General features: G+C 72.4%; 48 protein-coding genes and 1 pseudogene (1 of these 49 running past the window's edge). 19 read left to right on the plus strand and 30 right to left on the minus strand.

Features of this window, described 5'->3' with window-relative positions; all coding sequences use genetic code 11:
- The first annotated feature begins 333 nt into the window (after positions 1-333).
- The 3 genes and pseudogenes from ABGB11_RS25070 to ABGB11_RS25080 form a co-directional block, all read left to right on the plus strand.
- Positions 334-522 carry a helix-turn-helix domain-containing protein gene (locus ABGB11_RS25070; RefSeq protein WP_347636465.1) on the plus strand — a complete coding sequence of 63 codons (189 nt, stop codon included), beginning with the start codon at positions 334-336 and terminating at the stop codon, positions 520-522.
- A gap of 119 nt (positions 523-641) precedes the next feature.
- Positions 642-1,784: a tyrosine-type recombinase/integrase gene (locus tag ABGB11_RS25075; protein WP_347636466.1), complete on the plus strand. Its 1,143-nt coding sequence runs from the start codon at positions 642-644 to the stop codon at positions 1,782-1,784.
- 259 nt (positions 1,785-2,043) lie between these two features.
- A pseudogene (locus ABGB11_RS25080) lies at positions 2,044-2,236 on the plus strand (transposase); the annotation flags it as partial.
- Positions 2,237-3,096: 860 nt separating this feature from the next.
- Here ABGB11_RS25080 and ABGB11_RS25085 read toward each other — a convergent pair.
- On the minus strand, positions 3,097-3,360 hold the full coding sequence (locus ABGB11_RS25085; protein ID WP_347636467.1) for a hypothetical protein: 264 nt from the start codon (positions 3,358-3,360) through the stop codon (positions 3,097-3,099).
- Positions 3,361-3,909: 549 nt separating this feature from the next.
- Here ABGB11_RS25085 and ABGB11_RS25090 point away from each other — a divergent pair.
- Positions 3,910-5,286 carry a VWA domain-containing protein gene (locus ABGB11_RS25090; protein ID WP_347636469.1) on the plus strand — a complete coding sequence of 459 codons (1,377 nt, stop codon included), beginning with the start codon at positions 3,910-3,912 and terminating at the stop codon, positions 5,284-5,286.
- Positions 5,287-5,904: 618 nt separating this feature from the next.
- Here ABGB11_RS25090 and ABGB11_RS25095 read toward each other — a convergent pair.
- The 9 genes from ABGB11_RS25095 to ABGB11_RS25135 all read right to left on the minus strand — a co-directional run bounded on the left by ABGB11_RS25095 (position 5,905) and on the right by ABGB11_RS25135 (position 14,376).
- Positions 5,905-6,660: an SDR family oxidoreductase gene (locus ABGB11_RS25095; protein WP_347636470.1), complete on the minus strand. Its 756-nt coding sequence runs from the start codon at positions 6,658-6,660 to the stop codon at positions 5,905-5,907.
- A complete protein-coding gene (gene hisD / locus ABGB11_RS25100) occupies positions 6,657-7,958 on the minus strand; it encodes a histidinol dehydrogenase (RefSeq protein WP_347636471.1) in 1,302 nt (433 codons plus the stop codon). Before hisD ends, ABGB11_RS25095 begins: the two co-directional genes overlap by 4 nt.
- A 23-nt stretch (positions 7,959-7,981) precedes the next feature.
- Positions 7,982-8,995, minus strand: coding sequence for an ABC transporter permease (locus ABGB11_RS25105; RefSeq protein ID WP_347636473.1), 1,014 nt, complete (start codon positions 8,993-8,995; stop codon positions 7,982-7,984).
- Positions 8,982-10,517 (minus strand): sugar ABC transporter ATP-binding protein, encoded by a 1,536-nt coding sequence (locus ABGB11_RS25110; protein WP_347636474.1) that lies wholly within the window; start codon positions 10,515-10,517, stop codon positions 8,982-8,984. Before ABGB11_RS25110 ends, ABGB11_RS25105 begins: the two co-directional genes overlap by 14 nt.
- A gap of 5 nt (positions 10,518-10,522) precedes the next feature.
- A complete protein-coding gene (locus tag ABGB11_RS25115; RefSeq protein WP_347636475.1) occupies positions 10,523-11,581 on the minus strand; it encodes a sugar ABC transporter substrate-binding protein in 1,059 nt (352 codons plus the stop codon).
- A gap of 88 nt (positions 11,582-11,669) precedes the next feature.
- The gene (locus tag ABGB11_RS25120) at positions 11,670-11,978 is read right to left on the minus strand and encodes a hypothetical protein (protein ID WP_347636477.1); all 309 of its coding nucleotides are present in this window, start codon (positions 11,976-11,978) and stop codon (positions 11,670-11,672) included.
- The gene (locus ABGB11_RS25125) at positions 11,978-12,421 is read right to left on the minus strand and encodes a cupin domain-containing protein (protein ID WP_347636478.1); all 444 of its coding nucleotides are present in this window, start codon (positions 12,419-12,421) and stop codon (positions 11,978-11,980) included. The genes ABGB11_RS25120 and ABGB11_RS25125 overlap by 1 nt, the downstream gene beginning before the upstream one ends.
- Before the next feature lie 40 nt (positions 12,422-12,461).
- Positions 12,462-13,397, minus strand: coding sequence for a VOC family protein (locus ABGB11_RS25130; RefSeq protein ID WP_347636480.1), 936 nt, complete (start codon positions 13,395-13,397; stop codon positions 12,462-12,464).
- Between the two features lie 28 nt (positions 13,398-13,425).
- Positions 13,426-14,376, minus strand: a complete 951-nt coding sequence (locus ABGB11_RS25135) for a fumarylacetoacetate hydrolase family protein (protein ID WP_347636481.1) — start codon at positions 14,374-14,376, stop codon at positions 13,426-13,428.
- Between the two features lie 154 nt (positions 14,377-14,530).
- On the opposite strand from ABGB11_RS25135, the gene ABGB11_RS25140 reads away from it, so the two are divergent.
- A complete protein-coding gene (locus ABGB11_RS25140; RefSeq protein WP_347636482.1) occupies positions 14,531-15,199 on the plus strand; it encodes a GntR family transcriptional regulator in 669 nt (222 codons plus the stop codon).
- A gap of 21 nt (positions 15,200-15,220) precedes the next feature.
- On the opposite strand, the gene ABGB11_RS25145 is transcribed toward ABGB11_RS25140, so the two are convergent.
- The 4 genes from ABGB11_RS25145 to ABGB11_RS25160 all read right to left on the minus strand — a co-directional run bounded on the left by ABGB11_RS25145 (position 15,221) and on the right by ABGB11_RS25160 (position 19,650).
- Entirely contained in the window at positions 15,221-16,132 is a 912-nt protein-coding gene (locus tag ABGB11_RS25145) for an ROK family protein (RefSeq protein ID WP_347636484.1), read from the minus strand.
- Entirely contained in the window at positions 16,129-17,253 is a 1,125-nt protein-coding gene (manA, locus tag ABGB11_RS25150; protein ID WP_347636485.1) for a mannose-6-phosphate isomerase, class I, read from the minus strand. Before manA ends, ABGB11_RS25145 begins: the two co-directional genes overlap by 4 nt.
- Positions 17,254-17,325: 72 nt before the next feature.
- Positions 17,326-18,177 (minus strand): hypothetical protein, encoded by an 852-nt coding sequence (locus tag ABGB11_RS25155; protein WP_347636486.1) that lies wholly within the window; start codon positions 18,175-18,177, stop codon positions 17,326-17,328.
- A 279-nt stretch (positions 18,178-18,456) separates the two neighbouring features.
- The gene (locus ABGB11_RS25160) at positions 18,457-19,650 is read right to left on the minus strand and encodes an MFS transporter (RefSeq protein WP_347636488.1); all 1,194 of its coding nucleotides are present in this window, start codon (positions 19,648-19,650) and stop codon (positions 18,457-18,459) included.
- Between the two features lie 105 nt (positions 19,651-19,755).
- Between ABGB11_RS25160 and ABGB11_RS25165 the strand changes: the two genes are divergently transcribed.
- The 4 genes from ABGB11_RS25165 to ABGB11_RS25180 all read left to right on the plus strand — a co-directional run bounded on the left by ABGB11_RS25165 (position 19,756) and on the right by ABGB11_RS25180 (position 23,284).
- Complete coding sequence (locus tag ABGB11_RS25165) at positions 19,756-20,262, plus strand: Lrp/AsnC family transcriptional regulator (protein ID WP_347636489.1); 507 nt, start codon at positions 19,756-19,758, stop codon at positions 20,260-20,262.
- 100 nt (positions 20,263-20,362) lie between these two features.
- Positions 20,363-22,042, plus strand: coding sequence for an AMP-binding protein (locus ABGB11_RS25170; protein WP_347636490.1), 1,680 nt, complete (start codon positions 20,363-20,365; stop codon positions 22,040-22,042).
- An 8-nt stretch (positions 22,043-22,050) separates the two neighbouring features.
- Positions 22,051-22,950 carry a phosphotransferase gene (locus ABGB11_RS25175; protein ID WP_347636492.1) on the plus strand — a complete coding sequence of 300 codons (900 nt, stop codon included), beginning with the start codon at positions 22,051-22,053 and terminating at the stop codon, positions 22,948-22,950.
- A gap of 67 nt (positions 22,951-23,017) precedes the next feature.
- On the plus strand, positions 23,018-23,284 hold the full coding sequence (locus tag ABGB11_RS25180; RefSeq protein WP_024935050.1) for a zf-TFIIB domain-containing protein: 267 nt from the start codon (positions 23,018-23,020) through the stop codon (positions 23,282-23,284).
- A gap of 56 nt (positions 23,285-23,340) precedes the next feature.
- On the opposite strand, the gene ABGB11_RS25185 is transcribed toward ABGB11_RS25180, so the two are convergent.
- The 3 genes from ABGB11_RS25185 to ABGB11_RS25195 form a co-directional block, all read right to left on the minus strand.
- Complete coding sequence (locus tag ABGB11_RS25185; protein ID WP_347636493.1) at positions 23,341-25,902, minus strand: polynucleotide kinase-phosphatase; 2,562 nt, start codon at positions 25,900-25,902, stop codon at positions 23,341-23,343.
- The gene (locus ABGB11_RS25190) at positions 25,899-27,332 is read right to left on the minus strand and encodes a 3' terminal RNA ribose 2'-O-methyltransferase Hen1 (RefSeq protein WP_347636495.1); all 1,434 of its coding nucleotides are present in this window, start codon (positions 27,330-27,332) and stop codon (positions 25,899-25,901) included. Before ABGB11_RS25190 ends, ABGB11_RS25185 begins: the two co-directional genes overlap by 4 nt.
- A 68-nt stretch (positions 27,333-27,400) precedes the next feature.
- Complete coding sequence (locus ABGB11_RS25195; RefSeq protein ID WP_347636496.1) at positions 27,401-28,225, minus strand: DUF3152 domain-containing protein; 825 nt, start codon at positions 28,223-28,225, stop codon at positions 27,401-27,403.
- Between the two features lie 118 nt (positions 28,226-28,343).
- On the opposite strand from ABGB11_RS25195, the gene ABGB11_RS25200 reads away from it, so the two are divergent.
- The gene (locus ABGB11_RS25200; RefSeq protein ID WP_347636497.1) at positions 28,344-29,198 is read left to right on the plus strand and encodes a TIGR02452 family protein; all 855 of its coding nucleotides are present in this window, start codon (positions 28,344-28,346) and stop codon (positions 29,196-29,198) included.
- On the opposite strand, the gene ABGB11_RS25205 is transcribed toward ABGB11_RS25200, so the two are convergent.
- A complete protein-coding gene (locus ABGB11_RS25205; RefSeq protein ID WP_347636499.1) occupies positions 29,171-29,908 on the minus strand; it encodes a TetR/AcrR family transcriptional regulator C-terminal domain-containing protein in 738 nt (245 codons plus the stop codon). The genes ABGB11_RS25200 and ABGB11_RS25205 overlap by 28 nt on opposite strands.
- 173 nt (positions 29,909-30,081) lie before the next feature.
- On the opposite strand from ABGB11_RS25205, the gene ABGB11_RS25210 reads away from it, so the two are divergent.
- A complete protein-coding gene (locus ABGB11_RS25210; protein WP_347636500.1) occupies positions 30,082-31,788 on the plus strand; it encodes an MFS transporter in 1,707 nt (568 codons plus the stop codon).
- A 73-nt stretch (positions 31,789-31,861) separates the two neighbouring features.
- Here ABGB11_RS25210 and ABGB11_RS25215 read toward each other — a convergent pair whose 3' ends face one another.
- Both ABGB11_RS25215 and ABGB11_RS25220 read right to left on the minus strand, forming a co-directional pair.
- Entirely contained in the window at positions 31,862-32,788 is a 927-nt protein-coding gene (locus ABGB11_RS25215; protein ID WP_347636501.1) for an LLM class F420-dependent oxidoreductase, read from the minus strand.
- Between the two features lie 42 nt (positions 32,789-32,830).
- On the minus strand, positions 32,831-33,667 hold the full coding sequence (locus ABGB11_RS25220; RefSeq protein WP_347636503.1) for a hypothetical protein: 837 nt from the start codon (positions 33,665-33,667) through the stop codon (positions 32,831-32,833).
- Positions 33,668-33,880: 213 nt separating this feature from the next.
- On the opposite strand from ABGB11_RS25220, the gene ABGB11_RS25225 reads away from it, so the two are divergent.
- Entirely contained in the window at positions 33,881-34,909 is a 1,029-nt protein-coding gene (locus ABGB11_RS25225; protein ID WP_347636504.1) for a glycoside hydrolase domain-containing protein, read from the plus strand.
- A gap of 168 nt (positions 34,910-35,077) precedes the next feature.
- Here the strand turns inward: ABGB11_RS25225 and ABGB11_RS25230 are convergent, their stop codons facing one another.
- The 3 genes from ABGB11_RS25230 to ABGB11_RS25240 all read right to left on the minus strand — a co-directional run bounded on the left by ABGB11_RS25230 (position 35,078) and on the right by ABGB11_RS25240 (position 39,755).
- Positions 35,078-36,265, minus strand: coding sequence for a GNAT family N-acetyltransferase (locus ABGB11_RS25230; RefSeq protein WP_347636505.1), 1,188 nt, complete (start codon positions 36,263-36,265; stop codon positions 35,078-35,080).
- A gap of 126 nt (positions 36,266-36,391) precedes the next feature.
- On the minus strand, positions 36,392-37,729 hold the full coding sequence (locus tag ABGB11_RS25235) for a class I SAM-dependent RNA methyltransferase (protein WP_347636507.1): 1,338 nt from the start codon (positions 37,727-37,729) through the stop codon (positions 36,392-36,394).
- On the minus strand, positions 37,722-39,755 hold the full coding sequence (locus ABGB11_RS25240; RefSeq protein WP_347636508.1) for an APC family permease: 2,034 nt from the start codon (positions 39,753-39,755) through the stop codon (positions 37,722-37,724). The genes ABGB11_RS25235 and ABGB11_RS25240 overlap by 8 nt, the downstream gene beginning before the upstream one ends.
- A 260-nt stretch (positions 39,756-40,015) precedes the next feature.
- On the opposite strand from ABGB11_RS25240, the gene ABGB11_RS25245 reads away from it, so the two are divergent.
- Positions 40,016-40,681, plus strand: coding sequence for a TrkA family potassium uptake protein (locus ABGB11_RS25245; RefSeq protein WP_347636510.1), 666 nt, complete (start codon positions 40,016-40,018; stop codon positions 40,679-40,681).
- On the plus strand, positions 40,681-41,340 hold the full coding sequence (locus ABGB11_RS25250; RefSeq protein ID WP_021593569.1) for a TrkA family potassium uptake protein: 660 nt from the start codon (positions 40,681-40,683) through the stop codon (positions 41,338-41,340). The genes ABGB11_RS25245 and ABGB11_RS25250 overlap by 1 nt, the downstream gene beginning before the upstream one ends.
- A gap of 9 nt (positions 41,341-41,349) precedes the next feature.
- Here the strand turns inward: ABGB11_RS25250 and ABGB11_RS25255 are convergent, their stop codons facing one another.
- A complete protein-coding gene (locus tag ABGB11_RS25255; protein ID WP_347636511.1) occupies positions 41,350-42,027 on the minus strand; it encodes a DUF3159 domain-containing protein in 678 nt (225 codons plus the stop codon).
- 28 nt (positions 42,028-42,055) lie between these two features.
- Positions 42,056-42,388: an OB-fold nucleic acid binding domain-containing protein gene (locus ABGB11_RS25260; RefSeq protein WP_347636653.1), complete on the minus strand. Its 333-nt coding sequence runs from the start codon at positions 42,386-42,388 to the stop codon at positions 42,056-42,058.
- Between the two features lie 229 nt (positions 42,389-42,617).
- Here ABGB11_RS25260 and ABGB11_RS25265 point away from each other — a divergent pair, with 229 nt between their 5' ends.
- The 3 genes from ABGB11_RS25265 to ABGB11_RS25275 all read left to right on the plus strand — a co-directional run bounded on the left by ABGB11_RS25265 (position 42,618) and on the right by ABGB11_RS25275 (position 46,112).
- A complete protein-coding gene (locus ABGB11_RS25265; RefSeq protein ID WP_347636512.1) occupies positions 42,618-44,108 on the plus strand; it encodes an MFS transporter in 1,491 nt (496 codons plus the stop codon).
- 117 nt (positions 44,109-44,225) lie between these two features.
- Positions 44,226-45,137 carry a TIGR03619 family F420-dependent LLM class oxidoreductase gene (locus ABGB11_RS25270; protein WP_347636514.1) on the plus strand — a complete coding sequence of 304 codons (912 nt, stop codon included), beginning with the start codon at positions 44,226-44,228 and terminating at the stop codon, positions 45,135-45,137.
- Positions 45,138-45,170: 33 nt separating this feature from the next.
- The gene (locus ABGB11_RS25275) at positions 45,171-46,112 is read left to right on the plus strand and encodes a hypothetical protein (protein ID WP_347636516.1); all 942 of its coding nucleotides are present in this window, start codon (positions 45,171-45,173) and stop codon (positions 46,110-46,112) included.
- Here ABGB11_RS25275 and murJ read toward each other — a convergent pair.
- The 3 genes from murJ to ABGB11_RS25290 form a co-directional block, all read right to left on the minus strand.
- Entirely contained in the window at positions 46,107-47,903 is a 1,797-nt protein-coding gene (gene murJ / locus ABGB11_RS25280) for a murein biosynthesis integral membrane protein MurJ (RefSeq protein WP_347636517.1), read from the minus strand. The two genes, ABGB11_RS25275 and murJ, sit on opposite strands and share 6 nt — an antisense overlap.
- 107 nt (positions 47,904-48,010) lie before the next feature.
- A complete protein-coding gene (locus ABGB11_RS25285) occupies positions 48,011-49,369 on the minus strand; it encodes an FtsX-like permease family protein (RefSeq protein WP_347636519.1) in 1,359 nt (452 codons plus the stop codon).
- A gap of 1 nt (position 49,370) precedes the next feature.
- Entirely contained in the window at positions 49,371-50,171 is an 801-nt protein-coding gene (locus tag ABGB11_RS25290) for an ABC transporter ATP-binding protein (RefSeq protein WP_347636520.1), read from the minus strand.
- 225 nt (positions 50,172-50,396) lie between these two features.
- On the opposite strand from ABGB11_RS25290, the gene ABGB11_RS25295 reads away from it, so the two are divergent.
- The gene (locus ABGB11_RS25295; RefSeq protein WP_347636521.1) at positions 50,397-51,677 is read left to right on the plus strand and encodes an ArsB/NhaD family transporter; all 1,281 of its coding nucleotides are present in this window, start codon (positions 50,397-50,399) and stop codon (positions 51,675-51,677) included.
- A gap of 7 nt (positions 51,678-51,684) precedes the next feature.
- On the opposite strand, the gene ABGB11_RS25300 is transcribed toward ABGB11_RS25295, so the two are convergent.
- Positions 51,685-55,668 carry a HEAT repeat domain-containing protein gene (locus ABGB11_RS25300; protein ID WP_347636523.1) on the minus strand — a complete coding sequence of 1,328 codons (3,984 nt, stop codon included), beginning with the start codon at positions 55,666-55,668 and terminating at the stop codon, positions 51,685-51,687.
- Positions 55,669-55,702: 34 nt separating this feature from the next.
- Between ABGB11_RS25300 and ABGB11_RS25305 the strand changes: the two genes are divergently transcribed.
- Positions 55,703-56,404, plus strand: a complete 702-nt coding sequence (locus tag ABGB11_RS25305; protein WP_347636524.1) for a PIG-L deacetylase family protein — start codon at positions 55,703-55,705, stop codon at positions 56,402-56,404.
- Between the two features lie 204 nt (positions 56,405-56,608).
- Here ABGB11_RS25305 and ABGB11_RS25310 read toward each other — a convergent pair whose 3' ends face one another.
- Positions 56,609-57,179, minus strand: partial view of a DUF3710 domain-containing protein gene (locus ABGB11_RS25310; protein WP_347636525.1) — the 3' portion only. It continues 242 nt past the right edge of the window; only the last 571 of its 813 coding nucleotides appear in the window; its start codon lies beyond the right edge, outside the window — the gene reads right to left on this strand; it ends in the stop codon at positions 56,609-56,611.

Raw genomic sequence — 57,179 nt, forward strand, 5'->3', positions numbered from 1 at the left:
TTTGTCACACAAAGCAACGATCACGGCGGCCGTCTCGCATGTCCGGCACTCCACCCGATCGTGATCATCCCGGGCGCCCCGCCGACCAGCAGCATCATCCCCACAGCCACGATCTACAGCTGCCGTATCGGACGAGGCCGTTACAAGGCGTCCGATCACACCCGGTAGTTGTCTCAGCGTCTCGTCTCGCGTGCGCGTCTGCACGTATAGGCGGCGGAGACGTCCATGAGACGAGACGAGAGACGAGCACCCTCCGTAGCCAAGGAGATGATCAGCGACCCACAGCACGCATGTCCCCGGGAACCGCACCCGGGCGAGAGGAGGTGGTGTCCCGTGCAGGCGTACACCGTCGAACAAGTGGCCGAGATCCTCAGCATCGGACGAGACAAGGTCTACTTCTTGATCCGCACCGGCCAACTCCGCAGCATCAAAATCGGCAAGCTGCGCCGCATCACAGACCGGCACCTCGCCGAGTTCGTCACCTCCCTGGAAGAGCCCTCCCTCGAAGAGGCCAAGCACTGACACGCGCGGGAGGTCCGTCCGGACACAGGGCCCGTAAACGGACCTCCCAACCTAGGGACGTCTTGGGACGTCTTGAGTTAAGGTCGGTGGTGACCTCGATCGATACGAGGAGGGATCCGTTGGCAAAGATCCTGGTCGGCAAGTACGAGGGGTCAATCTACGAGGAGGGCGACGGGTACACCGGCGCTCTCTCACTCGGGTTCGGCCCCGACGGCAAGCGCAAGCGGCTCAAGAGGAAGGGAAGGACGAAGACAGAGGTCAAGAACAAGCTCAAGGAAGCAGTCGAAGAGCTGGACAAGGGCGTAAAGACGGACCGGAACTACTACGTCCGCGACGCGGTACAGGACTGGCTCACGGCGTTCGCCATGTCCGGCAAGTCACCGTCAACCTTCGACGTCTACCGATCCCTGGCAGATCATCAACTCATCCCGTTCATCGGACGGACGCGCCTCAAGGAACTCACGGCGGACGACGTCGAGACGTGGCTCAAAGGCAGAGCCGCACACCTCACCTCGTCCTCCCTGGGGATCGTTCACAACGTCCTCAAGAGGTCGATCCGCAAGGCTGCGCGCCACGACCGCATCGGCCGGAACGTAGCCGAACTGGTCGACACCCCGGACGGCAAGCCCGCCCGTAAGTCGCGCTCGCTCAGCCTGGAACAGGCGAGCGCGCTACTCGAAGAGGCGAGCAAGCCCAGACACCGACTCGGGGCGTACGTCGTCCTGGGGATCGTCTCCGGGCTCCGCACGGAGGAACTCCGCACCCTCAAGTGGAGTGACGTCGATCTCGACAAAGCAACCGTCTACGTGCTCCGCGCTGACCGGCACAAGGGCGAGACCAAGACGGCGCTCAGTCGACGCGGTCTCGGCATCGCTGACATGGCCGTGGACGCGCTCCGCAGCCACAAGACAAGGCAAGCGGCCGAGAAGCTCAAGGCAGGTGAGGCGTACCAGGACAACGACCTCGTGTTCTGCCACGAGGACGGGCGCGCGTACACGCGCCAACACGTCCGCCACCGGTTCGGCAAGCTGCTCAAGGCGGCCGACCTGAACCCCGCCGAGTGGTGCCCCCGCGAACTACGGCACACGTTCGTGTCCATCATGAGTGACCATGACGTCCCCATGGAGAAGATCAGCGTCCTTGTGGGGCACTCCAGCACGAAGATCACAGAAACCGTCTACCGTCACCAGCTCAAGCCCGAGATCCGCGCCGGCGCTGAGCACATGAACGAGATCTTCGCGCGCAAGACCAAGTCAGCGTAGGCGCGGCTCCCGATATGGCTCCCCGAGACGCACGACGAGGCAACTCCACTCCCCCACCTGCGGCGCTACAAGATCCGTCCTCGCGCCCGCGTTAAGGAACCAATGAGGAGGACTTATCCGCGCCCCGTCCGGCTGAGTCTCGGGAAGTCGCCTAAGTAGCCGCTCACCTGCGAAAACAAGGGAGGGAAGCCAGAGGGCCAGTCCGGCACAGTCGATCATGGTCGGCTTAAACCGACCTGCGTTGGCTCCCAAATTGGGTTCCACCAACGCGATCGAGAGCGTCAACGCCCGCATCCGCAAGGCCGTCCGCGCCCGCGGACACTTCCCTAACGAGGCCGCATCCCTCAAGTGCGTCTACATGGCGCTGATGAGCCTGGACCCCAACCGGCAAGGGCCGCAAACGCTGGACCATGCGCTGGAAGGCACCCCCCACCCCGAACGCCTTCCAGATCGAGCCGGCGCGACGGGAGGCTGCGGTCCGGCGGCGGGTCGAGGAGATTTGTGAGCGGATCGTCGAGTTGAACGGGTTGCTGGAGGCTGACGAAGACCGGTTGTCGCGGTTGGTCATCGCCCAGGAGACGGGAGGAGATCTTGGGCGGGGTGGTCCGGGTGGTCTCCGAACCCGCCGGGAGACTGGGGCGTTCTGGTCGTGGAGATGGTGGGGGCGGCATCACCGCTAGGGCTTGTGACGGTGCCGCCGTGGCGGCGCGGGATGTCGGCGTCGGTGTTGCCGGCTGCGTACCGGGACGTGGTGGAGATTTTGGCCGACGCGGCTGGGGAGATGCGGGCTGGGCAGATCGCGACTGCGATGGGATTGGCGGATTCGGCGGCCAAGCGGCAGGGGCTGCGGTCCAAGCTCAAGCGGCTGGTCGAGCGCGGTTAAGGGTGTGAGGATGACCCGGGGCTGTTCACGCTGGCCCGGGAGATGGTCGGGCAGGCCGAGCAGCGGGGGCGTGAGCTGCCGCGCCAGTTGCTGCAGGCGCATCTTGACCTGCGGGCCGAGCATGAGCAGCGGACGGCCCGATGCGCGCGGGCCGATGGTGCCGCAGCGGTCGGCGGTGACGGTGTGGCCCCGCGCCGAGGGGAGACGGGGCATCACCGGTTGCTGGCCACGGTGTTCGGAACGGTTCGTTCGACACCGCCCACACCGCGATCGGCGCCCGCTGCGGGAACGTGATCGGCGAACGGCAACTCCTGGGCCCGGTGACCAGGAGGTCTTGGAGGAAGAGAGCCCCGCGCTGGTGCGCGGGGCCCCCAGGTCATCCTCAACGACACGCACGCCGTGGAGGGCGGCGGTCGCTGTGGACAGCTTCTACCTCCTGGAAGAACGGTGCTTGAAGGTGTACTTCTTGTTCTTCCCGTTCTTCTTGTGCTTGTTGTGACTGCTGTGGCCGTCGTCGTCGGTCTCCCACTCATACCCCGGGACGCCGTCCTCGCAGTAGCTGCTGGACACCCGAGTATCGGTTGCGTCCCGCTCGCACCAGCGGTCCTTTTCCTTACCGCCACAGGCGGTCAGGCCCAACACGAGAGTCGCCGACATCAGCGCCGCCACGAGAGCGGCTGAAATTTTTCGCACTGATTTTCTCCTTTATCTGCAGACACCAGCCCGAGTGAAGGCATCTAGCCCCTAACGTCCGGCCGAATGATCAAGTCGCAACCCAGGATGCGAATAGCCGATGGGGCGATGGCCACACACCTTCTGGCCAGCTGTCCGTGCCGCTGACCAGCCTCATCCGGCAACGCCCGTGTGGCGGAGGCTGCTGGAACCAACAGCGCCGGTCCAGTCTGGGCCAGGAAACGCGACCACCCCCGGGCCTTCACCGCACGGACCGCCCCAACGCCGCGATTCTCGGGGTCATCTGCGGCGGCATTCCTGGTCACCACAGGGGCCACTTGTCTAGTCGGGCTCGTCCGTGATCAGCACCTCAGACTCGTTTCCCAGTGCTTGAAACACATCCCCGCAGGTCATGGCACATGTCTCGGGGATTCCAGCCGGCGTTCTTCAGCAACCGCTTCATCCGGGCCCGGATTTTCTTGACCATCGCAATCTCGCCAGGACTGTCACCTGTGCGCGGAGCGCATCCCGCGAACATCCGTCCGTGGATGTCCAAAGAAGAGGAAAAAAATGACATCAACTCAAAGCATTCCGAAGGGCGCCAACGCCCCGATCGCCGCCACCTCGTTCGACGTGGTGATGGCGTGGCACCGAGGGCCGGACGCCGACATCTGCGTTCTCCTGCTCGGCGCGGACGGCAAGGTCCGTTCCGACGAGGACTTCGTGTTCTACAACCAGCCGGGGCACCCTTCTGGGGCCGCCTCCTACACCGGGAAGTCGACGGCCGGCACGGTCCGCGACACCGTACGGATCGACCTCGCGCAGGTTCCCGCGGGCGTCGAACGGCTCGTCGTCGGCGCCTCTGTCGACGGCGGCACGTTCGGTCAGCTCGCGGGGCTCGGCCTCACGATGACCGGCGCGGGCAACGGCGGAACGGACCTGGTCTTCGAGGTCCCCGACGCCACCACCGAGACCGCCTTCCTGCTGGGCGAGCTCTATCACCGCAACGGAGCCTGGAAGGTCCGCGCGGTGGGCCAGGGGTATGACTCCGGGCTGGCCGGCTTCGCCACCGAGTTCGGTGTCGATGTCGGTGCACCCGAGGCCCCAGCCGACACCCAGCCCCCGGTCAGCAAGCCGCTCAGCAAGAGCGACAAGCTGATCAAGATGGAGAAGGAGGTCGCGAAGGTCAGCCCGGCACTGCTGAGCATGACCAAAACGGCCGCGGTCAGCCTTCGCAAGCGAGGGCTGTCGGAGCACACGGCACAGGTGGGTCTGGTCGTCGACGTGTCCGGCTCCATGAAGCGGGACTTCTGGAAGTACCAGCTTCTCGTGGAGCGCGTGCTGGCCCTCGGGCTGCGGTTCGACGACAACGGCCAGATCGACGTGTGGCTGTTCGATGGCCAAACCATCCACGCCGAGCCGGTCACGCTAGCGAACTACGCGACGTACATCCAGGACGCCGCGATCCGGTACCAGAACGAGATCTGGGGTGGTACGCGTTACGGCCAGGCCATGCGCCAGATCCGCGAGTACTACTTCGGAAGCTCGGAAGTGCGGCGCACTCCGCTGAGTGCTCCTGTTCCCGCCTACGTCATGTTCGTGACGGACGGCGGCACGTGGGGTGACGTGCCGGAAACGGTGGAGCAGGTCCGCTCCAGCTCCTACGAACCGCTGTTCTGGCAGTTCATGGCGATCGGGAGCAAGGTGGACAGCGCCAAGCCGCAGAAGTTCAAGAATCGGAGGCGTCCCACCGGGCGACGGCGTGAGTTCGAGCTCCTGGAGGGGCTGGACGATCTCGACAACCGGCACGTGGACAACGCCGACTTCTTCGCCGTCCAGGACCCGGGCAGCCTGAAGGATGAGAAGCTCTACGAGCTCCTCATGACCGAGTACCCCGGATGGCTCAACCAGGCCCCCGCTAGGGGGCTCCTCCCCATCAGCGCGTAACGCGATCTGGAGCCTCCCGCCCTAGGCAGGAGGGCTCCTCATCAGCGCGTAGCACGACCCCGAAGCCTCCCGTCTGTTCCCAGGCGGGAGGCTTCTCTCTGTTGGTCAGGAAGAGTTCTGGCCGTCGACCGCACCCGGCCTCCGTCACGTCTATTGGCAAGACGCACCCGACCCAAGGCTCCGCATCTCCATGGCCAAGCCGTCCCCAGCCAGGCGACAACAAGACAGACGACACCATCGGGACGCGCACGTCATGAGCACGCTCAATGGCGTGATCACGATCCTGGGAGTGGTTGCTTAATTCCGTGATCGGCAACCGTGCTCAATTGGCTGATCACCTACATCCAGAGCAGTGAACCGGCGTTGAGATTATCCCGCAGGCGGCCAGCGCCTTTTGGGTGGCCTCCGCCCCGGTCTGACAAGCGATCTGCTCGCGTACCACCCCCGAGAAGGAACCACACCCATCTCTGAAAAGGGGTAGTTGGCTCGGCCGGTCATGCTGTTGACTTGAACCGCTTGCACGATGCACTCTTCCAACATCGGTCCAGCGGGCGGGAGTGCTCACTCACCGGCGGCTACCAGGCACCGAGTCTGCCCGACAGGCCAACCTAGTTCCCATTAGCGGGCGGACATGCCGGCGGAGAGGTCTATGTCGGCGGCGCATAGGCCGGGCATGGTCAGCATTGCCGTTACTGCTGTTGCCACCTCTGTTTCCGTGACCATGCGGCCTAGGGCTGCGCGGGAGACGAAGGCTTCCTGGGCCTCCTCGTAGGTCGTGCCTGTGCGTTCGGCCTCTAGGCGGAAGTTGCGGTGCATGCGTTCGCCCTCTACCGGGCCCGGGGAGAGTGAGTTGACGGTTATGCCCAGTGGGCCTACCTCCGCGGCGAGGGTGGTGGTCAGGCCGAGGACGGCCATTTTCGACGCGCAGTACGGTGTGCGGCCGGCCAGGGGGCGCTTGCCGGACACGGAGGCGATGTTGATGACGTCGCCGTCGCCCTGTTCGATCATGCCGGGCAGGAGTGCGCGGCATGTGAGGTAGATGCCGCGGACGTTGATGGCGAAGACCTCGTCCCACTGGGCGGGGGTGATGTCCAGCAGTGGGGCGACCGGTCCGGCGATTCCGGCGTTGTTGATCAGGATGGAGATCCGCTCGTCGGACAGCCGTTCGGCGAGCTCGGCCACGGCGTGCGGGTCGGCTACGTCGCAGACCTCGGCGCGGACGTGGGGGGTGTGGGCGGCGGCGACCGCTTCGACGCGGGCGCGGGTGCGGCCGACGGCGATCACCCGCGCGCCCTCGCGGACGAGGGCGCCGGCGATCGCGGCGCCCAGGCCCGAGCCGCCTCCGGTCACGACCGCGGTTCGTCCAGCGATCACCGGTGGTCCCAGGAGAGTTCGGCTCCGGCGTACTTGGCCGCCCGGACGTCGCCTGAGCGGGCGTGTCCCTCGAACAGCTCCACGCGCGAGGCGCGTCCGCAGATCTCGCCGAGTTTGGCGCTGGAGGTGGGGTCGAGCACCTCGGAGTACGTCACGGTCTTGAGGTACTTGCCCACCCAGAGGCCGCCCGTGTAGCGGGCCGCGCCTCGTGTCGGCAGGACGTGGTTGGTGCCGATCACCTTGTCGCCGTAGGAGACGCAGGTGCCCTCTCCGAGGAACAGGCCGCCGTAGTTGCGCATGTGCTCAAGCGCCGCACGCGGTTCCGCGGTGAGGACCTCTACGTGCTCGCTGGCGTAGGAATCGGCGAGCTGGTAGGCCTCTTCCAGCGAGTCGACCACCAGGATCTCGCCGTGGTCGCGCCAGGCCGGCTCCGCGAAGTCCCGGGTCGGCATCCCCGGCAGCAGGCGGTCGATGTGGGCGAGCACCTGCGTGCCGAGGTCGCGCGAGGTGGTGATGAGGACGGCCGGCGAGTCCGGGCCGTGCTCGGCCTGCGAGAGCAGGTCCACGGCCGTGACGAACGGGTCGGCCTGCTCGTCGGCGATCACCAGGATCTCGGTGGGACCGGCGAACAGGTCGATGCCCACCTCGCCGAACAGCTGCTTCTTCGCCTCGGCGACGTAGGCGTTGCCGGGGCCCGCGAGCAGGTCGACCCGCGCGATGGACTCGGTGCCCAGCGCCAGGGCGGCAATCGCCTGGACGCCGCCCAGCAGGTAGATCTCGTCGGCGCCCGCCAGGTGCATGGCCGCGATCGTCGCCGCCGGGACCTCCCCGCGGATCGGGGGCGTGCAGGCCGCCACGCTCCGTACCCCGGCGACCTTCGCGGTGACGATCGTCATGTGCGCCGAGGCCGTCAGGGGGTACCGGCCGCCGGGGACGTAGGCGCCCACGCGGTCAATGGGGATGTGCCGCTGGCCGAGCCGGACGCCAGGCAGGGTCTCGACCTCGATGTCGTGGAGCGAGTCACGCTGGTGCTGGGCGAAGGTGCGCACCTGGTCCTGGACGAACCGGATGTCGTCGATGACCTGCGACGGAACGCCGGCGACGATCTCCTCGACGCGTTCGGGCGGGAGCAGGAACGAGGCGGGCGACCAGGAGTCCAGCTCCTGGGACCACTTGCGGACGGCTCCGTCACCGTTGGCGCGGATGTCGGCGATGATGCCGGCGACCCGGTCGGAGACCTGGGCGTTGTTCTGGCGGGCGCCGTCGCCGGGCAGCGGGCTCTTGAGCATGAAGGGCATGAGGGATCCAGATCGTGGTGGGGTCAGAGGTCTTCGCTGACCTCGCCGGTCGCCCTCTGGATGAGGAGCGCGGCGAGGATGATCGCGCCGTTGGCGGCGTCGATCCAGAACGTGGAGATCTGCGACAGCGTCAGGATGTTGGAGATGACGCCGAGCAGGAGCACGCCCAGCAGGGCGCCGAGGACCGAGCCACGGCCGCCGTTCAGGCTGATGCCTCCGATGACGGCGGCCGCCATGACCGTGAAGATCATGTTCTGCCCCTGCCCGGCGGTGACGGCGGCGAGCCTGCCGGTCAGGAGGATGCCGGCCAGCGCGGAGAGCACCCCGGCGAGCACGAAGACCGCGAGCACGGTGCGCCGCACCCGGATGCCGGCCGCTCGCGCGGCGACCGGGTTGCCGCCGATCGCGTAGAGCGCCCGGCCGTGCCGGTGGTAGCGCAGGAAGAGGAAGACGCCCGCGAAGAGCAGGGCGGCGATCCACACGGTGAACGGCAGTCCGATGAAGCTGGTGCTGCCGAGGTAGGTGAACGCGGTGGGCAGGTTCGCGAGGGTCCGCCCGTTGGCCACGCCCAGGGTGGCGCCGCGCAGGAGGATCAGGACCGCCAGGGTCACGATGAAGGCGTTCAGCCGCAGCTTGGTGACCATCAGGCCGTTGACCAGCCCCACCCCGGCGCCGACGGCGAACAGGACGAGCAGGCCGAGGACGGCCGGCAGGGTGTCGGTGCCGCCGAGCGCGGCGGGCAGCACGAGCCAGGCCGCGAGCATCGGCGCGAACCCGACGATCGATTCGAGCGAGAGGTCGAACTTCCCGGTCAGCAGGATGAGCGTCTCCGCGATCACCAGGATGGCCAGCTCCGAACTCTGCTGCGCCACGGTGAGCAGGTTCCCCGAGGTGAGGAACGCGTCGTTGGAGAAGGCGCCGATCATGACCGCCGCGACCACGGCGGGGATCATGCCGAGCTGGACGGAGACGCGCTTGCGCCGCGCGGCGGCCGGACGGCTGCCGCTCGGGGCGGGGGGTGAGTCAGTGATCGCCATCATGAGTCCCTTCGATCTCGCCGACGAGATGCCCGTCGCTCCAGCCCGCGGGGATCTCCGCGGCCGTCCGGCCGTCCCGGACCACCAGGACCCGGTGGCAGATCCGGAGGTCGTCCAGGTCGTCGGAGCAGACGAGGACGGTGGTGCCCTGCGCCGCGGCCTCGTTGAGCACCTCCAGCAGGGTGGCCTTGCTCGCGATGTCGACCCCGGCCGTGGGCTCGACCGCGACCAGCACCTTCGGCCGGGTGGCCAGCGCGCGGCCGAAGACGATCTTCTGCTGGTTGCCGCCGCTGAAGGACCCGGCGGGCAGGTCCCGCCGCGCCGGGCGCACGTCGAGCGCGGGGATGTACCGCTCGGCCGCCTCCCGGCGGCGGCGCGGCCCCACGATGCCGAAGCGGCCCGGCCGCAGGTGCCCCTCGGCGAGGGACACGTTGTCCTCCAGCCGCAGGCCGGCCACCATCCCGCTGCGGTGCCGGTCGCGCGGGATCAGGGCGATGCCGTGGGCCAGGGCGGCGTCGACGCGGCCGAGCGGCACCCGCGCGCCGTCCAGGACGATCTCGCCGGCCGCCGGTTCGAGCCCGCCGACGGCCTCGCCGATCTGCGAGCGGCCCGAGCTGACCAGCCCGGCGATGCCGACGATCTCGCCGGCCGCCGCGGCCAGGTCGACGCCCCGGAACCGCTCGCCGGTCAGCCCGGTGACCCGCAGCCGCGGTTCGCCCGTCACCGGGCCGGTCCGCGCGGTGGTCGCCGGCGGCGGGGTGTCCCCGATCATCTCCTCGACCAGCCGGCGCGGCGTGACGTCGGAGATCGCGTGCGTGGCGATGCGCCGGCCGTCGCGCAGCACGGTCACCTCGTCGCACACGTCGAACACCTCGTGCAGGTAGTGCGAGATGAACAGGAACGTGGCCCCGGCCTCGCGCAGCCGCTGGACGCCGTCGAACAGCCGGGCGGCGGCGCCGGGGTCCAGCCGCGCGGTCGGCTCGTCCAGGATGATCAGGTCGCTGCCGTGCGACAGCGCCTTGGCGATCTCCAGCAGCTGCGCCTGCTCGACGTCGAGGTCGCCGGCCAGGGTCGCCGGGGTGACCCGGACGTCCCACTGTTCGAGGATCTCGGCCGCCCGCCGCCGGACGCCGCGCCAGTCGATGCGGCCGCCGCGCCGGGGCATCCTCCCCAGCAGGAGGTTCTCCCCTACGGAGAGGCTCGGGACGAGCATCGGGTGCTGGTACACGCAGGCGACGTGCCGCCGCCACCGCCCCGGCGCGCCGTACGGCGGGGGCGAGCCCCGGAAGGCGAGCGCCCCGGCGTCCGGACGGTGCAGGCCGGTCAGGACGCCGACGACCGTGGACTTGCCGGCGCCGTTGCGCCCGACGAGGCCGTGCGCGCGCCCCGGGCGGACGACGAGGTCCACGGAGTCGAGGGCGAGGGTGGCACCGAACCACTTCGTGATCGAGGTCAGCTCGGCGACCGGCCCGCCCGCGCCGCCGCCGGCCTTCGCCGGCCGCGGGCCTTCGGTCGCGGTCATGTCCATCACTGCGCCGTGTTCGCCCAGTTGGCGGGGTCGTCGACGTTCTTGTCGTCGATGAGCTTCGGCGGGAAGAGGTCGATCGTGTAACCGTCGCCGGAGAGCACGACGGTCGTGCCGTGGTCGGTGGGCCCCTGCTTGATGGCCGGCTGCTTCGCCAGCGTCTGGAGCCCGTCCAGGCCCTCCGAGACGAACCGGTCCACCGGCTGCGTGATGGTGGCGTCGAACGTCCCGGCCCGGATGGCGTCCAGGACGGTGGGGGTCCCGTCCACGCTGACCGTCCACACGTGGTCGGGATCGGACCGGCCCACCTGCGCGCCGCGCTTCGCCAGCACCTGGGAGACGCTGGGCACGTAGCCGTCGCTGTGCAGGAACATCCCGCGGATCTCCGGGTTGGTGCTCAGCGCCCCCGCGGCGGACTCGGCCGCCTTGGCCGGGTCCCACTGCCCGCCCGTCTTGGTGAGCACCTTGATGTTCGGGTAGCGGGCCTTCATGCAGGCGTCGAAGCCTTTCCGCCGGTTCTGCGCGGTGCTCTGCCGGAGGTCGCCGAGCACCTGCAGGACGGTGCCGCGGCCCGAGGTCTTCTCCCCGAGGTACCGGCAGGCCTGGTCGCCGATCGCCTTGTTGTCGACTTCCAGGCTGTGCGTCGTCTTGCCGCCGGACGGGCCGAGCATCAGGGTGACGACGCGGACGCCGCGTCCGGTGGCGTACTGGATGGCCGGCACCACGGCCTGCGCGTCCGCGGGGATGACGAAGAGGCTCTTGGCTCCCGCGTTGACGAGGCTGCGGATGTCGGAGTCCTGCTTGGCGGCGTCGCCGTTGGCGGAGGTGGGCGAGAGCATTTTGAGCCGGCGCTTCTTGACGTCGGCCTGGAAGGTCCGCACCATCGCGGCCTGCGCCGGGTCCTGCAGGAACAGCGCGCTGTAGCCGATGGGTTCGATGTCCCCGCCGCCCGCGTCGGCGTGCTGCTTGTTGGTGGACGAGGTGAGACCGCATCCCGTGAGCGCGGCGAGAGTGAGGACCGCCGACCCGGCGATGCTGGCGAAACGTGGGGTGGTGTGCATGCCCTACTCCAAAGGAGACAGGAGGGTGCCCACCCGAGGGGTGGTGCGCCCGCTGGTCCGCTGCGGCCACCTGGCCGCGGCGCTGGGGTCAGTCGACCTGGACGGTCAACGTGGTGATGAACAGCTCGACGCCGTCCGGTCCGGCCGTGAGGTCGACCCGGCTGCCCAGCCCGACCGTGACGGCGCCGCCCTCCGCGAGGGGCGTGTCGGTGTCTCCGACGCGGGCGGTGGCCGAGCCGGACATGACGAAGATCGCCGATTCGCTCCCGTCACCGGCGAAGGTCTCGCGTGCGTGCGGGGCGATCCGGGTGCGTGCGAAGTCGCGCCAGGGCCCGGCGAAGTGCCCTGCCGCGGGCAGCGTCTCGCCCGGGTTGAGAATGGTGACCAGACCTGCCATCACGCACCTGCTTCCGTGGAGTCCTGCTGGGAAAGGGGTTGATCGGTCTCCTCGGTGGGGCGCCGGGGCGGCAGCGCGCCGCTGATCGCCGGCGGGAAGACCTCGATCACGATGTATTCCAGGCGCTCGTCGCCGGTGTTCCAGGACGCGTGCTCGCTGTGGTGCGGGGTGAGCACGATCGAGCCGGGCCCGACCTCGTGCCGCTCGCCGTCGAGTTCGATCACCCCGGTCCCGCGGAGGAAGAACCAGATCTCCTCCGTGTGGCTGTGCACGTGCCGCCCGGCGCGGGCGCCGGGTTCGAAGGCGACCCATTCGATGCCGTCCCAGTCGCCGTGGAGGTGGGCGCCGGTGGCGAGCCGCTGCCAGTACATGGCGCCGACGCCGCCGTGGACGCCCATGACGCGGCCTGGCGAGGCGGTGTCACCGATGATGACACTGGGCATGTGTTTCCCCTTTCGAGAAGCGGTTTCCGAGGACGCGCCGTCAGCCGGAGCCGTGCGCGCCGGCCATGAGCGCGGCGAGGTCCTCGGGATTCAGGAACGACGGGGGCGGCGGCGGACCCCACAGGTAGAGCCCCTTGTGGCCCTCCCACACCTGGGGCGACCACAGCGCGTCGTCGACGATGGTGTCCATGTCGCTGTAGTACTCGGCGAAGTTGCCGGCCGGGTCCCGCAGGTACCAGAAGAAGTTCGAGCCGATGCAGTGCCGGCCGAAGCCCCACACGTGCCGTCCGGGGTCGGTCTCCAGCATGCGCATGGCGCCGCGCCCGACCTCGTCGGTGTCGTCCACCTGCCATGACGTGTGGTGCAGGTAGTCGACCGGCGCGTACTGGATCAGCAGGTTGTGGTGGTCGGCGGAACACCGCAGGAACACCGCGGTGTCCTTCACCTCGTCGCTGACCTTGAAGCCGATGCCCTCGACGAAGAAGCGCCGGACCGCCTCCGGCTCGGGCGTGCCGAGGACGCAGTGGCCCAGCTTGCGCGGGACGACCGGCCCCGTCCTGCCGACGACGTCGGCCCGCACGGTCGCCCGCTCCAGGCGCCCCGGGCCGTTGTAGGCGGTCGCCGGGACGGCGGGCTGGCTCAGCCGGGGGGCCAGCCGCACCGTCACCTCGGTCCGCGACGCCGGCTCGACCGCGTGCACCGTGCCGGCGCGGAGTTCGGACGGCACTCCCAACCGGCCCAGCGACCGGTGGACGCGCCCGAGGTCGTCGGGGTCGTCCGCGCCGATCTCCATCGCGAGCAGCCGCCGGTACGGCGCGTGGACGAAGCGCAGCTGCTCTCCCGCGTCGGACGTGGCGAAGGCGTGCGCGGCGCCCTGGGTGTCCAGCGGGATGAGCCCGAAATCGGCGTAGAACGCCGCCGTGCCCGCCGGATCGGGGACACCGATCGTCAGGGATCGCAGTTGGTGGAGGGCCATGGCGAACCGCCTTTCTCACGTAGGGGCATCAGTTGGGCGCCTGGGGCGTCCGGGCGGGGCCGACGACCGGATTCGCCAGGACGCCGACCGAGCCGATCTCCACCTCCACCAGGTCGCCTTCCGTGAGCAGCACGGGTGGCGTGCGCGAGTTGCCGACTCCCGCGGGCGTTCCGGTGGCGATGATGTCGCCGGGTTCCAGGGTCATCACCCTGCTGACGTAGGCGACCAGTTCGGCGACGTTGAAGACCATCTGCGAGGTGGAGCCGTCCTGCAGCAGCCGGCCGTTCACGCGGGTGCGCAGGGGCAGGTCGTCGAGGTCGGGGATCTCGTCGAGGGTGACGAGCCAGGGCCCGCACGGCCCGAACGTGTCCACCGACTTGCCCAGGGTCCACTGGCTGGTGGCGTGCTGGAGGCTGCGCGCGCTGACGTCGTTGAACACCGTCACGCCCGCGATGTGGTCGGCGGCCTTCGCCGCGGGGATGGCCTTGCCCCGGCGGCCGATCACCACGGCGAGCTCGGCCTCGTAGTCGACGGGCTCGTCCTCGTCGGGGAGCACGATGGCGTCGGCCGCGCCGATCAGGCAGTTGCGGAACTTGGCGAACACCATCGGTTCGGCGGGCAGCGGGAGCCCGGCCTCGGCGGCGTGGTCGCGGTAGTTGAGCCCGATGCAGAGGATCTTGTCGGGGTCGGGCACGGGAGGCAGCGGACGGACGTCGGCGAGGGGGCGGCCGCGGCCGTCGGCGGCGAGTGCGCGCGCCGCCTCGGCGACCTTCTCCCGGTCGAGGTCCTCCGTCAGGAACTCCCGCACGGACAGGTCGGCACCCGCGGGCAGGGGCAGCCCGGCGTGCCGCACGGCGAGCCCGAGCCCGACCACGGTGTCTCCGAGTACCACGGCGCCGCGGGCGCGGCCGTCCTCGGCGTAGCTCATGATCCGCATGTGGTGGGTGCCCTTCCTGGTGGGAGGCCGCTCCGACGCCATGACGCGAGGTTCGAAGCCGTGGCGGCGACAACGTCGCAGCAGCCTCGCGGTGCCGTCGGAGTGCTTGCGGCGACCAGGTTCACACACGCTATTCGACCGGTCAAGAAAATTTCGAATATTTGTCGGATATTCGTCTTCGTGGTATCAATACCCCATGGGTCGCGAGTCCAGAACGATCAACGGTGCCGCCTACGACCGCCTGCGGGCGGAGATCCTCAGCGGGCGGCTGCGGCCGGGCGAGCGGCTCAAGTTCGCCGCGCTCTCCCAGCGTCTCGACGTCAGCGTGAGCGTCCTGCGCGAGGCCCTGGCGAAGCTGACCGCGGAGAAGCTGGTGGTCAGCGCGCCCCAGCAGGGCTTCCGGGTCACCCCGCTGTCCAGCGACGACCTTGAGGATCTGACCGCCGTCCGCTGCGACATCGAGGGGCTGGCCTTCCGGTACTCCATCGAGCGCGGCGACCTGGCGTGGGAGAGCCGCGTGATCGCCGCTCACCACACGCTCGCCAACACCCCGATGACGGTCGAGGGCGACCCGAAGCTGTTCAGCGAGGCGTGGGCCACCGCGCACTCGCACTTCCACGCCACCCTGTTCGACGCCTGCGGCAGCAACCGGCTCTACGACCTCGCGGAGTCGCTGCGCGACAGCGCCGAGCTCTACCGCCGGTGGTCCAGGCCGATCGGCGACCAGGGCCGCGACATCGCGGGAGAGCACAAGATGATCATGGAGGCCGCCCTCGCGCGCGACGCCGACAAGGGCGTCGCGCTGCTGCGCGAGCACATATCCCGCACCACCCGCAAACTCCTGGACGCCACCCAGGGGGAATGAGGGCCCCGCCCTCCGCGGGCCTTAAGGGGTCTGGTGGAGGGGGACCTCGGCGGTGAGCAGGGCCAGCGCGGCGGCTCCGTAGAGGCCGGCGTCGCGGTCGAGGGTCGTGGTGGAGACGCGCAGGTCCCGGAGGTAGGCCATCCCGGCGCGGTCCGCGATCGCTTTGTGGAGGGGCGCGAGGAGGAGATCGCCCGCGGCGGCCACGCCGCCGCCGATGACGACGTCGCGGACGTCGAGGACGGCGGCGGTGTTGAGGATGGCCGTGGCGAGGGCGCCGGCGGCGCGGTTGAAGGCGGCCAGCGGGATGGACGCGCCGGAGCGGGCGGCGGTGGCCAGGGCCTTGGCGTCCGGGCGGCCGGGGGCGTGCGTCCAGCCCTGGGCGAGGGCCCAGCGGACCATGCTCGGGCCGCCGGCGATCGTCTCCAGGCAGCCGCGGGCGCCGCAGACGCAGGGCTCGCCGTCGTGGTCGACGACGACATGGCCGATGTGGCCGGCGTTGCCGGTGCGGCCGGTCCAGGGGCGGCCGTCGATGATGAGGCCGCCGCCGACGCCGGTCGACACGACGATGCCGAGGAGGGACGAGCCGCCGTGGCCGCCGCGCCACCATTCGCCGAGCGCCATGCACTGGGCGTCGCCCGCGAGGGAGACCGGGACGCCGGGGACGAGGCGCTGGACGGCGGCGACGAGCGGGTAGCCCCGCCAGCGGGGGATGTTGATCGGGCTGACCGTGCCGGCCTCCGCGTCGATCGGGCCGGCCGAGCCGATCCCGACGGCGGTCAGGCCGGGGCCGGCGAAGTCGGCGACGAGGCCGCGCAGGGTGGCGGTCGGCGACTGCCCGACCGGGTGCTCGGCGCGGTCGAGGAGGTTTCCGGCGGCGTCGACGCGGGCGATGGCGAACTTCGTGCCGCCGATGTCGAGGGCGAGGACGGTCATGAACCGATCCCCGGGAGCGCGCGGTAGAGCGTGCCCTCGCCGGTGAGGCGGGTCTCGGGGGCGTTCGCGGGGATGAAGGCGGCGTCGCCCCGGGTGAGGGTCAAGGTCTGGTCCGTCATGAGCCGGGCTTCGCCTTCGAGGCAGAGCAGCGTCTGCGGAAGGCCGGTCGGGAGGGGGTCGGGGACGGGGGTGAGGTCGTGGCGGACGAGGACGAACTCATCCGCGGACGCGCGGTAACGTCCGGCGGCGGGTTCGACGCGGTCGGGGTCCGAGGGGGCGAACTCGACCACGCGCATCAGCTCGGGGACGTCGACGTGCTTTCCGGTGAGACCGCAGCGCAGGACGTTGTCGGAGTTCGCCATGATCTCGACGGCGAGGCCGCCGAAATAGGCGTGGGGCACTCCGGCGTCGAGGAAGAGGGCCTCGCCCGGCTTCAGCTCGACGTGGTTGAGCAGGAACGCGGCGAGGACGCCGCGGTCGCCCGGGTAGGCGCGGGCGATGTCGGCGTGGACGCCGGTCAGGGCCGGTTCGGTGGCCGCGAGGACTGGGCGGGCGGACTCGTCCAGCATCTGGCCGAGGACGGTCCGCAGTGCCGTCGCGGGCGGCTCGGTGCGCAGGATCGCGATCCACGGGCGCAGTTCGGGGACGCCCAGGCCTTCGAGGAGGTCGGCCGTTTCGGCGGGGTCGCGGAAGCCGCAGAGGCCGTGGAAGTCGGTGAGGGCGCAGACCATCTCCGGCTTGTGGAAGCGGTCCTTGTAGGTGCGCGCCGGATCGTCGAGCGGGATGCCGCGTGCCTCTTCGCGGGCGAATCCGGCCTCGGCCTGGGCCATGGTCGGGTGCACCTGGAGCGAGAGCGGTTTCTCGATGGCCAGCACCTTGAGCAGGTACGGGAGGGTGGGGCCGAAGCGGTCGACGCAGGCGGCGCCGAGCATCCCGAGCGGGTCGCGGTCGATGAGGGTGTCGAGCGGCGTCCCGCCGGCGGACGACGGGGCGGCGGGGTGCGCTCCGGCCCAGAGTTCGGCCTGCGGTCGCCCGGTCGGCTCGACGCCGAGCAGCGCGGGCAACGCGGTCCGCGATCCCCAGTCATAGGGCCGGATCGCGGTGGTCAGCGGCAAGGGCACCAACCTGCGCGATCTCCTTACATAGGGCGCCATTACGGGAAGCCGGCGCTCGTGAGGGATAGCGTACAAGTCTCAGGCGCGCATGCGGACCGCGTAGGCGGTCAGGCGCGCCGTGAGGGGCAGGGGCCCCGCGGCGTGCCAGTCCGCGCGGCTGCCGCGCCCGGCGTAGCAGGGGACGCCGTCGCCGATCATGCCCTCGATGCCCGGGAGGCCGAGGGACGCGGCCGCGAACTCGTACAGCGGGACGAGCCGCGGCACGATGACGCCGTGGTCGAGGGCGCGCGGCAGCGGCCCCTCGGCGGCGACCAGGTCCCCGGCCGACAGCCCGTCCAGCGGGTACCGCTCGGGGAACGCGCGGCGCAGGTCGAGGAAGAAGCCGACGGAGCCGCCGCGCGGGTCGCCGAGCAGCGTGCCGAGCGGCGCGAACGCGCCGAGGGCCAGCCGGGGCCGCGCCACCAGCGCGTGCGCGTACAGGACGCGGACGAGCGCCACGTTCATCATGAAGCGCTCGGCGGGCAGCTCGGCGAGGGCGAGCGGCTCGCCGTCCAGGTATCCGGTGACGACGCTGGCATTGTGGGCGCGGTACCAGGCCGCCGGGGACGGGACGCGGAGGAACCGGCCCCAGAGGAGCACGCTCCGCGACGACGGCTCGCCGGGGTGGCCGCCGTCCAGCAGCGCGGCCTCGGCCTTGTCGCGCAGCAATCGGTCGTTGACGGCACGCCACCAGGGGCTCCCCGCCGGGGCGCCGCCGGGCGGGTGCAGCACCCCCCGGGCGATCGCCCAGCGCAGGAAGCTCAGCTCGGCGCGGCCGTAGCGGGCCCGGTCGCCGGTGTAGAACTCGGCGGCGAGCCGGAGCCGTCCGGTGACGCCCGCGGCGGCCTCCCGGACCCGCGCGTCCGCCGCCGCGGCCGCGTCGGTCATCATGGTCACCCCCTCGTGGTTCCCCTACTTCGTGCACGCTGACCGTCACGGTTCGGGTTCGGCAACGGTCTTGGTGAACCTGGGAGGCCTCGTCGGCGAACTCATGATCGGGGCCGGTACCGGATCGGCCGTGCCCGTAAAATGAACGCCCTGGGGGTGGTGACGTGGGGAAGCACAACAAACCGGCGACGCGGTCGTGCCCCGGCTGCAACGGGAGCGGTACCAGCACCGCCACCCGCGAGCAGTGCAACGTCTGCCGCGGGACCGGCCGGATCTGACGGGTCAGCGGTGCCGCGCGGCCTCCCGGACCGGTGCCGCTGGCACCGGCCGGCCGCGGCGCGACCGGGCGAGCGCGACCAGGAGCGCGGCGGCGCAGGACGTCCAGGCCAGGACGGCGTAGCCGCCCGCCGACAGCACGACGGTGGACAGCAGGCTCGCGGCGGCGGCGATCATCCAGACGGCGGCGTCGACGGCTCCCTCGGCATGCGGGCGCTGCGCTTCGGGAAGGTCGCGGGCGAGCAGGCCGCTGCCGCCGACGAAGCAGAGGTTCCACCCGTAGCCGAGCGCGAAGAGCGCGAGGGCGCGTCCGGACGGGCCGGTCAGGACGGCGGCGGCCGCCGTCGACAGCGCGAGCGTGAGCAGCCCTCCGAGGATGACCGGGCGGGCGCCGTGCCGGTCGAACAGGCGGCCGGTCACGGGTGACAGGGCGAACATGCCCAGGGTGTGCGCGGACAGCGTCATGCCGACCGTCCCGAGGCCGTCGCCGTGCATGTGCATGTCCAGCGGCGCGGCGGTCATGACGGCGACCATCACGACCTGCGCCGTCACCATCACCGCGAGCGCGGAGCGCGCGGCCGGCGTGCGGGCGAGGTCCCGCACCGACGGCGTGGCCTGCACACCCGCCGTGCCGCGCGGGGCGGCCGTCGCGGCGAGCGCGGCGCCCGCGCAGGTGAGGAGGGCCAGCAGGAACGGGCCGGTGAACGCCGGGAGGCCCGCACCGGCGGCGGCCGTGCCGGACGGGTCGAGCAGCAGCGGCCCGCCGACCGCGCCCGCCGCCGCGCACCACACGACGAGCCCGATGGCGAAGCCGCGGCGCCCGGCCGGGTGCAGGTCGGCCGCGGCGTACCGCGACAGCTGCGCGCCCGCGTTGCCGAGTCCCAGCAGGAGCATGCCGAGACAGAGGCCGACGACGTCGCCGGACGCGACCGCCACGGCGGCCAGGCAGGCGCCCGCCGCGGCGGCCGCGTAGCCGAGGACGAAGGAGCGGCGGCGGCCCGTGCGCCGCGCCAGCCGGGTCAGCGCCAGCGCGCCGAGGCCGGTCCCGACGATGCCGGCGGTGGCCGGGACGCCGCCCCAGCCGGCGCCGAGCCGGTCCGCGGCGACCAGGGTGCCGGTCGCGCTCGCCACCGCCATGGAGGCGTTCATCAGGGCGGTGCCGGAACACAGCGCCGCCATGGGACGAGATCGAGTGTTCATGTTTTAACGTTAGAAAGACTGATCAGCCCGAGGAATGGAAACTTCCTGGTATTCATCCGTCTCGCCCTTTAGATTGAAAGGCGTTTCGGCGGGAGGACTTTCAGGATGGACAGAGAGCCTGATCAGACGGACTGGCGCATCCTCGCGGAGCTGCAGCGGGACGGGCGGCTGTCCTTCAACAGGCTGGCGGGCCTGGTCAACCTGTCGGCGCCGGCGGTCGCCGAGCGGGTGCGCCGCCTGGAGGAGGCCGGTGTGATCACCGGCTACCGGGCGCGGGTCGACCCGGCGCGGGTCGGGCAGCCGCTGACGGCGTTCGTCCAGATGCGCTGCGCCCACGGCCGCTGCCTGCTGAAGACCTCCGCCGCCGAGGACCTGCCCGAGGTCACCGAGGTGCACAAGCTGAGCGGGAGCTGGTGCTCCATGCTTCGGGTGCGGGTCGCCTCGATGCCGCACCTCGAAGGGCTGCTGGAGCGGCTCGGCGAGCACGGCGAGATGAACTCGCATATCGTGCTGTCGACCGCCTACGAAGGACGGCCCGTGGAGCCGCCGTCCCCCGGGGCCCGGACGGTCACCGCCTCCGAGGGCTGGACGCGCCAGACGCCGCCGGCCTGAGCGGCGGAGGAGCGCGGACCTGCGGGAGGTGATTGAATCGGGCGCTATGTGGCACTCGTCACAACGTCCCATGCCCTGGCGGCGCTGGTATCAGCCCGGGGTGCCCGCGGAGATCGACATCCCGGACATCCCGGTCACGCGGCTGCTCGACGACGCCGCGGAGCGGTTCCCGCGGCGGCCCGCGCTGATCTTCTTCGGGCGGCGGATGACCTACCGCGACCTGCGCGAGGCCGCCGACCGGTTCGCCGCCGGCCTGCACCGGCTCGGCGTGCAGCCCGGCGACCGGGTGGCGCTGATCCTGCCGAACTGCCCGCAGCAGGTCATCGCGTTCTGGGGCGTGCTGCGGCGGGGCGCGGTCGCCGTCCAGCACAACCCGCTGTACACCGAGGAGGAGATGCTCCGGCAGCTCGCGGACTGCGGCGCGCGGGTCGCGGTCGTCCTGGATCGTTCCTACGCGACGGTGCGCGCGGTCCGGTCGAGGCTCCGCCTCGACCACATCGTGGTGACGTCGCTGGTCGACCACCTTCCGCTGTCCAGGCGGCTGGCCCTGCGGCTGCCGCTGGTGCAGGCGCAGAAGCGCCGGGCGGCGATCACCGCGGAGGTGCCCCACGAACCCGGCGTCGTCCCGTTCAGGGAGCTGCAGCGGGCGCCCCGGCAGCCGGTGCGGCAGTTCCCCGTCGACCCGGCGCGGCACCTGGCCGCCATCCAGTACACCGGCGGGACCGCGGGGCGCCCCAAGGGCGCGATGCTGACGCACCGGAACCTGGTGGCGAACGCCTGCCAGCAGCACACCTGGGATCTCGAAGGGCGCCCGGGTGAGGACGTGACGCTGGCGGTCCTCCCGCTGTTCCACTCGTTCGGGCTGACGAGCTGCCTGGTGGCGCCGGTGATGACGGCCGGGGCGGTGGTGCTGCTCCCCCGCTACGACGGCGACCGCGTGGTGCGGGCGATCCGCAGATACCGGCCGACCATCTTCCCCGGGGTGCCGACGCTGTACGAGCAGGTCCTCGACAGCCCGCGCTTCCGCCCGGACGACCTGCGGTCGCTGCGCATCTACATCTGCGGTGCGATGGCCCTCACGCAGGGGACGATCGACCGGCTCGACAAGGTCGGCGCCCGGGGCCTGATCAACTGCTACGGGCTCACGGAGGCCTCCCCCGCCGTCACGGCCAACCCGCTGGGGGGCGGCGCGCGGAACCTGACGGTCGGGCTGCCGCTGCCCATGACCGACGCCGTGATCGTCGACCAGGACGAGCCGACGAAGGTGCTGCCGCCGGGCGAGACCGGAGAGGTCGTCGTGCGCGGGCCGCAGGTGTTCGCCGGGTACTGGAACGCGCCCCTCGCCACCGCGCAGGCGCTGTCGAAGGGCTGGCTCCGCACCGGTGACATCGGCGTGATGGACGAGAAGGGATTCATCACCATCCTGGAACGCCAGCGGGACATGATCAAGGTCAGCGGGTTCACCGTGTTCCCCTCCGAGGTGGAGAAGGTGCTGCGTCGCCACCCCGCCGTCCACGACTGCGCGGTGGTCGGCGTCCCGGACGCCCGGCGGGGCGAGCGCGTCATCGCCCACGTGGTCGAGCACCCCGCCTACCCCTTCTCGGCGGACGAGCTGCGGCGGCACTGCAAGCGCTACCTCTCGCACTACAAGGTGCCCTCCGAGTTCCTGCCGCGGACGGACCTGCCGAGGAACATGCTGGGCAAGGTCGTCCGCCAGCGGCTGCGGGACGAGTTCGTCGCCTCTCCCGCACAGCGGATGCGCTCGGCGCAGAGTGGTTGACTGAGCGGGTGCACACCGAGACCGTCCAGTCCGAGCTGTTCACCCGGCTCGCCGGCATCGGCCGCGAGAAGGCCCGCGAACCCGGCCCCCCGCAGACCCTGTACGACCGGCACGGCGTGCTCGTGGTGCGGGTCGGGGACGTGGTCGTGAAGGCGCACCAGGCCGACCGGGAGTACGGGGAGCCGTTCCTGGCCCGGCTCCGGCTGGCGGGGACGCTGCCGGACCTGCTGATCGGTCCCCTCGCCCCGCCGCTCACCGTGGACGGCCGGCTGGTGACGCTCTCGGCCTTCGGCGAGCCCGTGGACCCGTCCCAGGCTCTCCCGTGGGAGGAGGGCGCGCGGCTCCTGGCGGCCCTCCACGCGAAGCCCGTTCCGGCGGATGCGCCTTCCTGGGGACGCCCGACCCGCATCGCGCGCCTGGTCTCGGGCCTTGGCGCCGGCTCCCCCGAGGACGAGGTGCGCCGCGCGTTCGCCACGCTTCCTGCGTGGATACGCGGTGACGGCGAGGAGCCGGCGACGAAGACCCGCTGCCTCATCCACGGGGATTGGCATCTCGGTCAGATGGTCCGCATGCCCGGCGGCCGATGGCGGCTCATCGACGTCGAAGACCTCGGCAGGGGCGACCCCGCCTGGGACCTCGCCCGGCCTGCGGCGCTCTACTCCGGGGGCGTCCTGCCTCCAGACGACTGGGACCGCTTTCTCGGCGCGTACAGGGCGGCCGGCGGCCCGGCCGTCCCCGCGCAGGACGACCCGTGGAACGTCCTGGACGTTCCCGCCCGAAGTCTGGCGATCCAGATCGCCGCCACGTGCGTCATATCCGCGAGGAGGGAAGATCGGCCACTTGACGGGGCCGAGCAGGCGATGGTCGACGCCTGCGCGAGAATATCCGCGGCTGGGGACGCGGCATGACGTGGCGCGAACCCTGCCCTACATTTAGCCTCTACCTGGGGATCCATACCGGAAGGATGACAAGGCGATGCACTGCCCTAAGTGTCGTGGCGTGATGCGGACCTACACCCGCAGCGGCGTCCACATCGAGCAATGTGACAGCTGCCGGGGCATCTTCCTCGACTACGGCGAGCTCGAGGCCCTGAGCCAGATGGAGTCGCAGTACAGGGCGGCGCCTCCGCCCGCCGCGGCACCGGGATGGGGAGCCCCCGCGGCGTCGGTCCACCACCATCACCACGGCGGGCACCACCGCCCCCATCACGGCGGCGTGTTCCACATGCTCTTCACGACCTGACAGGCCGCCGCGGGCCCCCCCCCCCGACGGGAGGCGGGCCCGCGGCGGAGAGCCGGTCACAGGCGCGGGTCGACCGGCTCCGACTCCAGCGCCAGGACGGCGAAGACCGCCTGGTGCACGCGCCACAGCGGCTCCGCGCCGGCGAGGCGCGCCAGGGCCTCGATGCCGAGCGCGTGCTCGCGCATCGCCAGGGACCGCTTGCGGCCGAGCGAGCGGCGGCGGAGCCGGTCGAGGTTCTCCGGCTCCAGGTAGTCGGGGCCGTAGATGATCCGCAGGTACTCCGGCCCGCGGCACTTGACGCCCGGCTGGATCCTGCCGTTCTCCGGAACCGGGCCCAGCGGCTTGACGACCATCCCCTCGCCGCCCGCGGCGGTGAGCTTCTCCCACCATTCGACGGCGCCGGCCTCCGCGTCCGGCGCGTTCAGGTCGACCTCCAGCGACCGCGTCCGCCGGACGAACCCGCTCGGGTCGCCCTCCGCCAGCCGGCCGGCGACGGACATGTGCCAGTCGTGGTCGCGCGATTCCGCCAAGGAACGGCCTTCCCCGGCGAGGATCTGGAACGGGGCGAACTGCAGGCCGGTCAGCCCGTCCACCGTCCAGCAGTACCGCGCGTAGGCGTCCCGGAACAGGGACGCGTTGGCGGCGCGCCGGCCGATGCGCCCTTCGAGCCCGCCGAGGTCGAGACCGCGCGCCCCCGCCCGCGCGAGGACGCCGGACGCGACCGGCAGCGCGGCGCGGGCCGCCGCGCCGGTCGCGGCGTACTGGGTGCGGATGAGGTCCATGGCCTTCACCGACCAGGGCAGCAGCTCGCCGTCGATGACGAGCCATCCGGTCTCCAGCTCGTCCCAGAGCCCGGCGGCGCCGATCGCGGCCCGGAGGCGCTCGAGCACCTCGTCCGTCCGGGACGGGTCGCGGAAGAAGGAGCGCCCGGTCCGGGTGTAGACGGCACCGGTCGTCCCGTCGGTCACGCCGAAGCGCTCCGCGGCGACCGAGGCGTCGCGGCAGACGACCGCCACGGCGCGCGAGCCCATGTGCTTCTCCTCGCACACCACCCGCTGGAGGCCCTTGTCCCGGTAGGCGGCGAGGGCCTCCGCCGGGTGCTCCAGGAAGCCCGGGAGGGACGACGTCTCGGCCGGGGCCATCGTGGGCGGCAGGTAGACGAGCCAGCGCGGGTCCACGGCGAACCGGCTCATCACCTCCAGCGCGGCCAGCGCGTTCTCCTCCCGGACGGTGACGCGGCCCATCAGGCGGGTCTCGACGCCGTTGTTGCCGAGGACGTCCCCGATGTTGAGGACGTCGTTCTCCCGGTGCCCGCCCGCGCTCGCCGCCGCGTCCCGCTCGGCCTCCAGCGGCCGTGCGGGCTCGTACCAGACCTTCTGGGCCGGGGTCGACACGAGCTCGCGCTCGGGATAGCGGAGCGCGGTCAGCTTCCCGCCGAAGACGGCGCCGGTGTCCAGGCAGATGGTGTTGTTGATCCATTCCGCCTCGGGGACGGGGGTGTGCCCGTAGACCACCATGGCCTTGCCCCGGTAGTCGCGCGCCCACGGGTAGCGCACCGGCAGGCCGTACTCGTCGGTCTCCCCCGTGGTGTCCCCGTAGAGCGCGAACGAGCGGACGCGGCCGGACGCGCGGCCGTGGTAGTCCTCTTTCAGCCCGGCGTGGGCGACGACCAGGCGACCCCGGTCCAGGACGTAGTGGCTGATGAGGCCGTCCATGAAGCGCAGCGCGCCGTCGCGGAAGTCGTCGTCCTCCGCGCCGAGCTGCTCCATCGACTCGGCGAGCCCGTGCGCCAGGCGCACCTTGCGGCCGCGGAGGGCGCGGACCAGTTTCGCCTCGTGGTTGCCCGAGACGCACAGCGCGTCGCCGGCGGCCACCATGCCCATCACCAGGCGCAGCACGCCCGGCGTGTCGGGCCCGCGGTCGACGAGGTCACCGACGAAGACGGCGGTCCGCCCGCCCGGGTGGCTCGCCCCCACGGCGCGTCCCCGCGCGTCGTGCCGGATCTCGTAGCCGAGGTCCCGCAGGAGTTCTTCGAGCTCCGCGCGGCAGCCGTGCACGTCGCCGACGATGTCGAACGGGCCGGTGAGCTCCCGCTTGTCGGTCCACGCCTTCTCGTAGGTGACGGTCGCCGCGTCGATCTCCTCGACCCCGGTCAGGACGTAGGTGCGGCGGAACTCACGCCCCAGCGACCGCAGGCTGCGCCGCAGTTCGCGCCGCTGGCGCGGGAGCACGTGCGACCCCATGTCGCGGTCGGGCCGGGCCGCGTTCCGCTCGGCCGCGACGCTCTCGGGTACGTCCAGCACGATCGCGACCGAGAGCACGTCGTGCTCCTTGGCGATCCGCAGCAGCGACTCCCGCGCCTTGGGCTGCACGTTGGTCGCGTCCACCACGGTCGGCAGGCCGCGCCGCAGCCGCTTGGCCACGATGTAGTGCAGCAGGTCGAACGCGTCGCCGGTGGCCGACTGGTCGTTCTCGTCGTCGGACACGACCCCGCGGCAGAAGTCCGACGACACCACCTGGGTGGGACGGAAGTGCTTGCGCGCGAAATGCGACTTGCCCGATCCGGACACGCCGACCAGCACGACGAGCCCCATCTCCGGGATCCGGATCTCGGTCATTTGGTGAACACCCCCATCTGCGTCGGCGCGCCCACCTCGGGGTCCTCGGCGCCGACCGGCACGTGGCGGACGCGGTAGCCGTGGTCGGCGGCGACCCGGTCGGCCCACGCGCGGAACTCGGCCCGCGTCCATTCGAAGCGGTGGTCGGGGTGGCGCATCGCCCCCGGCGCCAGCCCCTCGTAGCGGACGTTGTGCTCGGCGTTCGGCGTCGTCACGACCACCACGCGGGGCGCGGCGTGCCCGAACACGACGCGCTCGACCGCGCCGAGGCGGGGCGGGTCGACGTGCTCGATGACCTCCATCAGCACGGCGCCCTCGTAGCCGCCGAACCGCTCGTCGGCGTAGGTCAGGGCGCCCTGGAAGACGTCGTGGACGCGGCCGTTCGCCGGCCGCGGCTCCTTGTCCCAGCGGAGCCGCCGCCAGGCGTGGCCCAGTGCGCGGTGGGAGACGTCCGAACCGGAGATCTCGTTGAAGAAGTCGTCCTTGGCGAGCCGCGCGAGCAGCTTCCCCGAGCCGCAGCCGAGGTCGATGACGCGCCGTGCGTTCTCCTCGCGCAGCGCCTGCACGACCGACTCCAGACGCTGTTCGGCCAGCGGGACGGACTTCTCCCCCTGCGACGCCTGGTCCTGATCCTCCTCGGTGGCGGGCGCCTCCTCCTCGACCTCCGCGGGGTCGAGCGCCTCGTCCGTCGCGTCCTCCGCGTCGGCGAGGCGTCCCAGCGCGGACCGGACGAGACCGCGCCGGTTGGCCAGGTACCGGCGGGTGATGGCCCCGCGGTCGGGGTGCGCGGCGAGCCAGCCCTCCCCCGCCCGGATGAGCTTGTCGACCTCGTCCGGCGCCATCCAGTAGTGCTTGGAGTCGTCGAGGACGGGCAGCAGCACGTACAGCTGGTTGAGGGCGTCGGCCAGCCGCAGCGTCCCGGACAGCGTGAGGGTCACGTACCGGGAGTCGCCCCACTCGGAGAACTCCGGGTCGAGGGGAACGGGCACGGCCGAGACGTCCCAGCCGAGCGGTGCGAAGAAGCGCTCCGCCTGCCCTGGGCCGCCTCTGCACGGCAGCGCTGGAAGGACGACTTCGAGCGGTATCGCCGTTTCCGCAAGCTCGGGGCGCAGGTCGCAGCGCCCCCGCATGGCGGTGCGGAAGACGTTCGCCATGGCCGACGCCAGCAGGGAGGACGCGGCATATGGACGGTCGTTCACGTACTGGCCGAGAGAGAAGTCGGGGGTGTTCCTGCCCCGCGTGCGCACGAGCTTGACCGGGTCGACGTCGAGGAGGAGCGCCACGGTGCAGAGCCCCTCGTCCGCGTCCGGGTAGAAGACGTGCGCCGTCCCGAAGGACTGCTCGAACCGCTGCACGCGGTCCGGATGTTTGTGCAGGAGGAAACCCAGGTCGGTCGCCTGGTCCATCGTCGTTGTGATCGTCAAAAGCACGCCCCAAGTGTGACGGACCGTGCCGGACGCCCACATTCCTTTTCCGACGCGACGGGCTCAACAGCCGGTCAGGGAACGGAGGGTCCCTTCACGAACCGGCCCTTGCGGTCGTACGGCCAGCCGTTGATCCGGCAGCCCTTCAGCCCGAAGATCTGCTGCTGCATCACGGGCGCGGGGCGGCCTCGCCCGGCGCAGGTCATGTGCCCGAACCCGAGCCGGTGGCCGACCTCGTGGTTGATGGTCAGCGCGTGGTAGTGCTCGGGCTGACCGCGATAGTAGGTGGTGAGCAGCAGCCAGCGCTTCAGGTTGACGACGACCTGCTTGCCCGCGCTGCAGTTCACCTTGCCCTCGGTCGTCATCCCGTAGGCGCCGCAGATCCGGTCGACGGTGCCGGGCGAGGCCAGCTTCACCACGAAGTCGTACGGGCCTGAGCTGACGCGCTTGAACGACCACCGGCCTCCGGCGGTCCATCCCCGGGGGTCGGCCAGGATCTCGTCGACGCTCCGCGCGAACGCCACGGGGTCCTGCCGCAGGCCGCCCTCGACCTCGACCATGTAGCGCATGAGCTTCCCGCGCCCGTGCGCCTTGCCGGTCGAGGCGGGACGGGAGAACTTCCCCGACCCCTTCGCGGGGATGTACGGGGGGCGCGCGGGCTTGACGAGGGGCGGGTCGGACGGCTCGGTCTCCACCCGGGCCTGGCTCCCCCGGTCGCCCTTGTCAGCGCCGCCGCTCCCGGCGGACGTGACACCGGGCACCTCCGAGCCCGGCCGCATGTACCAGGCGAGCGCGCCGCCGGCGGCGACCACCAGCACGAGCGCCAGCACCCCGGCGATCGTCCCGCGGACCCGTCCCCGTCGCGCCCTCTCGAACTCCGCGTCCAGGTCGCCGGGCATCCCCCTGCCGGACCGACCGCTACGCGCTCGTGTGGGCTGCATCGCGAGCCAGCATGCCAGAAATGATCATAAAACGGTTTGCAACGGGGTTTTCCGGGCCAGCAGAATCCGAGGTGCCATGAGCAGACACCCCCGCCGCAGGACCGCGCAGGAGACCGTGGCCATCCTCGAACGCGGCGACTACACGGCCCCCTCCGGCCGCACCGTCTCGATCGCCGGCGGCCTCGCCCGCGCCGTCCAGGACACCGTCCTGTACCGGCCGGACGAGCTGGACGCGCTCCTGCAGAACCTCCCCGCGGGCGGAGGCGGCACCGGGACCGTCATCGAGGTCACCGGCGAGACCACGCTCGCCGCCGCGCGCCGGCTGCGCGGTGAAGGGACGGTCCCGTTCGCCCTGAACTTCGCCTCCGCGAAGAACCCCGGCGGCGGGTTCCTCAATGGCGCGCACGCCCAGGAAGAGGGGCTGGCGCGCTCGTCCGGCCTGTACGAGTCGCTGCGCTCGGCCAGGGAGTACTACGACTTCCACCGCGCGCAGCGCGACCTCCTCTACAGCGACCACATGATCTACTCACCGGGCGTGCCGGTGTTCAGGGACGATGCCGGGCGCCTCCTGGAGGAGCCGTACGAGATCGCGTTCCTGACGTCCGCGGCCCCGAACCGCGGGGCGATACGGGACGCCGCGCAGGCCGAGCGGATCCCGGCGGTGCTCCGGCTGCGCGCCCGCAAGGTCCTCGCCGTGGCGCTCGCCCACGGGCACGGCCGCATCGTCCTCGGCGCCTGGGGCTGCGGCGTCTTCCGCAACGACCCGGCGGAGGTCGCCGAGGTCTTCGCCGAGGCGCTGCGTCCCGGCGGCGAGTTCGCCGGACGGTTCGAGCACGTCGTCTTCGCCGTCTGGGACACCGCCGCCGGCTCCCCCAGGCACGCCGCCTTCCAGCGCGTCTTCGGTCAGGACGGGCCGGGCTCCTCGACGTAGGACGCGATCGCCCTGACGAGCAGGTCGAGGCCGAACTCGAACCGCCCGTCGCCGCCCTCGTCCAGCAGCTCGTCCGCCATGCCGGCGATCGTGGGGTAGCGGTCCGCCGGCAGCGCGGAGAAGTAGTCGCGGACCTGCGCGAAGTACTCCTGGAAGTGCTCCCACGCGTCCTGCCCGGCGGGCGTCTTCGCGACGTAGGCGGTCTCCTCGATGGCCTCGGCGTCGAGGAACCTGCCGAGGGTGTCGACGGCGATGGCGGCGACCCGCTTCGGGACGCCGCCGGCCCGCATGAGGGCGAGCTGCGCCTCGGCGATGTCCAGCAGGTGGGGGCCGGTGGGGATCAGCCCCATCGAGACCATCGCGATGTCGCGGTGCGAGGTGTAGACGCGGCGGATCTCGCGGGCCAGGTCCTTCAGCTGCTCCTGCCAGCGCGCCGGGTCGGGGACGGGGAGCCGGACCTCGGCGGCGACCCGGTCGAGCATCAGCTCGCGCAGCTCCTCCTTGCCCGACACGTGGGCGTACAGGGACGCCGGGCCGGTCCCGAGCTCCTGCGCGACGCGGCGCATGGTCACCGCCTCCAGCCCTTCGGCGTCCAGGACGCGGATCGCCGTCTCGACGATGGCCTCCTGTGTGAGGGGCTGCTTCGGCGGCGCGGCCCTGCGGGCCTTGCGTCCGGGCGGCGTCGGCATGGCCGGGTGCGCGGTGCCCACGGCGGGACCTCCCAATCTCGCGATACATCTTGACTATCCGGGATCGCGATATATCTTCTCTACTTGAGAGAGAAATTCGAGTCGACGCGAACATCGTATTTGACACGAACACTGTTCCTAGCTAAAAACAGTGTTCGTCACAACGAATGTTGTTCCCCCTTCGGGAGATGACGATGACCGAGACGATGACGCCCCCCAGGCACGGGACCGGGGACGCCGGCTACCGCTGGCGCTGGGTCGCCCTGTTCGTGATCCTCGCCGGCGAGATCATGGACATGCTGGACGCGCTGATCACCAACATCGCGGCCCCCACGATCCGCGCCGAGCTGGGCGGATCGGCCGCCACGATCCAGTGGCTCGCCGCCGGCTACACCCTCGCCATGGCCGTCGGCCTCATCACCGGCGGGCGCCTCGGCGATCTCTACGGGCGCAGGCGGATGTTCCTCGTCGGCGCCGCCGGCTTCACCATCGGGTCGCTGCTGTGCGGCATCGCCGTCTCCCCGGGGATGCTGGTCGGCGCCCGCGCCGTGCAGGGCCTGTTCGGCGCGCTGATGCTGCCGCAGGGCATCGGGATGATCAAGCAGATGTTCTCGGCCAGGGAGATGGGCGCCGCGTTCGGCCTGTTCGGGCCGGTGATGGGCCTGTCGTCGGTCGGCGGCCCGGTGCTGGCCGGCTGGCTGATCGACGCCGACCTGTTCGGCACCGGCTGGCGGATGATCTTCCTCATCAACCTGCCGCTCGGCGCCGCCGCCGTGCTGGCCGGGCTGCGGTTCCTGCCCGCCGGGCGCGCCGAGCACGCCTCCCGCCTCGACCTCACCGGCGCGGCCCTGGCGTCCGTCGGCGCCGGCCTGCTGATCTACCCGCTCGTCCAGGGCCGCGAGCACGACTGGCCCGCCTGGACGTTCGCCATGATGGCCGCGTCCCTGCTCGTCTGGGGCGTGTTCGCCCGGTACGAGTCCCGCAAGCAGCGCGCCGGAGGCGACCCGCTCATCGTCCCGAGCCTGTTCCGCAAGCGCGGCTTCACCGGCGGGCTCGTCGTCGGCCTGGTGTTCTTCTCCGGCGTCGCGGGCCTCGGCCTGGTGCTGTCGCTGTTCTTCCAGATGGGCCTCGGGTTCTCCCCGCTCAAGACGGGACTCGCGCAGATCCCCTGGTCGATCGGCATCGTCATCGGGTTCGGCGTCGCCCAGGCCGTGCGGCGGTTCGGCCGGACGGTGATCCACTCCGGCGCCGTGATCATGGCCGCCGGCGTCGCCGGGTTCTTCGCCACCCTCCAGTACGCGGGGATCGACGTCACCGCGTGGCAGCTCGCCCCCGCGCTGACCGTGACCGGGCTCGGCATGGGTTTGCTGATGGCGCCGTTCTTCGACACTGTCCTCGGGGCCGTCGAACCCGCGGAGACCGGCTCGGCGGGCGGCACGCTCACCGCCGTTCAGCAGCTCGGGGCCGCGCTCGGCGCCGCCGTCCTCGGCACGATCTTCTTCGGCCTCCTCGGCGGGCACGTCGCCGCCGAGGCCGACGACGGCGCCGCCGGGCTGCGCGGGCGGCTCGCCGCCGCGTCCGTCCCCGCGGCGCGGCAGGACCGGATCGCGGACGGCGTGCGCGACTGCGGCCACGACAGCGCCACCGCCAAGGACGCCGCCACCGTTCCCGCGTCCTGCCACCGGCTGCAGGACGACGTCCGGGCCGCCATCGGCGCCGCGCCGCAGTCGGCCCCGGCCGTGCAGAAGGCGGTCGCGGACGCCGCCGAGCACTCGGCCAAGGCCGGGTTCAGCGACGCCATGAAGATCACGCTGTGGGTCGAGGTCGGGCTCCTCGGCCTCACCTTCCTGGCGACGTTCCTGCTGCCGATGCACCCCCGCCCGGAAGAGGAGCCCGTCTGACCGAGCCCGTCTGGAAAGACCGGGCCCGCGGTGGGGGACTCCCCCGCCGCGGGCCCGCACCGTGTCCGGCCTGTCAGACCTTGCTCAGCACCTCGGCCGCCAGCAGCTCCAGGTGGTCCAGATCGTGCATGTCGAGAACCTGCAGGTAGATGCGCTCGGCACCCAGCCCGCCGAACTGGCCGATCTTGTCGACCAGCTCCCCCGGCGTGCCCGCCAGCCCGTTGGTGCGCAGCTCCGTCACCTCCCGGCCGATGGCGTCGGCGCGGCGCTTGACCTCCGCCTCGTCCCGTCCGCAGCAGACGACCTGGGCGGCCGAGTAGACCAGCGGTTCCGTCCGGCCCGCCTCGGCGCACGCGGCGCGCACCCGGTCGAACGCTCCGCTGGTGTCCTTCACCTGGTGGAACGGGACGTTGTACTCGTCCGCGTAGCGGGCCGCGAGCCGCGGCGTCCGCTTCGCCCCGATCCCGCCGATGATGATCGGCGGACCGCCCGCCTGCGCCGGCTTCGGCAGCGCGGGCGAGTCGGACAGCGCGTAGTGCCTCCCGCTGAACGAGTACGTCTCCCCGGCCGGCGTCCCCCACAGCCCGGTGACGATCTCGAGCTGCTCCTCCAGCCGCTCGAACCGCTCCGCCAGGCTCGGGAACGGGATGCCGTACGCGGTGTGCTCGTCCTCGAACCAGCCCGTGCCGAGCCCGAGGTCGACGCGCCCGCCGCTCATCTGGTCGACCTGCGCGACCGAGATGGCCAGCGGACCCGGGTAGCGGAACGTCCCGGCCGTCACCAGCGTGCCGAGCCTGATCCGGCTGGTCTCCCGGGCGAGCGCGCCCAGCGTGATCCAGGAGTCGGTCGGGCCCGGCTCGCCCGTCACGTCGCCCATCTTGACGAAGTGGTCGGAGCGGAAGAAGGCGTCGAAGCCGAGGTCCTCCGTCGCCTTGGCCACGGCCAGCTGTGTCTCGTAGGTCGCCCCCTGCTGGGGCTCGGTGAAGATCCGAAGTCGCATGACCCCATCCTCGTACGGACCCGGCGCCGGCCGCGCCTCGGGTCAGGACGTCCCGGCGAGCCGCGCCCTGTCCGGAGGCGTCTTCGTGTGGACGTACCCCGACGGCCGCGCGTGCGCGTGCCCGGAGGGCTTGCTCTTGGCGGGCTTCGCGTGACCGCGCCCGGCGGCGGCCTTCACGACGTGCACCGCCGGGAAGCTCCGGGCGTCGACGGCCGAGCCCCACATCACCGTCCCGCGCAGGGCGATCCTCTGCCCCGACCTCGCGCGCTCGGAGACCTTCGCCTTGAACTCGCCCTCGGCCCACCGCCCGTGCTTCAGGGTGCCCAGATTGCAGACGACCGTCCGCCCGGTGGCCTTGCAGCGACCGCCGGACACGAACACCAGCGACCGCGGCAGCGTCATCAGGAACACCGCCTGGGCCGACTTCTGCGGCCCCTTGGCGAGCACGTCGAACGACCACTCGTAGGTGCGTCCGGGGACCACCGCCCTCTCGGGTCCGTCGGTGTGGAGCACCACTTTGCCGCGGGCCTGGTGCTTCGACACATGGGCCTTGTGCTCGCCCGCCTGCCCACCGTGATGCGAGTGCTTCTTGTGCTTCCTGCCGTGAGCCTTGTGCTTTCCGCTGTGCTTCTTACCGCGCTTCTTGCCGTGCTCGTGGCAGTGCTTCTTGGACTTGTGCTTCTTGGACGAGTGCTTCTTCGACTTGTGCTTGCCGTGCGCCTTCTGCCGCGGTGGCGGCTTCGAGGCGGCATCCTGGCCCCCCTCGTGCACCGCCGGGACGGGAACGTCGGCATGCGCTCCCGGCGCCGCCGCCACACCTCCCAGCAGCGGAGCGGCGGCCAGCAGGACCAGGCCGCGCCCCTTCAGTGTCCGGATCACATTGCCCCCCGTGACCTGCGAAGATTCGACGGGCACGTCCGTCCGGCGGGCGCCGGGCCTTCCACCCGGCACCCAAATGACGTGCCGTCACGCACGGTAACACAACTGTTACCGTGCGTCCTCATCCTGCCTGAACCTCCCCAATCTCCTGCGCCACAGGCGTCCCTGGCTGTTGAATCGGCGTCGACCCCTACCCCTGACCCTGGAGCTGACATGGCTGTCTTCGGCGTCGACTACGCGTGGGGCCGCCCCGGCGCGGACGCGCTGAAACGCGCCGGGGCGAAGTTCGCGTGCCGCTACCTGTCGCACGACACGACCGGCAAGAACCTGACGCGCGCGGAGGCCGACGATCTGTCCGCGGCGGGCATCTGGCTGGTCGTCGTCTGGGAGTCGACCGCGAAGCGCCCCCTGGCCGGGCGCTCCGCCGGCGTCGCCGACGCCAGGGACGCCGCCGCGCAGGCCGAGGCGTGCGGGATGCCGGACGACCGGCCCATCTACTTCGCCGCCGACTGGGACGCCTCCGCCGGCCAGCAGGACGAGATCAACGCCTACCTCGACGGCGCGGCGAGCGTGATCGGCCGCGACCGGGTCGGACTCTACGGCGGCTACGGCCCGATCGACCGCGCCTTCGACGCGAAGAAGATCGCCTTCGGCTGGCAGACGTACGCCTGGTCCGGCGGCAGGTGGGACGCGCGGGCACAGCTGCAGCAGTACTCCAACGACCACACGATCAACGGCGTCGGCGTCGACTACGACCGCGCCGTCAAGAGCGACTACGGGCAGTGGCGCGTCGGCGTCTCGCCCGAGGGAGACGACATGCCCGACTACGTGTCCGTCGGAACCGGCGGCAAGGAGCAGCAACTCGCTCCCGGGACGTGGACGAACGTCACCTGGAGCAAGGAGTACTCCGACAGCCACCACCAGCACAACGACCCGGGCGGCCCGAGCCTGCTGACCGGCTCGGCCCGATACAGCCTGTCCGTGGGCACCACCGTCCGCGGCGTCCCCGCGGGCACGCTCATCCAGGCCCGGGTGGTCGAGGTGGAGATCGAGGACACCGGCAAGTTCCAGGCCGGCCCCGTCCAGGACTTCGTCTCCTCCGGCGAGAGCACCAACCTGGTCTACAACCTCGCCGCCGACACCGTCGAGGCGGGCAAGCGGGTGCGGTTCCAGCTGCTGCACCGCGGTTCCGAGGCCGCCACCCTCACCCAGGGCAGCGCCAAGGTCTTCTTCTGGCGTTGACGCGCTCCCTGGCCTGAAGGCCGGGGATTCAGCCTGTGCCGCGTGCGTGGCACTTCTGTGGCTTCCTGTTTCACGGGGTACTGCCCTCCGCTAGGCGGCGGGGCTTACGGTCCCTCCGCAGGCGTTTTGTCTCTCCGCCCGTCCGGCGGCGGGGATGTTGTCGGCTGCCTAGAAGTCGTCGTTGATGTAGGGGGCCAGCGGAACGGCCAGGGAGGCCGCCAGGCGGGCGGCGGCGCCGGGCGTGTGCTCGGTCACGGCGCCGACCCTGGTCAGCGTGACCGGGTCCTGCCCGCCCAGATAGACGGACGCGAGGTCGGCCGCCGTCAAGGTCAGGTCCGGCGCCTCGGTGGCCGGCTCGCAGGACGCGCCGCCGCTGGTGGAGGTGCCGAGGCGCCAGCGTCCGTCGTTGCTCGGGATGCGCGGATCGCCGACCCCCAGGACGAAGGTGTCCTCGGTGGCCCAGGAGCGGGCGCGCAGGGCGGCCGGCACGTCGATCAGCCGGAGCCAGAGGGCGCCGAAGCCGTGCGTGACCCTGACCTGGTCGGAATCGGCGGCCATGTGCGGGAGCAGGTCGTCCACCGGGCGGTTCGGCGCCACGACGCGGGACGACAGGTCGATCGAGGCCAGGAACCGCCACAGCGCCGCCTCGGCCTGCGGGGTGTCGGCGACGAGGTCGGCGACCCGGATCGTCCCCCCGCGGGTCCGGTAGACCGCGTAGCCGGCGGGGTGATGGACGACGCGCGGCGCCGTGTACCCCTCGGCGTCCCGGTCGGTCCTCCGCAGGATCGCCCGCGTCCACCAGTCGGCGTCGCGGACCAGGCCGCCCGGGCGCGTCGCCAGCGAGCGGGCGTGGATCGGGCCGAGCAGGTCGGGGGCCGAGGCGGTGTCGACCAGCCGCAGCGGGCGGTCATCGGGGACGGTGCGCAGATCGAGGGGGCGCGAGGAGTCGACCTCCAGGCCGATCGCGCGGGTGGCCAGGCCGAAGCCGTACCTGCCGTAGATGCGGCCCTCGGACGCCCAGAGCGCGGCCACCGGACGTCCCGCCGCGATGGCGTCGGCGTCCATCCGGTCCATCATGGACGTCAGGACCCCGCGGCGGCGGTGCGTCGGCAGGACGCCGACGAACGTGACCGCCGAGCAGTCGAGCAGCGCGCCCGGCACCGCGAGCCGCATGGGCAGGGCACCGAGCTGGCCGACGAGCGTGCCGCCGTCGTAGGCGCCGATGCGCTCGGCGCGCAGGAGCGGCCAGCCGTCCCGCTCCTCGTCGGCGTCGTCCATGGGGAGGTGGAACACCACCCCCGCAAGGTCGAGCATGCGGACGGCGTCGGCCTCCGGGACGTCCCTGATCTCGATCACATCTCCACGCTATGCCCCCGCCGCAACCGGTTTTCCGCTGGTCACCGTACGACGGACGAGGGCTCGGTGCGGCCCGGCAGGACCAGGCACACACGATCTTCCTGCCGCTGGTGCGGCGACCCGCCGCTAGCCCCTGACCAGGGTCGCGAGGCACTCCACGTGGCGCGTCATCGGGAACGCGTCGAAGGCGCGGAGGGTCTCCAGCGTCCAGCCGCGCTCGCCGAAGTAGGCGAGGTCGCGGGCCAGGGTGGCCGGATCGCAGGACACGTAGGCGATCTTGCGGTCGGCGAGGCGGGTGATGTGCTCGACGACGTCGCGGCCCGCGCCGGTGCGCGGCGGGTCGAGGACGACGACGTCGGCGCGCCGGACGCGGGAGCCGCGGTGGTGGCCGGTGCCGCGCTTGTTCTGCGTGCGGGACCCGGCGGACGCGCGCCCGAACTCCAGGTCGGCGACGACCTCCTCCACCGCCCCGCGCTCGATCGAGACGTTCGGCAGGTCGCGCAGGTTGTGGCGGGCGTCGCGGACGGCCTGCCCGTCGGACTCGACGCCGACGACGAGCCCGTCGGGGCCGACGCGGTCGGCGAGGACGCCGGCGAACAGCCCGACGCCGCAGTACAGGTCGACGGCGATGTCGCCGGGCTTCGGTTCGAGGGCGTCCAGCACGGCGCCGGCCAGGAGCTGCGCGGCGCCCGGGTGGACCTGCCAGAAGCCGCTGCCGCTGACCTGGTACAGCCGGCCGGAGACCTCCTCGCGGACGTACGGGAGCGCGGCGCCCGGCTCGGGCCTGCCGCGGACGAGCCGGACCGGCACGTCCAGCCGCGGCACCCGGATCTTGCGGCGGTCCCGCCCGCGCAGCACGACCAGCCGGTCGCCGGTGGTGGCGGAGACGACGCCCTCGACGCCGGTCGCGCCCGGCCACCGCTTGCGCTCGATGCCCATCAGCTCCACGCCGGGGTGGGCGATCAGGCACTCGTCGATCGGCTCGATGTCGTGGGACCGGTGCCGGCGCAGGCCGACGGCGCCGGAGGAGACGGCGAACTGCACGCGGGTGCGCCAGCCGAGCCCCGGGGGCGGGGTCACCTCGCCGTCGACCGGGTAGGGGACCTCCTCGACGACCACCGTGCGCGTGATCCCGGCGAGGCGTTGCAGCTGCTCCTCGACGACCGCGGCCTTGAGCGCCCGCTGGGCGGGCAGGGAGGCGTGCTGCCAGTCGCAGCCGCCGCAGCGGCCGGGGCCGGCGAACGGGCACGGCGGTTCGACCCGGTCCGGGGACGCCTCGATGATCTCCACGGCGTCCGCGCGCAGGAAGTTCTTCGTGCGGTCGGTGACGCGGGCTCGCACCCGTTCGCCGGGCAGGGCGTGCCGGACGAAGACCACGCGGCCCTCGTGCCGGGCGACGCAGAAACCGCCGTTGGCGACGCTGCCGACCTCCAGGTCGAGGACGTCGGGTTCGAGTTCAGTCACGGTCCGAAACACTACCGGCACCGGGACGCGCTCCGGTCCGCGGCGGACGCCGGGAGGAGCCCGGCCCCGGCGGCTCGGGCCGGGCCTTCAACCGGTCGGAGGACTGGAGCTGCCAGGCGACGCTCGTCACCATGACGCCCGGCTGGAACAGCAGCCGGCCCTTCAGCCGCAGCGCGCTCTGGTTGTGCAGCAGCTGCTCCCACCAGTGGCCGACGACGTACTCGGGGATGAACACGGTGACGACGTCGCGGGGGCTCTTGCGCCGGACGCTCTTGACGTACGACAGGACGGGACGCGTGATCTCCCGGTACGGCGAGTCGAGGATCTTGAGCGGCACGGGGATGTCGAGGGCGTCCCACTCCTCCTGGAGGCGCTGCGACTCCTCGGCGTCCACCGCGACCGTCACCGCCTCCAGCGTGGACGGCCGGGTCGCGCGGGCGTAGGCGAGCGCCCGCAGCGTCGGCTTGTGGATCTTGGAGACGAGCACGATGCCGTGGTTGCGGGCGGGGAGCGCGACGTCCTCGCCAGAGGGCACCAGCTCCTCGGCGACCCGGTCGTAGTGGCGCCTGATCCCCTTCATCAGCAGGAACAGCAGCGGCATCGCGATGCACACGATGTAGGCGCCGAGCGCGAACTTGGTGATCAGCACGACGACCAGGACGATGCCGGTGAGGGTGGCGCCGAACGCGTTGATCGCGCGGGAGGTCTTCATCCGGCGCCGCTGCGCCGGGTCGTTCTCGGTGGCGAGCAGCCGGTTCCAGTGCCGGACCATGCCGACCTGGCTGACCGTGAACGACACGAACACGCCAACGGTGTACAGCGGGATCAGCCGGCTGACCGACGCGTCGTAGGCGTAGATCAGCAGCCCGGCCATGGTGGCGAGGATGATGATGCCGTTGCTGTAGGCCAGCCGGTCGCCGCGGGTGTGCAGCTGGCGCGGAAGGTAGCGGTTCTGCGCGAGGACCGACCCGAGCACCGGGAAGCCGTTGAACGCGGTGTTGGCCGCGAGGAAGAGGATCAGCGCGGTCATCGCGGTGACGAGCGCGAACCCCGGGGTGAAGTTGCTGAAGACGGTGTGCGCGACCTGCGCGATCACCGGGTCGGCGTCGTGCAGTTCGCGGCCGGTGGCCGGGTCGACGAGGTGGCTGCCCTGGTCGGGTTCGGCGAACCTGGCGTCGGTGACGTAGGCGAACGCGGTGACGCCGCCGAACATCGTCATCGCGACGAGGCCCAGCATCAGCAGGGTGGTGGCGGCGTTCTCCCCCTTGGGCTTGCGGAAGGCGGGCACGCCGTTGCTGATCGCCTCGACGCCGGTGAGCGCGGCGCAGCCGGACGAGAACGCCCGCAGCAGCAGGAAGACCAGCGCGAGCCCGGCGAGGTCGGTCTCGTCGCCGCGGATCTCGTAGTGCGCGGTCTCGGCCTCCAGCTCGGCGCCCGAGACCAGCCGGACGAGGCCCCACGCCAGCATGCTGATGACCGCGAACATGAACAGGTAGGTGGGGATCGCGAACGCGACCCCGGCCTCCTTGAGGCCCCGCAGGTTGCCGAGGGTGAGCAGCACCACGATGCCGATGGCGACCCCGACCTCGTGCGGCCGCATGAAGTTCAGCAGCGCGCCGAGGTTCTCCACCCCGGACGACACCGACACCGCGACGGTGAGCACGTAGTCGACGAGCAGCGCGCTCGCCACGAGGACGCCCCAGTTGCCGCCGAGGTTGGTGGTGGCGACCTCGAAGTCGCCGCCGCCGCTCTGGTAGGCCCGGACGTTCTGCCGGTAGGACGCGACCACGGTGAGCAGGATGACCACGACGGCCGCGGCGATCCACGGCGTGTAGTGGTACATCACCAGCCCGCCGGCGCCGAGGGTGAGCAGGATCTCCTGCGGCGCGTAGGCCACCGAGGAGAGCGCGTCGCTCGCGAAGACCGGCAGCGCGATCCGCTTCTTGAGCAGCTGCTCGTGTTGCTGTGAACTGCTCAGCGCACGGCCGAGGAGGAGCCTCTTCGCGAGGTCCGGAACCTTTGACACGCAACGAGACTCTAGCCCGTGCCGGTGACGCCCCCGCCGCCGACCGCCCCCGGCGCTCTGAGCTGCGCGTACTGTCGTCTGAGCCCCCACGGCGGCCCGGTCGGGTAGTGCTCGGCTGGGGGGATGTGTAGGTTTGCAGCCCGGCAGGGATCATTCACAGGAAACGGTCCTCGGGCGCGGCACGGTCTCGGCGGCGAATGCCGTGCACGGCGCGGGGGGGTACAGGGGGAACGTCCCCCTGGACGGAAGAAGGAACGGCCGTGCATATCGTGATCATGGGATGCGGGCGGGTCGGGTCGACGCTCGCCCACATCCTGGAGGACAAGGGCCACTCGGTGGCCATCATCGACCAGAGCCCGGAGGCGTTCCGCCGGCTCCGCAGCGGGTTCCGGGGCCGCCGCATCACCGGGTTCGGGTTCGACCGCGATGTGATCGCCGAGGCGGGCATCGAGCGCGCCTCCGCGTTCGTGGCCGTGAGCAGCGGCGACAACTCCAACATCATCTCCGCGCGGGTGGCGCGGGAGACGTTCGGCGTCGACAACGTGGTGGCCCGGATCTACGACCCGCGCCGCGCGGAGGTCTACCAGCGGCTCGGCATCCCCACGGTCGCGACCGTCCGGTGGACGGCCGACCAGATCCTGCGCCGGCTGCTCCCCGAGGGCGCCGAGCCGCTGTGGCGCGACCCGACCGGCGCGGTCGTCCTCGCCGAGCTGGACTCCGGCCACCTGTGGGTGGGCGAGAAGGTCGAGGCTCTGGAGGAGCACTCCCGGACCCGCGTGGCGTTCCTGTCGCGGATGGGCGAGGCGCTCGTCCCCGAGCGGGACACGGTCATCCAGGACGGCGACATCGTGCACATCATGGCGGGCGCCGACGATCTGGAGCGCGTGAACGCCGCCGTCGCGGCGCGGAACGGGGAGGAGGCCTGATGCGGGTCGCGATCGCCGGGGCGGGCGCGGTGGGCCGCTCCATCGCCCAGGAGCTGCTGGAGAACGGGCACGAGGTGCTGCTGATCGACAAGAGCCCCAAGGCCATCAAGGTCGAGATGGTGCCGCGCGCGGAGTGGCTGCTGGCCGACGCGTGCGAGATCTCCGCGCTGGACGACGCCGCGCTGGAGCGCTGCCAGGTGGTGGTCGCCTCGTCCGGCGACGACAAGGTCAACCTGGTGGTGTCGCTGCTGGCCAAGACCGAGTACGGGGTGCCGCGGGTGGTGGCGCGGATCAACCATCCGAACAACGAGTGGCTGTTCAACGAGTCGTGGGGCGTGGACGTGGCCGTGTCCACGCCGCGGCTGCTGTCGGCGCTGGTCGAGGAGGCCGTCAGTGTCGGCGACCTCGTCCGGCTGATGACGTTCCGGCAGGGCGAGGCGAACTTGGTGGAGCTGACGCTGCCGGAGGACGCGCCGCTCGGCGGGCAGCGGGTCGGGTCGGTGGCCTGGCCGCGCGACACCGCGCTGGTGGCGATCCTGCGGGAGGGGCGGGTGCTGGTGCCCTCGTCCGACGACACGCTGGAGCCGGGCGACGAGCTGATGTTCGTCGCCAGCCAGGACGTGGAGGACGAGCTCGCGGAGCTGCTCGGCGGCAGGTGACCGCGCGGGTCAGGCGTGCTCCTCGCGGTCGATCGGGGTGCGGCCGCGGGCGAGCAGCCCGACCATGGCGGCCAGCGCCGCCACCTGCAGCGGCCAGCCCATCACGATCTTGGCGGTGCCGAGCAGGCCGCTCTGGTCGCCGTCCGCGAGGTAGATGGGGTACTGGACGGCGACCCGCGCGGCGCAGGGCAGGACGAGCAGCCAGGTGAGCCGGGAGCACAGCTTCACGATGCCGGGGTCGGACCGCCAGGCGGTCGGGTCGCCGGTGACCGACCCGATGATGAAGCCGACGATCGGCCAGCGCACCGCGATCGAGAAGATCATCGCGGCGGCGTAGCCGGCGTTGAGCATGATGCCGGGCAGGAACGCGTTCTCGGCCTTGCCGGAGCGCAGCGCGAAGAACGCCGCGATCGCGATGCCGACGAGGCTGTTCAGGACGAACTGGGGGCTGGAGCGCTGCGCGAGCCGGACGGCGAGCAGCACCACCGCGGCGCCGATGCCGGCGGTGACGGCGAGCTTGACGTCCTCGGCCGCCACATAGGTGCCCGTGAAGGCGATCGTCGGAACGGCCGCCTCGACCATGCCGCGGACGCCGCCGAGCGCCTTGCTCAGCTGGGCGCGGACGGCGGCCTCCACGGTGTCGTGGGCGGCGGTCTCCCGCCCGGTGCCCGTCTTCACTTCGCTCACGTGGGTCTCCCGGCTGCCCGCTGCGGCCTCATGAGCCGCCGCGCAGCTCGTAGCGCGGATTGAACATGACCTTGCGCCCGTCCTGCTCGCTGACCAGCCCCTCGGCGCGCAGCCGGCGGCCCGGGTCGATGCCGGCGATCTTGCGCCGGCCGAGCCAGACCAGGTTGACCACGTCGGTGCCGTCGTAGAGCTCGGCCTCCAGGGCGGGGGCTCCGCCCCGCGGCCGGAGGGTCACCGTACGTAGCGTACCGGCCACGCAGTGCCGCTTGCGCGCGGCGCAGTCACTGATCGGCGTCGCGCCCTCGTCGCCGGCGCTCTTCTGCAGCTCCTCGGCCTCAAGCTCGGCCTTGCCCGCCGCCATGCGCCGCAGGAAGCGCCGGAGGCCGCCCTTCCCTCGCTCGCGCCCGGCGGGCTCCGCCGCCTGCGGCGTGCCGGCCGAAACCTCGTCCATACCTCGAAGCGTATGGCATCCCCGGACGAACCGGATCCTTCACCCTCCCCGGAAAACGACCCGCCATCACAGTGGAATGAAGCATTCCGTTCTGCTACTATCGGAACAGAGCATTCCGCTCCAATAGAAGGGAAGAGCCGTGACCGCCACGCTCGACACCGCGGCCCCCGCCGCCGGGACGACCACCACGGAAACGGGCCGGGACGGCGCCGCCGCGCCGCACCCGCGCCGCTGGCTCGGCCTCTCGGCGATCCTGGCCGCCACCCTGCTGAACCTCCTCGACTCCACCGTCGTGAACGTGGCCGCGCCCGCGATCCGCGCCGACCTCGGCGGGTCCTACTCCGCGCTCCAGTGGATGGCCGCCGGCTACACCCTGGCCCTGGCGGTGGCGCTGCTCACCGGCGGACGGCTCGGCGACATGTTCGGGCGGCGGCCGGTCCTGCTCGCCGGCGCCGCCGGGTTCCTCGCGACGTCGGCGGCGTGCGCGCTCGCCTGGTCGCCGGAGAGCCTGATCGCCGCCCGGGTCGCGCAGGGCCTGTTCGCCGCGGTGATGATCCCGCAGGGCTTCGGCCTGATCCGCGACCTGTTCGGCGCGGACACCGGCAAGGCGTTCGCGCTGTTCGGGCCGGTGATCGGGCTCGCCACGATCCTCGGGCCGGTGGTCGCCGGGCTGCTCATCGACGCCGACCTGCTCGGCACCGGCTGGCGCGCGATCTTCCTGATGAACGTCCCGGTGGGCGCGTACGCGCTGGTCGTGGGCGCCCGCGCACTGCCGGCTCCGGTCACCGCGGACCGCTCCGGCGGGCTGGACGCCACCGGCATGCTGCTCGGCGGCCTCGGCATGAGCATGCTGGTCTACCCGCTCGTCCAGGGGCGCGAGCTCGGCTGGCCCGCCTGGTCGCTCGCGCTGCTCGCCGGCTCGGTCCCCGCCCTGGCCCTGTTCGCCGCGCACCAGCTCCGCCGCGCCCGCCGCGGGCGGACGCCGCTGGTCCGGCTGAGCGTGTTCGGTGACCGGTCATACACCTCGGGCGTCCTGTTCGTCCTCGTCTTCTTCGGGACGATCACCGGCTTCTCCCTCGCCACCGGCCTGTTCCTGCAGCTCGGCCTCGGCTACACCCCGCTCGCCGCGAGCCTGGCCATGTCGTCCTGGGCGATCGGCGCATTCGCCGGGTCGGCGTTCAGCGGCATGACGATGAACAGCCTCGGCCGCCGGATCCTGCACCTCGGCCTGGCGCTGATGACCGCGGGCCTGGCCGCGCTGTACGCGGTGTTCGAGGCGGCCGGGACCGGGCTCGGCGGCTGGCACCTGGCGGCGCCGCTGCTGCTGTTCGGCGCCGGGATGGGCATGATCTTCGTCCCGCTGTTCGACATCATCGTGGCGGGCATCGCCGACCACGAGGTCGGGTCCGGCTCGGCCGCGCTGGAGTCGGTGCAGCAGCTCGGCGCGTCCCTCGGCATCGCAGCCCTCGGCACGGTCTTCTTCGGCGCGGTCGGCGCCCCGGTGGCCGGCCACTTCGCCGCGGCGGCCGCGCTGGACGCCGCGAAGCAGGTGACCGTCCTGACCGCCGGGCTCACCGCCGCCGCGTTCCTGGTCGCCTTCCTCCTCCCCCGCCGCGCCCGCGCCCACTGACCACCCCCGCCCGGCTCGCCGTCCACCCGGACGGCGAGCCCGGCGTTCGGGAAGCGATGAGTTTTCGCCGCAGGTCCCGTCTCCATAACGAACTCCCACACATAAGGAGAGAAGGACATGAGCCGCGTGGAACTCGGAATCGGCCTCCCGACGAGCGGGCGGGGCGTCTCGCCGGAGGGCATCGCCCAGGTCGCGGAGGGCGCGGAGCGGATCGGGCTGGGGGCGGTCTGGACGTTCGACCGGCTGCTCCGCCCGACCGTGCCCATCGCGATGGGCGGTCCAGGCGGTCCGGTGATGGACCCGCCCGAGTCGTTCGGCACCGTCTACGACCCGCTGGAGGCCCTCACCTACGTGGCCGCGCGCACGGCACGGATCCGGCTCGGGACGAGCGTGCTGGACACCCTGTTCCAGAACCCGGTCATCCTCGCCCGCCGCCTCGCGACGCTCGACCGGCTGAGCGGCGGCCGGCTGCTCGCCGGGCTCGGCCAGGGCTGGATGTCGCAGGAGTTCGAGGCCGCCGGCGTGCCGATGGCCCGGCGCGGCGCCGGGTTCGAGGAGCACGTCACGGCGATGCGCGCGGTGTGGGGACCCGACCCGGTCCGGTTCGAGGGCCGCTTCTACCGGATCCCCGAGAGCGAGATCGGCCCGAAGCCCGTCCGGCAGGACGGGCCCGAGGTCCTGATCGGCGCCGCGGCCCCGGCCGCGCTGGACCGGGCGGCGCGGCTCGGCACCGGCCTGTGCACGGTGGTCTTCGAGTGGGACGTGCTGCGCCAGACGATCGACACCTTCCGCCGCACCGCCGAGGCCGCGGGGCACGACCCGTCCCGGCTGCCCGTGGTCGTCCAGGTGAACGGCGACGTCACCGCCAAGCCGCTGGACGAGCGGGCCCCGCTCACCGGATCGCCCGAGCAGGTCGCCGGCGACCTGGCGACGCTGGACGAGCTGGACGTCCGGCACGTCCTGTGGATGAGCGACGTCGAGCCCGCCGAACAGCTGCGGCTCCTGGAGCGCGTTCTCGCGCTCGGCTGACAGATGATCATGGTCGCCGCTACCGTGACGCGGATGATCGATCCTGTGGACGGCGGCCCGTACCGGTGCGCGCTGGTGGTGCGCTACGAGGACGAGGTCGACGAAACGCTGCTGGGCGCGCTCGCCGACACGACGGACCTGACGTTCGAGTACTACGGCAACGGCGGTTTCGGCGGTGAGACGCTCGCGGACGTGTACGCCGACGCGTCCGGCCGGAATCTGCTGATCGAGGTGGCGGCCGACGAGGTCGGTGCGAAGGCGATGTTCGTCCGGGCGGAGTCGGCGGAGCGGGCCGTCGCGATCCGGGCGGCCGTGGGCGAGCGGTTCCAGGTCTGGACCGAGCAGACACTGCGCGCGCAAGTGGAGGGGGCGCTCACCGAGGCGCCCTGGACGCTCGTCGCGATGATGATGGCCGTGGGCGGCGCCGAGCCGGAGCCGGAGACCGTGGACCTGCTCCAGCGAGCGCTCGCCCACGGCGACGAGGACGTCCGGGAGGCCGCCGAGTACGCGCGGGAGGTCGCCGGGGAACTGGTGCATCCGCCCCTGGTGATGCGCGAGGCGCCCCGGGAGAAGCCGACGGGCGTCCTCGCCCCCGCGCGGCCGGTCGAGGGCGAGGAGGACTGGGTCACGGTCCGGCCGGGGATCCCGGACCGGGCCGTCCCGCGCCCGGTCGCCTGGCTCCGGCTCGCCACCGATGACGCCGAGGAGCCCGCCGTCTGGGCCTACAGGGAGGACTGGAACATCGCCGTCATCGGCAGGGACACCGACGGCTCGGGCTGGCAGGAGGCCATCTACACGACGATGGACGAGGAGACCGCCCTCCACCTCGTCCGGCATCCGGCGCTCGGCACCGCCGTCCACGCCGCCGTGCACGGCACGGACGCCGAGCCGACGGCCGCGGCACTCCGGGAGGCCCTCGGCGGCGAGATCCTGGACGGCCCGCCGCCCGCCCTGGAGGAGACGGCTCGCTCATGATCCGCGCAGACGGCTCCTGGCCATCGCGGTGAAGTATCCGATCTCCGGAACCTTCATCAGCCGGGCCGTGAGGAGATAGAGCGTCCCACCGCCGATGCCCCCGACGAGGACGGCGAGCAGAGCGGGGACGCGGTCGCCCGGCAGGCGGCCGGACGCCCAGACGATCGCCGCCGCGAACGCGACGGCGGGGAGGGCGGCCACGTGCAGGCGGGTCAGCGCGCGGAGGATGCGGCGTCCGTCCAGCCCGCCGAGGCGCCGGCGCAGGACGAGCGCGGCGCCGAGCGCGCCGAGCGCGTAGAACAGCCCGTACGCGGCCGGCAGCCCGAGCACCACCTGCCGCGCCGGAAGGGCCCACAGCAGCGCGAACGCGGCGGCCGCCTGCGCGATCCCGGCGGGGACGGCGATCAGGCCGGGCGTGCGGGTGTCGCCGAGGGCGTAGAAGACCCGCATCAGCAGCTGGTGGACGGTGAACGGCAGCACCATCACGGCGAACACCATGAGGACGAGGCCGATGCGGCGCGCCCCGTCCGGCGTGAGGCTTCCGTAGGCGAAGAACGTGATCGAACCGGGGATCGCGAACACCAGCATCCCCAGCCAGAGCGGGACGAGCAGCGCGCTCGCCAGCCGGAGGCCGCGGGAGAGGTCGGCGCGGACGAGGTCGCGGCGGCCGTCGGCGACGTGGGCGCTCATCCGCGGCAGCAGCGCGGTGATGACCGAGACCGCGATGATCGCGTAAGGGAGCTGGAAGACGACGAGGGCGAACTTGTACGTGGCCAGGCCGCTGCCCGGACCGGCGGCGCGGTCGCCGGCCCGGGTCGCCACGTTCGCGGTCACGAGCACCCCGGCCTGCGCGACGACGATGTAGAGCAGCATCCACGTCGCCGTGCGGGCGGCCTCGCCGAACCCCGAGCCGCGCAGGTCGAGGCGCGGGCGCCAGCGGAACCCCGCGGACCGCAGCGTCCACGCGAGCACCCCGCTCTGCGCGACCGTGCCGAGGGCGGAGCCGAGGCCGAGGAGGGTCAGCTGGGCGTCGGTCACGGTCGCGGTGGTCCGCCCGCGGCCCGCGACCCACAGGAACAGCAGGCCCGCCCCCATCGTGACCAGGTTGTTGACGACGGGCGCCCACATCGGCGCCCCGAACCGGTGCCGGACGTTCAGCAGCGTGCTCGCGAGGCCGCTGACGCCGATGAAGAAGATCTGCGCGAGCAGCAGGCGGGTGAGCAGGACGGTGACCTCGCGCTGCCGCCCGGTGTACCCGCCCGCGTACAGCGACACGAGCCACCCGGAGGCGAGCACGGCGGCCGCGGTGAGCACGGCGAGGGCCACGATGACGGCGGTGAGCAGCCGGTTCTCGGTGGCCGCTCCCCCGTCGGCGTCCCGTATCCGGCGCTTGACCAGGAAGGGGACGAACACGCTCGCCAGCATCCCGCCGAGCAGCAGCTCGTACACGGTGTAGGGGATCATCTCGGCGGCCTGGTAGGCGTCGCCGAGCAGGGCGGTGCCGAGCGCGGCGCCGATCACGACGGTGCGCAGGAAACCGGTCAGCCGGGAGAACACGGTGCCGATCGCCATGACGGCGCTGGAGTGCGCGACGCCGGGCGGCGCGGCCTGCGCGGCGCCGCCGATCTCGTCGCGTTCCGAGCCGGGGCGGTCGGCGGTCCCCGGGTCGGCGACGTCGCCGGGGTCGCGGACGGGGACGAGGCCCGGTTCGGGCTCGCCGGCCGGCTCCGCGCGCTCCGCCTCGTCCAGGACCCCCGGCATGAGGATCCGCCGCCCGTCGCGCTCGCCCATTCCGCACCACCCCCGGACGGGCCAGTATGCCCCCCAACGCGCCGCACCCGCCTCCTGACATGAGTGAGTGCTCATCCTGTACGGATGAGCACTCGGGGCACGACCGGTCAGCGCAGTGCCGCCTCCACGGCCGGCACGCGGATCGTGCGGCGGGCCGCGCCGTAGGCGGTCGCGCCGGTCAGCACCGCGGCGAGCGCGACGACCCCGACGTAGGTCCACACGCTGCCGTCCGGGGCCGGTGTGTCCCGCCGGGCGAGGCCGAACGGCACGACCGTGAAGACCGCGGCGACCGTCCCGCAGACCACGCCGGTGACGGTCAGCACCGCCGACTCGACCGCGACCGAGCCGAGCACCTGGCGCGGGGTCGCGCCGGCGAGCCGGGTCTGGCCGAACTCGCGGCCGCGGTGCGCCGTCGCCGCGATGAGCGTGTTGACCAGCATGATCGCGGCGAACAGCACCACCATGCCGATGACGACGAGGTTGAGCGTCTCGATGCTCTTCTGCTCGGCGTCCTTGGCCAGCCCGGCCGCGTCCATGGCCGCGTTCTCGGCGGCCTGCAGGAACAGCGTGCCGACCGCGATGCCGACGAACAGGATGACCGGCGTGACCGCCGACGCCAGCGCCCCGGGGCGGCGCCGCATGGTGGTGATCGCCAGGTCGCCGGCCGCCCCGCCGAGCAGCCGGACCGGGCGCGCCAGCAGCGCCGTGACGCCCCGCATGATCGCCGGAGACAGCAGCGCCAGCGCGAGCGAGGCGAAGATGTCGGCCTGCCCGGACGTCGCCATCGCGTCGGTGCCCTTGCCGTCCATCAGCGTCACCGTGACGACCGCCTCGTCCACGGCGACGAACAGGAACAGCACCGCGAACACGATGCGCTTCTTGCTCAGCCGGCCGGTGTCGACGGCCGCGTCCGCCATCGACTCGGCCGCCCGGACCCGGACGGCGCGGCGCGCGGTGATCAGCGCGGCGCCGGCCGCCGAGACCAGCGTGATCCCGATGCCCATCGACAGCGCGATCGGCCCGAAGGCGTGGCCGACGCCCGCGGGCACCTGTCCGGTGTCGTGCAGCATCCACACCAGGCCGCGCCCGATCAGCATCGCCGGGACGATGCCGAGCAGCGCCGCCACCACCGCGAGGCCCGCCGCCTCGCCGACGATCATGCGGCCGACCTGGCCCGGGGTCGCGCCGACGCTCTTCAGCAGCGCCATCTCCGCGGCCCGCTGCCGGACCGACAGGGTCAGCGTCGAGGTGACGGCGAAGACCACGAGCAGCAGGCCCCAGCCGCCGACGACGTTCGCCATGATGACGAGCGTGTCCCGGGGCGGCCCGGTCACGCCGCTCTCCCGCGCCGTGTCGAGCATCGAGGCGAACGCCATGATGATCGCCGAGCCGAGGAACATCGCGAGGAAGCTCGCCGTGAACGCGCTCGCGCGCCGGCGCAGTGAACGGATCGCCAGACCGAACATGTCACGCTCCCGCCATCGTGCGCTGCCGCTCGACCTCGTCGGCCAGGTGCGTCATCCGCTCCGCCACGGCCTCGGCCGTGGGCGCGGTCTGGTGGCCGACGATCCGCCCGTCCGCCAGGTACAGGACGGCGTTCGCGTACGACGCGGCGACCGGGTCGTGGGTCACCATCACCACCGTCTGCCCGAACGTCCGCACCGACTCCCTCAGCAGGCCCAGCACGTCGCGGGCACTGCGCGTGTCGAGCGCGCCGGTCGGCTCGTCCGCGAACACCACCCGCGGCTCGGTGACGAGCGCCCGCGCGATCGCCACCCGCTGCTGCTGGCCGCCGGACAGCTGCGCCGGCAGGTGGCCGAGCCGCTCCCCGAGCCCCATCCGCTCCAGGATCTCCCGTGCCCGCGCCCGGTCGGGCCGGCGGCCCGCCAGCTTCAGCGGCAGCACCGTGTTCTCCATGACGGTCAGCGTCGGCAGCAGGTTGAACTGCTGGAAGACGAAGCCGATCCGCTGCCGCCGGAACCTCGTCAGCGCTGCCTCCCCGTCGCCGGAGAGCTCGGCGCCGTCCACGAAGACCCGCCCCTCGGTCGGACGGTCCAGGCCCGCCGCGCACTGCAGCAGCGTGCTCTTGCCCGATCCCGACGGGCCCATCACCGCGGTGAACGACCCCGCCGGCAGCGACAGCGACACGCCGTCCAACGCGGCCACCTGGTTGCCCTCCGTGCCGTAGACGCGGCGCACGTTCTCAAGCCGGAGCGCCTCGCCGGGCCCCCCGGGCGCCCGCCGCGGCTCCTTACTGCGTCCGAACATCCTCTTACCTCCGCCCGGCGCCCCCTCGCGGGGCGCTTCGGGAACGAAGCTACGGACGGCGAAGGCCGCCGAGGATGGGTCCAGCACGCCGATCGGGGTAGGCAAAACCCCACCATCGCCGGGCCCCGCCTTCGCGCCGGCGCGGAGGCGCAGTAAAGTCCTCTCCGGTGCGCCGGTAGGTCTGGTCGGCAGGCCCCGTCACCCGCAGGCCGACCGGGAGGCTCAGTGCAGGCCACCGCCGCGATCGTCATCTTCGTCTGCGCGTACGTGATGATCGCGTCGGAGAAGGTGCACCGGACGGCCGTGGCGCTCGGCGGCGCCGGCCTGATGCTCCTGCTGCACGTGACCGACGCCGAGGACGCGTTCTTCTCCGAAGAGTCCGGGATCGACTGGAACGTCGTCTTCCTGCTCCTCGGCATGATGGTGATCGTTTCGGTGCTGCGGCGCACCGGCCTGTTCGAGTACGTGGCGATCTGGGCCGCCAAGCGCGCACGGGGACGCCCTTACCGGCTGATGGTGATGCTGACCGTCCTGACGGCCGGGGCGTCCGCGCTGCTGGACAACGTCACCACCGTCCTGCTGATCGCGCCCGTGACGTTCCTCGTCTGCGAGCGGCTCCGTCTTGCGCCCGAGCCGTACCTGATCGCCGAGGTGATGGCGTCCAACATCGGCGGCACCGCGACGCTCGTCGGCGACCCGCCGAACATCATCATCGCCAGCCGCGGCGGCCTGTCGTTCAACGACTTCCTCGTCCACCTCGCGCCGCTCATCGTGCTGCTGACGATCGTCTTCTGCGGTCTGTGCCGGTGGCTCTTCCGGTCCGCGTTCCACTACGATCCCCGCCTCGCCGCCGAGATCATGAAGCTGGAGGAGCGGGCGGCCATCACCGACCGGCGGCTGCTCGCGCAGGGACTCGCCGTCCTCGGCGTCGTCGTGGCGGCGTTCGTGCTGCACCCCGTCCTGCACTACGAGCCGTCCGTGGTCGCGCTGCTCGGCGCCGGGCTGCTCGTCGCCGCGACCCGGGTCACCACCGAGGAGGCGCTCGCCGAGGTCGAGTGGCCCACGCTCGTGTTCTTCGCCGGCCTGTTCGTGATGGTGGGCGGGCTCGTCCGGACGGGCGTCATCGCCGAGATCTCCGAGGCCGCCGCCGACGCCACCGGCGGGCGGCTCGGGCCCGCCGCGATGCTGCTGCTGTGGGCGTCCGCGGGCCTGTCGGCGATCGTGGACAACATCCCCTACGTCGCCACCATGAGCCCGGTCGTCGCCGACCTGGCCGGGCAGCACCCGGGCACGCAGGGGCACGTCCTGTGGTGGGCGCTCGCCCTCGGCGCCGACCTCGGCGGCAACGCCACCGCGATCGGCGCGAGCGCCAACGTCGTCGTGCTCGGCCTCGCCGCCCGCAACGGCACCCCGATCAGCTTCTGGCGCTTCACCCGCTACGGACTCGTCGTCACCCTCATCATGGTCGCCCTGTCGACCCCCTACCTCTGGCTCCGCTACCTCTAGCCGGCCGCTACGCGGTCATGCGGTCCAGGACGGAGGTGTAGCGATGGCGGCGGTCGGGGCGGGCGCGGCCCTCGGCGTGCCGTAGCGCGGGGACCGCCGCCGAGCCGAGCATGACCAGACCGTCCGCGGCGGCCTTGCGGGCGCTCTCGCGCGGGTGCGCGAGCAGCGCGACGAGGCCGGGGACCGCGGGCTTCCAGGCGGCATGCGCGAGCGTCCTGATGGCGGAGCGGACGACGGCGGGCTCGGGATCGTCCAGCAGCCGGACCGTCTGGTCGAGATAGGCGGGCCGGTCCAGCACGCGCCGGGACACGCGGTGCGCGTGCAGCCGCACCTTCGTCTCGCCGTGCACGATCAGCGTCGCCAGCAGGTCCGCCAGCTCGGGATCCGCGGTGGCACCCGCCTCCTCGTGGCGTTCGGCGAGCCGGGTGAGCGCGCGCCCGGCGGCCTTGGCCTCCGCGCCGCGGGCCACGCGGAACAGTTCCGCGCGCGACGGTTCGCGGGCCGTTCCGGCGGGGCGCTCGCGGAGGGTGTTCAGCACCTCCTCGTCCCGGGCGGCGGCGCCCGGCGCCCGGAGCGGCCCCTCGGCCAGGACGAGCTTCGCGGCGCGGTCGTCGCGCCCCTCGTCGCGGAGGCGCTCGCGCGCCTGGATCAGTTCGGGGGTCGGCAGCACCGGCCTGCACGCGACGAGGTCGAGCAGCCCCCAGGCGCCGGCGGCGAGGCGGCCGGAGACCGCCCCGGCGACGACGTCGGGCGACGCCCGGCGCAGTGCCCGGCCGGCCGCTTCGGACGTGGCGGCGTCTCCGTGCTCCCACGCGGCCAGGAGGCGGGGGACGAACCTGTCCAGACGGTCGGTGTCCAGGTAAGAGGCCAGGCGGGCGAACCGCCCGTCGACGGCGCCGCCCCCGGTCAGATCGGACTCGGCCGCGTGGTCGAGCACGCCCGCCAACCGGTGGCCGGCGGCAAGGCCGACACGACCGTGCAGGTAGGCCTTGAGCACCGCGAGCCCGGCCTGCGGTTCGGGCCAGTCGAGCAGCATGCGGGCCGCGTTCTCCCTGCGCTCCGTCTGAGGGTCGTCCAGCATCGCCAGAAGGCGCCGGCGCTGGGCGTCGGAGCGCGGCTGGTCCAGATCGCCGGAGTGGGGAGTCCGGACGTCCGCGACCGGACGGCGAGACTCCTCGGCGATCGTCCAGGGCGGGGCGCCGAGCGGCTGCAACTCCAGCATCCAGTCGAGGAGGAGGTCGCGCGTGCCGGGCGGAGCCTGCGCGAACACGCTGATCAGCGCGTCGAGGACCGCACGCGACGGCGCGTCCGTCCGCTCGCGCGCGCGCCGCAGGGAGCCGGCGTCGCGGATCGCGTCCCCGAGTCGCCCCCGGAGCGGTGCGGAATCCTCGGTCGCCTCCTGCCCGAACGCCTCGCGCAGGACGGCCTCCTGGTCCGGCTCCGGGCGCTCTCCGCGCCGCGCGACGGCCAGTGCGCGGACGACGTCGTCACGCGTCGGGGAGACCGCGCACAGGCGCAGCACGACGAGCCCCGCACGGCCGGCGTCCAGCCCGCGCGCCCGCTCGGCGACCGCCAGCCGCTCCACGCGGCCCAGGCGAGGAACCGCCGCCGCCAGCAGCGCGAGCAGCCGGTCGTGGTCGCCGCCGGCGGCCAGGCCGTCCACGAGGGTTCCGGCGGAGCGGGCGAGGACCTCCGCTTCCGCGTCCCCCAGCGGCGGCCGGCAGATCTCCGTGACCAGCCGGACGGCCCGGGGATCGGACACCGCCAGGTCCAGCCAGCGGACCAGCGCCGGACGCAACCGCCAGTACGGCAACGGCTCACTCTCATGTGCGTCCAGCACCCTGAGGGCGGTCTCGGTGTCCCAGCCGCCGTCGAGCAGCGCGTCCACGTCGGGGACCGGCGGCGGCGTCCGTCCCCGGACCGTGACGCCGCGCCGGGCCAGGGCCTCGACCGCGCACTCGTCCAGCAGGCCGTCGAGGCTCCGCAGCAGCGGGGACGGATCGGCGGCGCGGTCGGCCGCCGCGAGGACGGTCGCGGCGAACGCGTCGCCGAGGATCGCCCGCAGCGCGCCGACGATCGCCTCGCGCAGGCCCGGGTTGTCGTGGCGGCCGAGCCAGGACAGCAGCTTCGGGACCGCCTCCGGCCCGCCCGCCCGCGCGAGGGCCGACGCCGCGGCCTTCTTGACGTTCATGTTCGGATGGTCGAGGCAGCCCGCGATCGCCGGCGCGGCCCAGCTCGCCCCGGCCTCGGCCAGCGCGAGGATCGCCTGCCGGACGGTCTGGACGTCGCCGGCGGCCGTCAGCGGTATCAGGCTCGCCGACAGGGCCAGCGCGTCCCCGCCGTCCAGGGCGAGGATCGCGATCGCCCCCGCCCGGACGTGCCGGTCCCGGTCCCGCAGCAGCCGGTGCACGCGGGCCCGCGTCCGGCGGTGCGGGGCCCGGCGGAGCACGTCCAGCAGCGTCGTCCGCTCGGCGGGCCGCAGCCCCGGACGCGCCAGGAGGCGCAGGACCATGTCCGCGACCAGGGCGTTCCCAGCGTCCGCCGCATCGGCGGCGTCCAGCAGACAGCGCGGCCGGAGGGCGCCGCGCCGCCACAGGCCGCCGCCGAGCTCACCGACGGCCGCGACGATCTCGTCCGGGACGGGTCCGTCCTCCTGCGCGGCGACCCGGAGCAGCAGGTCGGCGATGGCGGGCAGGGTCGTCGCATCGCCGTTCGCGGCCAGCCTGCGGAGAGCGGCGGCCGGGTCGCCCCGGCCCGGGTTCGCGCGGAGCGCCGCGAGTTCCCGGGCGTCGGGCCCGCCGAGGTCGTCCGCGATCCGCCGGGGCAGGTCGCGGGGGTCGAGGCGCTCCAGGATCGTCCGCCGCAGGCCGGCGTCGCCGTTGAGGTGCCAGAGGATCTCCAGGGCGCGATGCCGGTACGGCCTGAGGTGCGCGGCGACGTCTCCCCCGGCCAGCCCCAGGCCGTCGCGCAGGACCGCGACCGTCCGGGCGCCGCCCACGGCTTCGAGGGCGCCGAGGGCCTCCCGCGGCGAGCGGGGCAGCAACTCCAGGACGGTCTCCTCCGCCGCCGCGTGCCGGAGCCGCCGGATCGCCCGCAGGAACGGCGCCGGATCGTCGGCACCGCGCGCCAGGCCGGTGACCGCGTCGCCGATCCCGAGATCCGGGGCGCCCTGCTCGTCGAGCGCGACCAGCAGGTCCAGACGGCGCGGCAGGTTCCCGTCCGCGGCCGTCGGCTCCGTCGGCGCCGTCAGCTCCTTCAGCGCCTCGTGCCTGCGGGGGTAGAGGACGACGGCGAGGTCCCCGGCGGGGACGGCGTGGTCGGCGAGGGCGAGCCCGACGATGGCGGGGACGTCCTGTCCGTCCGGGAAGTGGCCGCGCCGGTGCAGGCCGCCGAGGCAGGTGACGGCAGGTCCCGCGAGCAGCAGCGGATCCCGGGCGGCGGTGGCCACGATCGCGCCCACGTCCTCGCGGGTGGCGAGATCGCCGAGAAGCTCCAGGCAGCGCCGCCGCAGTACGGGTTCCCGCCGGGGGTCGCCGGCGAGGCCGGCGAGGAGATCGCGATGACCGTGCCGGGCGGCGACCTCGATCGCGACGCGGGCGGGCCCGGCGTCCAGGAGACGGCGCATCCGCCCGTGCGGGAGCGGGTCGAGCACCGCCCACGGTGCGGCGAGCTCGCACAGCGCGTCCGGGACGCCGGCGGCGAGGTCCTCGACGATCGTCCGCGCGGAGGCGGCGGGCAGCAGTCCCGCCCGCAGCGCCTCCCGGGTGATCCGGAACGCCTCGGTCCGGAGCACGCCGTCACCGCTTCCCGCGAGGTGACGGGCGAGCTCCTCCGGGTCGTCCGTGTCGAGCGCACCGATCTTCCGCACCGCCTGGTAGAGCGCTTCCCCGGCGGGCTCCTTCCGGGCGGCGGCGGGACGGGCGGCGATCCGGGCCCGCAGCCGGTCGATGCGGACGGGGACCGGCGGGCTGGGGGACGGCGCGGCGGACATGGAGCCGATCCTAGGCTTCGGCCAGGATGAGGGGATGGACGAAGTACCTGAGGACTGGGACCGGGCCCTCGCGGTCGTGGCGCACCCCGACGACCTGGAGTACGGGACGTCGGCGGCGGTCGCCAGGTGGACCGGCCAGGGCAAGACCGTGACGGAGGTGCTCGCCACCCGCGGCGAGGCCGGGATCGACTCGATGGACCCCGACGAGGTCCGCAGGATACGCAGCGCGGAGCAGATCGAGGCCGCGCGGATCGTCGGGGTCGAGACCGTCGAGTTCCTCGACCTGCCGGACGGCATGCTGGAGTACGGGCTGCCGCTGCGGCGCTCCATCGCCGCCGCGATCCGGTGGCACCGGCCCGAGGTGGTCCTGTCGGTCAACTTCCGGGAGACCTTCCCCGGCGGCGGCTTCAACATGGCCGACCACCGGGCGCTCGGCCTCGCCGTCGCGGACGCGATCAGGGACGCGGCGAACCGGTGGGTGTTCCGCGACCTCGACCTCGAACCGTGGCAGGGCGTCCGGTTCGCGCTCTTCGGCGGATCGCCGCGGGCCGACCACTACGTGGACGTCGGCGGCCACCTGCAGGCGGGCATCGACTCCCTGCTCGCCCACCGGGTGTACTTCTCGAACCTCGCCGCCGGGTTCGACGCGGCCGCGTTCCTCACCGGCATGGCCGAGGAGGGCGGGCGCGCCGCCGGCGTCGAGCACGCGATCACGTTCGAGATGATCAGGTCCTAGCGGCGGGCGTTGGGCCGCTTGCCCTTGTTGTGCTTGCTCCGCTTGCGGGCACGGCGCTTGCGCGTCTTCTTCGACATGCCCTGATTGACCACCCGCGGGCCGTCCAAGGCAAGGGATCCGCCGGTCGCAGACAGCAGGAACCCGCCGGGACGCACGTCCGAAAAGGCGTGCGCCCGGCGGGCGGCGGTCCGGCGAGGTGCGGCCTCAGCGGACCTCGGTGATCTCGGGGCCGCGCTCGAACGGGTTGAAGCTCTGCTCGCCCTCGCCCTCCTGCTCCTCGGCGCCCTCGCTGAACTCCTTGGGGATCTGCAGCTCCAGCAGGTCGCGGGGAGGCATCGGGGCGTCGCCGCGGTGCACGACGATGCCGCTCAGCACGTCCTCCAGGACCTGCCACTGCTCCTCGTCCTCGATCGCGGCGCCGTGCACGGTGGCCTGGAGGAACCAGCGGGGGCCGTCCACCCCGAGGAAACGGATGATCTGCGGCGCCCAGCCCTGCTCGATGAACTCGGCCGGGATCTGCTCGCGGACCTCCTGCGGCATCTCCGCGAGGACCTCCTCGGTCAGCGCGGCGGGCACCATCGCCAGCAGCTCGGGGCCGAACGGGCCCTCGCCCTCCTGGATCTGGCCCTGGGCCTCCTCCTGGATGTCCTTGGCGGTCTCACGGCGCACGTCCTCCCAGATGCCGCTGCGCTTCGGCGCGGCGAACACCTGGAGCTGCATGGCGCTCTCCTCGTACTGCACCAGCACGGCGACGGGCCGCCCGTCGAGGGGGTTG

This window comes from Actinomadura sp. B10D3 (genome assembly GCF_039871695.1).
Classification (GTDB): Bacteria; Actinomycetota; Actinomycetes; order Streptosporangiales; family Streptosporangiaceae; genus Spirillospora; species Spirillospora madurae.

Excerpts from the sequence above, each read along its gene's own strand:
- ABGB11_RS25090 (WP_347636469.1), top strand. The coding sequence starts at position 3,910 with ATGACATCAACTCAAAGCATTCCGAAGGGCGCCAACGCCCCGATCGCC.
- hisD (WP_347636471.1), bottom strand. The coding sequence starts at position 7,958 with ATGCCCTTCATGCTCAAGAGCCCGCTGCCCGGCGACGGCGCCCGCCAG.
- ABGB11_RS25105 (WP_347636473.1), bottom strand. The coding sequence starts at position 8,995 with ATGGCGATCACTGACTCACCCCCCGCCCCGAGCGGCAGCCGTCCGGCC.
- ABGB11_RS25110 (WP_347636474.1), bottom strand. The coding sequence starts at position 10,517 with ATGACCGCGACCGAAGGCCCGCGGCCGGCGAAGGCCGGCGGCGGCGCG.
- ABGB11_RS25115 (WP_347636475.1), bottom strand. The coding sequence starts at position 11,581 with ATGCACACCACCCCACGTTTCGCCAGCATCGCCGGGTCGGCGGTCCTC.
- ABGB11_RS25120 (WP_347636477.1), bottom strand. The coding sequence starts at position 11,978 with ATGGCAGGTCTGGTCACCATTCTCAACCCGGGCGAGACGCTGCCCGCG.
- ABGB11_RS25125 (WP_347636478.1), bottom strand. The coding sequence starts at position 12,421 with ATGCCCAGTGTCATCATCGGTGACACCGCCTCGCCAGGCCGCGTCATG.
- ABGB11_RS25130 (WP_347636480.1), bottom strand. The coding sequence starts at position 13,397 with ATGGCCCTCCACCAACTGCGATCCCTGACGATCGGTGTCCCCGATCCG.
- ABGB11_RS25135 (WP_347636481.1), bottom strand. The coding sequence starts at position 14,376 with ATGGCGTCGGAGCGGCCTCCCACCAGGAAGGGCACCCACCACATGCGG.
- ABGB11_RS25140 (WP_347636482.1), top strand. The coding sequence starts at position 14,531 with ATGGGTCGCGAGTCCAGAACGATCAACGGTGCCGCCTACGACCGCCTG.
- ABGB11_RS25145 (WP_347636484.1), bottom strand. The coding sequence starts at position 16,132 with ATGACCGTCCTCGCCCTCGACATCGGCGGCACGAAGTTCGCCATCGCC.
- ABGB11_RS25155 (WP_347636486.1), bottom strand. The coding sequence starts at position 18,177 with ATGATGACCGACGCGGCCGCGGCGGCGGACGCGCGGGTCCGGGAGGCC.
- ABGB11_RS25160 (WP_347636488.1), bottom strand. The coding sequence starts at position 19,650 with ATGAACACTCGATCTCGTCCCATGGCGGCGCTGTGTTCCGGCACCGCC.
- ABGB11_RS25165 (WP_347636489.1), top strand. The coding sequence starts at position 19,756 with ATGGACAGAGAGCCTGATCAGACGGACTGGCGCATCCTCGCGGAGCTG.
- ABGB11_RS25180 (WP_024935050.1), top strand. The coding sequence starts at position 23,018 with ATGCACTGCCCTAAGTGTCGTGGCGTGATGCGGACCTACACCCGCAGC.
- ABGB11_RS25185 (WP_347636493.1), bottom strand. The coding sequence starts at position 25,902 with ATGACCGAGATCCGGATCCCGGAGATGGGGCTCGTCGTGCTGGTCGGC.
- ABGB11_RS25195 (WP_347636496.1), bottom strand. The coding sequence starts at position 28,225 with ATGCCCGGCGACCTGGACGCGGAGTTCGAGAGGGCGCGACGGGGACGG.
- ABGB11_RS25200 (WP_347636497.1), top strand. The coding sequence starts at position 28,344 with ATGAGCAGACACCCCCGCCGCAGGACCGCGCAGGAGACCGTGGCCATC.
- ABGB11_RS25210 (WP_347636500.1), top strand. The coding sequence starts at position 30,082 with ATGACCGAGACGATGACGCCCCCCAGGCACGGGACCGGGGACGCCGGC.
- ABGB11_RS25215 (WP_347636501.1), bottom strand. The coding sequence starts at position 32,788 with ATGCGACTTCGGATCTTCACCGAGCCCCAGCAGGGGGCGACCTACGAG.
- ABGB11_RS25225 (WP_347636504.1), top strand. The coding sequence starts at position 33,881 with ATGGCTGTCTTCGGCGTCGACTACGCGTGGGGCCGCCCCGGCGCGGAC.
- ABGB11_RS25250 (WP_021593569.1), top strand. The coding sequence starts at position 40,681 with ATGCGGGTCGCGATCGCCGGGGCGGGCGCGGTGGGCCGCTCCATCGCC.
- ABGB11_RS25260 (WP_347636653.1), bottom strand. The coding sequence starts at position 42,388 with ATGGCGGCGGGCAAGGCCGAGCTTGAGGCCGAGGAGCTGCAGAAGAGC.
- ABGB11_RS25270 (WP_347636514.1), top strand. The coding sequence starts at position 44,226 with ATGAGCCGCGTGGAACTCGGAATCGGCCTCCCGACGAGCGGGCGGGGC.
- ABGB11_RS25275 (WP_347636516.1), top strand. The coding sequence starts at position 45,171 with ATGATCGATCCTGTGGACGGCGGCCCGTACCGGTGCGCGCTGGTGGTG.
- murJ (WP_347636517.1), bottom strand. The coding sequence starts at position 47,903 with ATGGGCGAGCGCGACGGGCGGCGGATCCTCATGCCGGGGGTCCTGGAC.
- ABGB11_RS25285 (WP_347636519.1), bottom strand. The coding sequence starts at position 49,369 with ATGTTCGGTCTGGCGATCCGTTCACTGCGCCGGCGCGCGAGCGCGTTC.
- ABGB11_RS25290 (WP_347636520.1), bottom strand. The coding sequence starts at position 50,171 with ATGTTCGGACGCAGTAAGGAGCCGCGGCGGGCGCCCGGGGGGCCCGGC.
- ABGB11_RS25300 (WP_347636523.1), bottom strand. The coding sequence starts at position 55,668 with ATGTCCGCCGCGCCGTCCCCCAGCCCGCCGGTCCCCGTCCGCATCGAC.
- ABGB11_RS25305 (WP_347636524.1), top strand. The coding sequence starts at position 55,703 with ATGGACGAAGTACCTGAGGACTGGGACCGGGCCCTCGCGGTCGTGGCG.